This is a genomic window from Burkholderia sp. BCC0506 (assembly GCF_902833145.1).
Classification (GTDB): Bacteria; Pseudomonadota; Gammaproteobacteria; order Burkholderiales; family Burkholderiaceae; genus Burkholderia.
The window spans coordinates 1-54,554 of the sequence record NZ_CADFEN010000019.1; the positions used below are offsets into that span (position 1 = coordinate 1).

Below are 54,554 nucleotides of genomic sequence, written 5' to 3' on the forward strand. Positions count from 1 at the left end.
AGTTCGCGCTGCCGGTGCTGCTCTACCTGTTCCGCCGCATCGAGCGCGCACTGAAAGGCCAGCCCTCCGTCATCATCCTGGACGAAGCCTGGTTGATGCTGGGCCACCCCGCGTTCCGCGCCAAGATCAGGGAATGGCTCAAGGTGCTGCGCAAGGCCAACTGCCTTGTGCTGATGGCGACGCAAAGCCTCTCCGACGCGGCCAACTCGGGCATCTTGGACGTGATCGTGGAATCGACCGCGACCAAGATTTTCCTGCCCAACGTCTACGCCAGGGATGAGGACACATCGGCGCTCTATCGCCGTATGGGCCTCAACGCGCGTCAGATCGAAATCCTGGCGACTGCCATTCCGAAGCGTCAGTACTACTACGTCTCGGAGAACGGCCGCCGTCTCTATGACCTTGCCCTGGGGCCGATGGCCCTGGCCTTCGTCGGTGCGTCCGACAAGGAATCGGTCGCCACCATCAAGAGCCTCGAAGCCAAGTTCGGCCACGAATGGGTGCATGAGTGGCTGGCCGGCCGTGGGCTGAATCTCAACGACTACCTGGAGGCCGCATGAGCATCGCCGACACCCTCAAGGGCTTGATCTTCAAGAAGCCCGCCAACTCCGCCGAGCCGCGCGATCCGCGCCGCTCGAAGGAACCGCTCGCCGGCGGCCGCCGTGCGGGCGAGGCCGAGAACCCCTACCTGGCCGCGCGCCGCACCTGGAACGATCACGTGGGCGGCGTCGTCTCGCAGCGCCAAACCTGGCAGGTGATCGGCATCCTGTCGCTGTTGATCGCGCTGGCCGGCGTGGGTGGCGTGATCCACATCGGCAGCCAGTCGAAGTTCATCCCCTACGTGGTCGAGGTGGACAAGCTGGGCCAGACGGTGGCCGCCGGCCCGGTGCAGGCCGCAGGGAAGGCCGATCCGCGTGTCATCCACGCCGCCGTTGCGGACTGGATGAGCTGCGCGCGCATGGTGTCGCCTGACGTGGCCTTGCAGCGCAAGTGCGTGTTCAAGGCGTACTCGATGCTCGCCCCCAACGATCCGGCGACGCCAAAGATGAACGAGTGGTTGAACGGCACGCCCGATTCCAGCCCGTTCAAGCGCGCCGAGAAGGAAATGGTCAGCGTCGAGATCAAGACCGTCATCCCGCAAACGCCCGACACCTGGCAAGTCGAGTGGGTGGAAACCACGCGCGACCGCCAAGGCACGCTGAAAGGTCAGCCCGTCACCTGGCGCGCGCTCGTGACTACCTACATCGCCGAGGTCACGCCCAACACCACCGATGAGCAACTGCGGAACAACCCGTTGAGCATCTACGTGCGTGATTACTCCTGGTCCCGCATCCAATGAATTCGAGGTCATCCACCATGAAGAAAACCCTCTCCGCTTTGATCGTGGGCGCTGCTGTGGCGGTGCCCTCCCTGGCTCTGGCCGCCCCTGGCGACGACATTGCCGACAAGTATTTCAACAAGACCAACCCGACGCTGACCGCTCAAGAGCGCGCGGCGCTCGCCATCGCCAAACGGTGGGAAGCGGGGTCGGCGACGGGCATCAAGCCGGTGGCCGGCTCGGGCGGTGCCATCAAGTTCGTGTACGGCGCGCAGCAGCCGAGCATCGTTTGCGCGGTGCTCCAGGTGTGCGACGTGGCCTTGCAGCCCGGCGAACAAGTGAACTCGATCAACCTGGGCGACACGGCCAGGTGGACGGTGGAACCGGCCATCACCGGCAGCGGCGCGACCGAGGTTCAGCACCTCATCATCAAGCCGATGGACGTGGGCCTCGAAACCAGCCTGGTTGTGACCACGAACCGCCGCAGCTACCACTTCCGCCTGCGCTCGCATCGCACCGAGTACATGCCGCAAGTCTCGTTCACGTACCCCGAGGAAGCGCAAGCCAAGTGGGACGCGATCCAGCGCCGCGAGAAGCAGGAACGCACCGACAACACCCTGCCGGCGACGGGCGAGTACCTGGGCGATCTCTCGTTCGACTATGAGCTGTCCGGGTCGGCGAGCTGGAAGCCTGTGCGCGTCTACAACGATGGCCGCAAGACCATCATCGAAATGCCCGGCACGATGCAGCAGACCGAAGCGCCGACGCTCCTGGTCGTGCGCAAAGAGGGCGGCTTGTTCACCGACGACGAAACGGTGCTGGTCAATTACCGCGTGCAGGGCAATCGCTACATCGTGGACACGGTGTTTGACCGCGCGATCCTGATTGCCGGTGTTGGCAGTAGCCAAGACCGCGTGACCATCAGCCGGAGGAAGTGACCATGCGCAAGATCGTCTCTCTCGCGCTGCTCGCCCTCGCCCTGGGCCTCGGCGGCTGCGCAACCACCAGCCAGTACGGCAACTTCGTCCAGTCGGCCGCGCTCGATCAGCAGAAGCTCGCCACCGACGCGGTGCAGCAGCTCGCCACGCTGTACGCGCCGGCGCGCACGCGCCTGGAGCTGCAACAGCCGACGCCCGATCCGTTCGGCCAGGCGCTCGTCAAGTCGCTGCGCGACAAGGGCTATGCCCTCCTGGAGTACGCCCCGGCCGGCGCTTCCACGCAGGCCCCGGCCTCGGCGGCATCGCAGGCGAGCGCACCGGCCACCACGGCCGCGTCGGGCGGCCTGCCGTTGCGCTACGTGCTCGACCAGGCTGGCGACTCGAACCTGTACCGCCTGACCTTGATGGTCGGCAATCAATCCATCACCCGCCCTTACCTGGCGCAAAACGGCACGTTCGCGCCGGCCGGGTACTGGGTGCGCAAGGAGTGACGCCATGACAGAAAACGCCGATCAGATGGCACCTGACGCTTCGCCTGGCGAAGTGTCCAAGAAGGCGGGCGTCCGTCGCGTCAACAACATGCCCATGTACATCCTCGGCGGCGTCCTGCTGTCGTTCGTGCTGGTCATGGCCCTGGTCGCGGCGGATCGCGCGGCCAAGCAGAACGCGCCGGCGGACGGCCCCAAGGAGAAGGCCGGCAACACGTCGATGTTCGCCAAGGAGATCGCAGGCGACAAGACCGGCGGCTTGATCGAGCCGGCAAGCCCGCTCAAGGTGCCCGACATGCCGACCGGCCCGGCGTCGGCTCCGCTGGAGATCGCGCGGCCGTCCAACCCGGACGCGCCGCCGGCCCCGCCGGCCAACCCCGGCAACCCGGGCCAGCCGGTGAACGACGACGAGGCCCAGCGCATCCGCATGGCGAAGATGCAGATGTTCGGCGAAGCCGTGAAGGCCAAGACCACCGTGCGCGTGGATGCCCCGCGTAGCAACGGCTCCGCGCCGGGTGGCCCGAGCACCTACACCGGCACGCCGCAGACGCGCGATGAAATGCTGAACCGCATCGCAGCGGTGCAGCAGCAAATTGACGCGCAGCGCAGCAACGATCCGACCGCCGCCTATCAAGCACGCCTGGCGCAGATTCGCGGCATGGGCGTCGGTGGTGGCGGCGCGGCTCCGGCCGCCGGCGGCATGGGCGCGGGCGGTGCGCCGCAGCTCCTGCAAACCTCGACCAGCGGCGGCGGGCGCAACAGCATGGCGCAGTTCGGCCAAGGTGGGCAGGGCGACCGCTGGAAGCTGGATTCGCAGCCGGAAGCGCCGCGCACACCGTTCGAGCTGCGCGCGGGCTTCGTCGTGCCGGCCACGCTCATTTCGGGCATCAACTCCGATCTGCCGGGCCAAATCATGGCCCAGGTCGCGCAGGACGTGTACGACACACCGACCGGCAAGCACCTGTTGATCCCGCAGGGATCGCGCCTCGTCGGCTCGTATTCGAGCGACGTGGCCTACGGCCAAGCGCGCGTGCTGGTTGCGTGGCAACGCATCGTGTTCCCCGATGGCAAGGCGATGGACATTGGCGCGATGCCAGGCGCGGACAGCGCGGGATACGCGGGCTTCCACGACCAGGTGAACAACCACTATGTGCGCCTGTTCGGCTCGGCCTTCCTCATGTCCGGCGTGACAGCAGGCATCACCTACAGCCAACGCCAGAACCAGGCCACAAACACCTATGGCGCACCGAGCGCCAGCAGTGCCCTAAGCGAAGCCCTCGGCCAGCAGCTCGGCCAGGTTACGGCGCAACTCATCGCCAAGAACCTGAGCATTTCGCCGACGCTGGAAATTCGGCCGGGGTATCGCTTCAACGTCGTGGTCACGAAGGACATGACGTTTTCCAAGCCGTACCGTTCCTTCGATTACTAACGCCATAGGAGAAAAGCACCATGAAGCCGAAGTTTTTAGCCGCTAAATTGGCCCTCGTCATTGCTGTTTCGAGCACGCTGGCGGTCACACCTGTGCAGGCTGGCATCCCCGTCATCGACGGCACCAACCTGTCGCAGAACATCATGACGGCCATCGAATCGGTGGCCCAGACGCTCAAGCAAATTGAGCAGTACAGCACCCAGCTCCAGCAGTATCAAAACCAACTCCAGAACACGATGGCCCCGGCCGCGTATATCTGGGATCAGGCGCAATCGACCATCAACGGGTTGATGAACGCGGTCAACACGCTGGATTACTACAAGACCCAACTCGGCAGCCTGGACAGCTACATCGGCAAGTTCCAGGACGTGAACTACTACAAGAACTCGCCGTGCTTTACGGCGGCAGGGTGCTCCGACGCGGAACGCGCAGCACTTCGGAATGTGGCCCAGCTCGCGAGCGAGTCGCAGAAGAAGGCCAACGATGCCTTGTTCAAGGGCCTCGATAGGCAGCAAACGAATCTCACGGCCGATGCAGCGACGTTGCAGCGTCTTCAATCGGCAGCGCAGGGCGCGCAGGGCCAAATGCAGGCCATCGGCTACGCCAACCAGCTCGCCAGCCAGCAGGCCAACCAGCTCTTGCAGATTCGTGGCCTGCTGATCGCGCAGCAGAACGCGATGGCAACCAAGATGCAGGCCGACGCCGACAAGGAAGCCCAGCAGGCGGCAGCGGCCGCACAACTGCGCCAGGGCAGCTACCGGGCCAGCCCGGCGCGCACCTGGTAAGGGGGATTCATGAAAGCAATCAAGGCTCTGTCCTTGGCCTCGGCCGCCCTCGTGGCGGCCTTGGTCGCCGGCTGCGACAACAAGCCGGCCACGGCCCCCATGCCGGAAGTGAACGACGAGAACTGCAAGCCCGAGAACATCGCCAAGATCGAGGACAAGGGCGTCCAGCAGGCTTTTTCGTCGCTGTGCTTGCGTCGTGGTGGGGATTTCAAGCCCAGCCCGAAACGCGAATGGTGAGGTGCTGACGATGAGAATGCCAGCCAATCTAAAAACCCTCGCCCTGCCGCTGTTCGTCTGGCTGGCGTTCTTCGCGGTCGATGCCCACGCGGCCATCGACAACGCCGGCGTGTTCGATAGCGTGCTGGATCGCTACCAGGCCGCCGCGAGCGGCTGGGCCGGTGTCATCACCACGGCCGCAACCTGGCTCTTCTGGACGCTGGTTGTGATCTCGATGGTCTGGACGTTCGGCATGATGGCCTTGCGCAAGGCCGACATTGGCGAGTTCTTCGCGGAGTTCGTCCGCTTCACGATCTTTACCGGCTTCTTCTGGTGGGCGCTGACCAACGGCCCTAACTTCGCCTCGTCCATCTATGCGTCGTTGCGGCAGCTCGCCGGCAACGCGACGGGCCTGGGCAATGCTCTGTCGCCCTCGGGCATCGTGGACGTGGGCTTTGCGATCTTCGACAAGGTGATGGATCAGTCCTCGGTGTGGTCGCCGGTGGACAGCATGGCCGGCATCCTCATGGCCGTGGCGATCCTGGTCATCCTGGCCCTGGTCGGTGTGAATATGCTTCTGCTGCTCGCGTCGGGCTGGGTGCTCGCCTACGGCGGCGTGTTCTTCCTCGGCTTCGGTGGTTCGCGCTGGACTTCCGACATGGCGATCAACTACTACAAGGTCGTCCTGGGCGTGGCCGCGCAGCTCTTCGCAATGGTGCTCCTGGTGGGCATCGGCAAGACCTTCCTCGATGACTACTACTCGCGCATGAGCGCCGGCATCAGCCTCAAGGAAATGGGCGTGATGCTGATCGTCGTCATCATCCTCTTGGCGTTGGTCAACAAGATTCCGCCGCTCATCGCCGGGATCATCACCGGCGCGAGCGTGGGCGGTGCCGGCATCGGCCAGTTCGGTGCAGGCGCTGCGTTGGGTGCCGCAGGCATGGCAGCAGCAGCGGCCGCGACCGGCGGCGCCGCTCTGGCCGCCGGCGCAGCCTCGGCCGCCGGTGGTGCCTCTGCCGTCATGGCCGCCTTCTCGAAGGCCAATGAGAACGTGTCGGCAGGCACGGACGTTATGTCGGCCTTCTCGGGCGGCGGCAGCTCGGGCGGCGGTGCGGGCGGCGGCGGCGACGCCGGCACCGGCAGCACGCCCTTCGCTCAGGCTGCGGGCTTTAGCGGCAGCTCCGGCGGTGGCTCTTCGTCGGGTGGCGGCAGCCCCTCGACCGGCAGCAGCTCGGGCAGCTCGAAGGGCGGCGATAAGGGCGGCGGCAAAGCCGACGCCGGCGGCCAGGGCAGCAGCTCGACGGCCAGCACCGGCAGCAGTGCCGACAAGGCCGCCAAGAACGAACCCAAGCCCGCCGGCGGGGCAGGGCAAGGGCAGCAGGCCGCACCGGGCAGCACCGGCCCCGGCTTGCTCGCATCGGCCGCATCGGCCCTCGGCACGGCCGGCCGCATCGCCGCCGACGCCGGCGCGAACTTGGCGAAGGGAACCGCCGATGTTGCCAAGGCCAAAGCCGCGAGCCTGCGCGAAGCCGCAGCCGAGCGGATCGCCGACACCACTGGCGGAAAGATCGCCGCCGCGATCAAGGCGCAAGGAAGCGGCACGGCCGAGAACATCGACGTGCCCGACCAGCAGCCCGCGCCGAGCTTCGGCGACAACAGCCTGGCAGGCGGCCCCGCCGATGCCGATCCCGAGTCCGAAGTAGCTGCGTTCGCCAACCGCGAGCAAGGCCGCGACGGCACAACTGCGTAACCAAGGAGAGTCCAACCATGAAGAAGAAACTGTTTGCCCTGGCCGCCCTCGTGGCAGCCCTCGGATCGACCGCCGGCACGGCCAGCGCGCAAGACGTGCTGACCGGCGACACGCGCCTGGCCTGCGAGGCGATCCTGTGCCTGTCGTCGGGCACGCGCCCGAGCGAATGCACGCCGTCGCTGTCGCGGTACTTCAACATCACGAAGCGCAAGCTGTCGGACACGATCCGCGCCCGCCTGAACTTCCTCCAGCTTTGCCCGGTGGCGAGCCAGACGCCGGAAATGCAGTCGCTCGTGTCGGCGATCTCGCGCGGCGCTGGCCGTTGCGACGCGCAGTCGCTGAACTCGACGTTGGTGATGTGGACGGGCGGCTACGACGATGGGCGCACGTACATCAGCAACCAGTTGCCTGACTACTGCGGGGCCTACACCGGCCACGCCTACACCGACTTCGCCAGCAGCGGCACGCTGCCGCGCTATGTCGGGACGCCAGAGCGGGGCGGGTATTGGGTCGAAGCGCGCGACTATGACCGCGCCTTGGCCGAGTACAACGAACGCATCCGGCGCGAGGACGAAGAGCGCCGCCGTCAGTCCTGGCTGAACTGAGGGAGGGGAGGGCATGCCGTTCTTCGCCGATCTGCCGCCGCAGCTCCAGGAGCGCGTCGTCTGCTCGATCTCGGCCGCCGTCAAGTACGAGGTGCCGGTCAACATCGTGTTGGCCGTCGCCGAGAAAGAGGGCGGCAAGCCGGGCCAGTGGGTGCGCAACTCGAATGGCACGCATGACGTTGGCCCGATGCAGTTCAACACCGCGTACCTGGGCGACCTGGCCCGATACGGCATCACGGCGAACGATGTGGCGGCTGCCGGCTGCTACTCGTTCGACCTGGCCGCCTGGCGGCTGCGGATGCACATCCGCAACGACAAGGGCGACCTCTGGACGAAGGCGGCGAACTACCACTCGCGCACGCCGCAGTACAACGCGGTGTACCGGGCCGACTTGATGCGCAAGGCGTCGAAGTGGGCCGATTGGCTCGAAGCTCGGTTCGTCACGCTTGACGTGACGAAGGCCGGGGCCACGCCCTCGACGCCCAGCCAGCCCGCGACGGTGGCCCAGCGGGCGACGCCGGCGGCCAGGCCGGCACCAGCACCCCAGCAGGCCGCCCCAGCGGCCGCAGCAGCTCGCAGCGTGTCGGTGGCCGGCTACGTGCCCCGCACGGTGTCTTTCAACACTTCACGCGAGGGGTCGGCCGAGTAGGCCGGCTCTTCCGATTTAGCGGCTAAACATGAACAAATTCCACGCCTTCATGATGCGGTATACGCTGGGCGTCGGCCGGTTGCTTCAAGCCTATTGCAAGTGGGCGGAAGGACAGGCCAAGAACCAGCTCGATTTGCTTCTGCTGGGCCTCGGCCCGATCTTCGCCTTGGGCCTTCTGCTGTGGGCGCTGCCGGCGTGGATCGGCAAGCCCATCGCCTTCGTGCTCTCACTGCCAGCGCTCTACATCATCTTCCTGGTGCTGCGCGCCTACGCGATTCGCGGGGGCCGGCGCTGATGAAGGCCCTGCGGATTCCTGATGGAACCGTCGAAGCGTTGAAGTGGCTCGCACTGGTTCTCATGACCGGCGATCACGTCAACAAGTACCTGTTCAACGCGACGCTGCCGGTGCTGTTCGAGGCCGGCCGCGTGGCGCTCCCCCTTTTCGTGTTCGTCCTGGCCTACAACCTGGCCCGGCCGGGCACGCTCGAACGCGGCGTGTACGGCCGCACCATGTCGCGCCTGGCGATGTTCGGCGCGCTGGCCTCCGTGCCCTTCGTGGCCCTCGGCGGCCTGTACGCCGGTTGGTGGCCGCTCAACGTGATGTTCACGCTGCTGGTCGTCACGGCCACGGCTTACCTGGTCGAACGTGGCGGCAAGCTGCACCTGGCGGCCGCCGGCGTGGTGTTCCTGGTCGGCGGCAGCTCGGTCGAATATTGGTGGCCGGCCGTGGCTTTCGGCCTGGCGGTGTGGTCGTACACGCGCCGGCCGAGCTGGGCCGCCGCGGCGGTCGCGGTGCTGGCCTGCGCGGCCCTGTGGTTCGTCAATCGCAACCTGTGGGCCTTGGCAGCCCTGCCGGTGCTCTTCCTGGCCTCGCGGGTGGATGTGCGCGTGCCGCGCCTGCGCTGGGCCTTCTACGCCTATTACCCGCTGCACCTGGCCTCGCTCTGGTTGATCCGCATCCCCATGAGCAAGGCCGGCTACCTGTTCTTCTGATTGGAGTCCTGCCCCATGCGAAAACCCGTTCTTCTGGCCCTCTCTCTGGCGTTCCTGGTCAGCGCGCAAAGCGCACTGGCCGCCGGCGACGCCGGCAACTTCGGCACGCCGATCAAGTCCGGCGTATCGGTGTCCTTCCCCGACAGCAGCGCGACATTCCAGCCGACGCCAGAGGCCCTGGAGCTGCTGGCCGACGCTAGGAATGCGGCGATCATCTACATCAGCGGGCGCACCAGCACACTACGGCCCAGCGCGGCCGATGAGGCCCTTGCACTACGCCGTGCGCTCTCGGCCAGGTCGTACTTGGTGGCGCGCGGCGTCTCGCCGCTCAAGATCATGGTGAACTTCGCATCGGCCGCCGATTTCGTGGCAGACAACTCGACGGCCGAGGGCCGGCGCGAGAACCAGCGCGTGGACATTGAGGTGGTCTACATCCCCACCTACTGAGCGATCCGGCATCGCCATTCCTGGCGGTGCTGCAGGTCGCTCCAGCAGCTTCGCATCGTCGGCTCTGACGATGCAGGCCCGGCCGGCTTCCCTTGACAGCATCGCCATTTCTGACGATGCTGGCCAAGTCCCGATTTACTCCAGGAAGAAGGCCATGAGATACCCCGGCGGCAAGGGCGGTGCCGGCGTCTACCAGACGATCATCAACAACATCCCGCCTCACGACACGTACATCGAAACGCACCTGGGCGGCGGCAACATCCTGGAGCGCAAGCGGCCCGCTGCCCGCAGCGTCGGCATCGACGTTGATCCCGAGGTGATCGAGGTCTGGCAGCAGCTCGACGTGCCCGGCCTGGAGCTGCACCACGGCGACGCCGTGGCCTGGCTGGAGTCCCACCAGTTCACCGGCTCCGAGTTCGTCTACGCCGATCCGCCCTACGTGATGGACAGCCGGCGCGGCGGCAAGCTATACCGCCACGAATACGACGACGCCGACCACGTGCGGCTGCTCGACGTGCTGGCCGGCTTGCCGTGCGCGGTGATGGTGTCGGGCTACAGCTCAACGATCTATGACAGCTCTCCCTTGGCGTCATGGAGAACCATCGACTTCAACGCGATGACGCGCGGCGGCATCGCTATCGAACGGCTGTGGATGAACTACCCCGAGCCGGCCGAGCTGCACGATCTGCGCTACCTCGGCAGCAACTTCCGCGAGCGCGAGCGCATCAAGCGGAAGAAAGCCCGCTGGCAAGCGAAGCTCGCCAAGCTCGATCCGCTGGAGCGGGCGGCGATCATGGAATGCCTGCGCGAGCTGGAGGCGGCCGAGTAGGTCACGCCTGCGCCTGGTTGTGCAGCGCCCATACGCGCTTGACCTGGCTTTCACTGCACCCGGCCAGCCTGGCCGTCTCTGGAATGCTGTGGCCTGCGCTGCGCAGCGCCACGATGCGTTCATGCACCTTTGTGTTGGCCTTGCGGCCGGTGTAGCGGCCGGCGTCCTTCGCCAGCTCGACGCCCTGCCGCTGCCGCTCGCGGCGATCCTCGTAGTCGTCGCGGGCCATCTGCAACGCCAGCTTCAAAAGCATGTCCTGGATCGACTCCAGCACCACCTTTGCCACGCCCTTCGCCTCGGCGGCCAGGTCGGATAGATCGACCACGCCAGGGACAGCCAGGCGCGCGCCCTGGGCGCGGATCGAGGCCACGAGGCGTTCGGCCTCGGGCAGCGGCAGGCGGCTGATGCGGTCGATCTTCTCCGCAACGACGACTTCACCGGGTTGCAGGTCGCCGATCATGCGCAGCAGCTCGGCGCGATCGGCGCGAGCGCCCGAAGCCTTCTCGCGGTAGATGCCGGCGACGTAGAAGCCGGCGGCCCTGGTGCTCTCTACGATGGCGGCCTGCCTGGTCAAGTCCTGCTCGTCGGTGCTGACGCGCAAGTAGATGCGCGCGACCTTGAAAGCGACGCCGGCGGCCTGGTGCTCGGTCGGCGTCCGCATGATGCGGTCGGCACCTTCGACCAGGCCATCGCCGCCGACGCGCAGCGGTGGCGTCTTGGCGAGCGCCTGGCGCGCTGCGCGTGACTGGCGCGGCATGGCCGCAATCTGTGTTTCCTGGGCGGTGCGCGGCGCGATGATCGCGCTGCGCTTCGCCTTGGTCTTGCCTGGGAAGTAGCCGTTGCGGCTGGTCATGGGTTCCTCCGGTCATTTTGGGTATACGCAAAGTGTCCGGTCATGCTACCCCCGGCCAAAAAGGCCGTCATGCGATTTATGTCGTTTTCAGAAGACGGCTGCACTGAACGTCAGAAGCCGACTGCACTATAGCAGCGGAGGGGTTGGATCCATCAGGCAACGACGGGCTGCTGCCGGCCATCAGCGGACGCAGGGAGGACTTTCCGCAACCGGCCGTTCGATGCGGCACCGATGGCCTTCGCGCAGGGGTAGTGAATCCGCCAGGATTGACTTGCGCTGCCCTACCTCTCACTAGTGAGGGGCGGCAGCGCATCAAGCGGTGAGCGCACTCCGGCACCGCCAACTTTCAGCACATGCGTGTAAATCATCGTCGTAGAGACGTCGGAATGGCCGAGCAGATCCTGCACGGTTCGAATGTCGTAACCGCTGCGGAGCAAGGCCGTCGCGAACGAGTGGCGGAGGGTGTGCGGTGTGGCGGGCTTCGTGATGCCTGCTTGTTCTACGGCACGTTTGAAGGCGCGCTGAAAGGTCTGGTCATACATGTGATGGCGACGCACGACACCGCTCCGTGGATCGGTCGAATGCGTGTGCTGCGCAAAAACCCAGAACCACGGCCAGGAATGCCCGGCGCGCGGATACTTCCGCTCAAGGGCGTCGGGAAGCGCAACGCCGCTGCGGCCCTCGGCCTGGTCCTTCAGCCACCATGCCCGTGCACGCGACAGCTGCTCGCGCAGGCTGGGTGCCAAGCTCTCGGGTAACATCAAGGCCCGATCCTTGGAGCCCTTGCCCTCCCGCACGATGATCGTGCCGTGATCGAAATCCAGATCCTTGACCCGCAGTTGCAAACCCTCACTGATCCGCATGCCCGTTCCATACAGAAGCTGGGCGAACAAACGATGCTCGCCTTCCAGAAAACCGAGGATGCGAACCACTTCATCCGGGGTCAGCACCACCGGCAAGCGCCGCGACGGCCGAGGTCTTCCGATCTCCTGAAGCCAGGGCAGATCCGTGCACAGCACCTTGCCGTAGAAGAACAGCAAGGCCGCCAATGCCTGACGATGCGTGGAGACCGAAACCTTGCGCTCGTTCGCCAGCCAGGACAGAAATGCCTCGACTTCGCTGCTGCCCAAGGTTGCCGGGTGACGCACACCGTGGAAACGGATGAAGGCACGAACCCAGTGGACATAAGCCTGTTCGGTTCGTAAACTGTAATGCAAGTAGCGTATGCGCTCACGCAACTGGTCCAGAACCTTGACCGAACGCAGCGGTGGTAACGGCGCAGTGGCGGTTTTCATGGCTTGTTATGACTGTTTTTTTGTACAGTCTATGCCTCGGGCATCCAAGCAGCAAGCGCGTTACGCCGTGGGTCGATGTTTGATGTTATGGAGCAGCAACGATGTTACGCAGCAGGGCAGTCGCCCTAAAACAAAGTTGGGCATTAAGGAAAAGTTAATGGCAATCCGAATCTTCGCGATACTTTTCTCCATTTTTTCTCTTGCCACTTTCGCGCATGCGCAAGAAGGCACGCTAGAACGTTCTGACTGGAGGAAGTTTTTCAGCGAATTTCAAGCCAAAGGCACGATAGTTGTGGCAGACGAACGCCAAGCGGATCGTGCCATGTTGGTTTTTGATCCTGTGCGATCGAAGAAACGCTACTCGCCTGCATCGACATTCAAGATACCTCATACACTTTTTGCACTTGATGCAGGCGCTGTTCGTGATGAGTTCCAGATTTTTCGATGGGACGGCGTTAACAGGGGCTTTGCAGGCCACAATCAAGACCAAGATTTGCGATCAGCAATGCGGAATTCTACTGTTTGGGTGTATGAGCTATTTGCAAAGGAAATTGGTGATGACAAAGCTCGGCGCTATTTGAAGAAAATCGACTATGGCAAAGCCGATCCTTCGACAAGTAATGGCGATTACTGGATAGAAGGCAGCCTTGCAATCTCGGCGCAGGAGCAAATTGCATTTCTCAGGAAGCTCTATCGTAACGAGCTGCCCTTTCGGGTAGAACATCAGCGCTTGGTCAAGGATCTCATGATTGTGGAAGCCGGTCGCAACTGGATACTGCGTGCAAAGACGGGCTGGGAAGGCCGTATGGGTTGGTGGGTAGGATGGGTTGAGTGGCCGACTGGCTCCGTATTCTTCGCACTGAATATTGATACGCCAAACAGAATGGATGATCTTTTCAAGAGGGAGGCAATCGTGCGGGCAATCCTTCGCTCTATTGAAGCGTTACCGCCCAACCCGGCAGTCAACTCGGACGCTGCGCGATAAAACCGCGCAGCGCCGGTTACTTCAACGTTAGGCATCACAAAGTACAGCATCGTGACCAACAGCAACGATTCCGTCACACTGCGCCTCATGACTGAGCATGACCTTGCGATGCTCTATGAGTGGCTAAATCGATCTCATATCGTCGAGTGGTGGGGCGGAGAAGAAGCACGCCCGACACTTGCTGACGTACAGGAACAGTACTTGCCAAGCGTTTTAGCGCAAGAGTCCGTCACTCCATACATTGCAATGCTGAATGGAGAGCCGATTGGGTATGCCCAGTCGTACGTTGCTCTTGGAAGCGGGGACGGATGGTGGGAAGAAGAAACCGATCCAGGAGTACGCGGAATAGACCAGTCACTGGCGAATGCATCACAACTGGGCAAAGGCTTGGGAACCAAGCTGGTTCGAGCTCTGGTTGAGTTGCTGTTCAATGATCCCGAGGTCACCAAGATCCAAACGGACCCGTCGCCGAGCAACTTGCGAGCGATCCGATGCTACGAGAAAGCGGGGTTTGAGAGGCAAGGTACCGTAACCACCCCAGATGGTCCAGCCGTGTACATGGTTCAAACACGCCAGGCATTCGAGCGAACACGCAGTGTTGCCTAACCCTTCCATCGAGGGGGACGTCCAAGGGCTGGCGCCCTTGGCCGCCCCTCATGTCAAACGTTAGATGCACTAAGCACATAATTGCTCACAGCCAAACTATCAGGTCAAGTCTGCTTTTATTATTTTTAAGCGTGCATAATAAGCCCTACACAAATTGGGAGATATATCATGAAAGGCTGGCTTTTTCTTGTTATCGCAATAGTTGGCGAAGTAATCGCAACATCCGCATTAAAATCTAGCGAGGGCTTTACTAAGCTTGCCCCTTCCGCCGTTGTCATAATCGGTTATGGCATCGCATTTTATTTTCTTTCTCTGGTTCTGAAATCCATCCCTGTCGGTGTTGCTTATGCAGTCTGGTCGGGACTCGGCGTCGTCATAATTACAGCCATTGCCTGGTTGCTTCATGGGCAAAAGCTTGATGCGTGGGGCTTTGTAGGTATGGGGCTCATAATTGCTGCCTTTTTGCTCGCCCGATCCCCATCGTGGAAGTCGCTGCGGAGGCCGACGCCATGGTGACGGTGTTCGGCATTCTGAATCTCACCGAGGACTCCTTCTTCGATGAGAGCCGGCGGCTAGACCCCGCCGGCGCTGTCACCGCGGCGATCGAAATGCTGCGAGTCGGATCAGACGTCGTGGATGTCGGACCGGCCGCCAGCCATCCGGACGCGAGGCCTGTATCGCCGGCCGATGAGATCAGACGTATTGCGCCGCTCTTAGACGCCCTGTCCGATCAGATGCACCGTGTTTCAATCGACAGCTTCCAACCGGAAACCCAGCGCTATGCGCTCAAGCGCGGCGTGGGCTACCTGAACGATATCCAAGGATTTCCTGACCCTGCGCTCTATCCCGATATTGCTGAGGCGGACTGCAGGCTGGTGGTTATGCACTCAGCGCAGCGGGATGGCATCGCCACCCGCACCGGTCACCTTCGACCCGAAGACGCGCTCGACGAGATTGTGCGGTTCTTCGAGGCGCGGGTTTCCGCCTTGCGACGGAGCGGGGTCGCTGCCGACCGGCTCATCCTCGATCCGGGGATGGGATTTTTCTTGAGCCCCGCACCGGAAACATCGCTGCACGTGCTGTCGAACCTTCAAAAGCTGAAGTCGGCGTTGGGGCTTCCGCTATTGGTCTCGGTGTCGCGGAAATCCTTCTTGGGCGCCACCGTTGGCCTTCCTGTAAAGGATCTGGGTCCAGCGAGCCTTGCGGCGGAACTTCACGCGATCGGCAATGGCGCTGACTACGTCCGCACCCACGCGCCTGGAGATCTGCGAAGCGCAATCACCATCTCGGAAACCCTCGCGAAATTTCGCAGTCGCGACGCCAGAGACCGAGGGTTAGATCATGCCTAGCATTCACCTTCCGGCCGCCCGCTAGCGGACCCTGGTCAGGTTCCGCGAAGGTGGGCGCAGACATGCTGGGCTCGTCAGGATCAAACTGCACTATGAGGCGGCGGTTCATACCGCGCCAGGGGAGCGAATGGACAGCGAGGAGCCTCCGAACGTTCGGGTCGCCTGCTCGGGTGATATCGACGAGGTTGTGCGGCTGATGCACGACGCTGCGGCGTGGATGTCCGCCAAGGGAACGCCCGCCTGGGACGTCGCGCGGATCGACCGGACATTCGCGGAGACCTTCGTCCTGAGATCCGAGCTCCTAGTCGCGAGTTGCAGCGACGGCATCGTCGGCTGTTGCACCTTGTCGGCCGAGGATCCCGAGTTCTGGCCCGACGCCCTCAAGGGGGAGGCCGCATATCTGCACAAGCTCGCGGTGCGACGGACACATGCGGGCCGGGGTGTCAGCTCCGCGCTGATCGAGGCTTGCCGCCATGCCGCGCGAACGCAGGGGTGCGCCAAGCTGCGGCTCGACTGCCACCCGAACCTGCGTGGCCTATACGAGCGGCTCGGATTCACCCACGTCGACACTTTCAATCCCGGCTGGGATCCAACCTTCATCGCAGAACGCCTAGAACTCGAAATCTAACGTCCGTTCGGGCATCGAGGTCCATGTCGGGGTGGGACGGGCCCGTGGCTTCAAGATCACTTGCAGTCCGACCGCGATGTCTTGGTTGCGCGAGAGGTTGTCGACAGGCCATGCTGAGTGTGCGATGGTTGATCGCTTCCTCGCCGCTCTCCACGGCGACGATGGCCGCCGCCATCAGCAAGTGCGCCAGTTCCCCTATGGTGCCCTCGCTGCGTGTGAGCAGGTAGCGAGCCATGTCCAGCGTGGCAATTGGGGAAGGCCGGCGCAGCGGGAGCGAAGCGGCGAAGCTGGCCAGCAGTGAGCAGCAATCGTCGTTGGCCTCCCATACCGGCAGCATCATCGGCTCGAAGCGATTTTCCAACTGGTCATCGGAGCGGATGGCTAGGTAGGCGTCGCGCGTGCCTACCCCAACCAACGGGATGCGCAGTTCGTTGCCGAGGAAGCGCAGCAGGTTGAGGAATTCCCGGCGGTTGACGCTGTTGCCGGCCAGCACGTTGTGCAGCTCGTCGATCACCAGCATGCGCACGCCGACCTTGCGCAGCAGTGCCAGAGCCAGTTGCTCCATTTCCGGCAACCGTGGGCGTGGGCGCAGCGGCGCGCCCATCGCGGCGAGCAGCGCGACGTAGAAGCGGATCACGGACGGCTCGGACGGCATCTGCACGACCAACACCGGGATGTGCTCCTGGTCGGCGTCGGAGCTGGCCGGGTGGGTGCGGCGGAACTTCTCGACGATCATCGACTTGCCATTGTTGGTCGGGCCAACCAGCAGCAGGTTGGGCATGCGTTGCTTGTTTGGCCACGCATAAAGGGCTTCCAGCCGGTTCAGCGCCTCGACTGCGCGCGGATAGCCGATCCAGCGGTCGGCGCGAAGGCGCTGGATGCGCTCGTCCGCCGGAAGACGGGCCAAGCCCTGGGCCGCCGGCAGCAGGTGGGACAGGTCGATGATGGGATATTCGTCCACGGCTACCACTCCTCAATCTGGTCGAACGGTTTGGCGGGTGGCAAGTTGTCTGCCTGCGGGTCGGCAATATCCGTATCCGGCGGAACGGGCTTGTCCGGCCGAGCTGATGTCTTGAGGTGCTGGCGGCGATCCGCGTCACGCCGCGCCTTGCGTGTGGCCTTCTGCGCGCTGGTCACAATCTCACGCATCTGGCCGATCATGCGGAACAGCGCCGACTCATCCACCTGTTCGCGCCCTTGCTGCCGCAGTTTCGCCAGCGCCTGCCGTTGTTCCCAGAGGGTGACAGCCGGATGCGACAAGGTACGGTAGGGAATTTCCAGGTAATGCTGTCCCTCCGGTTCCAGGACCCAGATACGGCTGATGTCGCGCGGATCGCGCCGGATCAGAAAGGACGGCCAGCGTTCACGCCGCGCAATCCACGGCTTGAGCGCATCGGCGTAGTAGTGGATGTGGTCGATGACAAAGCCGGTGCGGGTCAGCGTGCGCCGGAGGATCGGCAGAAAATCGACCAGGAACGAAGTAGCGCGTGTGACGACGGCCGGTACGCCGACACGCGCCACGGCCTCGGCCCAGCGCGCGGCCGGCGGTTGGAGCAGGCCGTTGTGCACCGAACCGTGGTAGGTGCCGACCGCCAATGTGAGCCAGCGCTCTAGCTCGCGCAGCGTCAGGGCGGCCTTGTTTTCGGAATCGTAGTCGCCGCGCTGGTCAGGGTTGGAGAAGGTCGTTCCCGGCAGTTCGTCGTGAATCATCTGCATCGCCGTGCCGATGATCCGTTCCACGATGCCGCCATAGTGCGGCTGTCCCAGCGGGCGATAGTCCAGCCGGATGCCATGCTGCTCGCAACCCCGGCGCAGGGCCTCGCTCTTGAACTCGGCCGCGTTGTCTAGGTAGAGCAGCAAGGGCTTGCCGCTCATCTGCCAATCCATTTCCACGTTCAGTCCTTCCAGCCAAGGGCGCTTGTCGCAGGCGACATGCACGAGGCACAGGCCAACCGAAACGGCAGACGGCGCTTCCAGCGTGACGACCATGCCGAGCACGCAGCGGGTGAACACGTCGATGGCGAGGGTCAGGTACGGGCGGCCAATAGGTTGCCGGTCGCGGTCATCGACCACGATCAGGTCGATGACCGTATGGTCTATCTGCACCTGCTCCAGCGGCGCGGTCACGGCAGGAGGCTCGCCGCCCACACCTTGTAGGTCACGAGCGGCATCCTGGCCTTCCCGCCGGCGGATGACCTTGCGCGGGTCAAGGCTAGCGATCCGTAAGGCCACGGTATTGCGCGCCGGCACTCGCAGTTTTTGAGCCTTGCACACCTGAGTGACTTCGCGGTGAAAGGCCGCTAGGCTGCGCTTCTGCTTGGTCAGGAACCGCTTTTGCAGTAGCTCGTGGATGACGCGCTCGACCGGTTCCGGCAAGCGCCCCTTACCTTTACCTCCACCGGACTGGCCGGGCACCAGATCCGTCACGAGGCCGCTGCCTTGCCGGGCACGCCGGATCAGAACGTATACCTGGCGCCGAGACAAGCCCAGCGCCTGAGCCGCCATATCGGCCGCTTCGTGCCCGACCGTCTCCGACTGCGCCAACGGACTGATGATCTCCGCACGACGGCGCGCACGCTCCCAAGCCTCATCAGGCAGAGTGGCCACGCCTTGTTCTGGAATCCGTGGGGTGTCCGTCGCCATGCTCACCTCGCTTTGGTGCACACGAGTATTGAGCATAGTCGAGATTGGTGCAGATCACTTCTGATATTGAACTGTCAGGAGCTGGCTGCACAACAGCCATTACGCCCAATCAACTGGTGCAGTCGTCTTCTGAAAATGACAATTTATCTTGGCCGGGTCGTTATTGGCGGGTCTAAATGGCCGCTCCGTGGATCTCATCGCCAGAAATGGCGATGCGAGATCCAGGGCAGGGCGGCCGCCATCGTCAGACCTGGCGATGGTCGACGCCGGCGCGCATCGTCGGATGTGGCGATGCGAGCTCGAGGTCGGTGGCCACCGCCGGCGACCTGGTGCCATCGTCGGCAATGGCGATGCTGCAGCTCGACGTGCGCGGCCTGGTCGTCTCGGCATCGTCGGATGCGGCGATGCTCGAGCGAGGCGAAAAAAAACCGCCTCGGGGTGTCCGAGGCGGCAAGTCTGCATGCGGTTCAGGGAGGAAGAAACCGCGCCGGCGATCAGGGAGGAAAACCGCGCGGCCTGATGTGCAGCTCGGCCACTTTAGCCGGATTTTTCGACTTATCCGATGCGAGCGGCCCGCCGTGGGCGCTGCTCGATCTGCTGTTGCTTTTTCTCGACGTGCTTCTGCTCCTGGTGCTGCTGCTCGTCGCGCTGCACCTGGCTGATGGCCGCGCCGATCTGCCGCTTCACGCCCTCGATGCCCAGCTCGCTCTTGTGCGCCAAGTCGTTGAAGTCGGTGTGCTGCTTCATCGTGGACAGCGCCGCGATCTGCGCGCCGCTCAACATCGACGCCTTGAGCTTGGCCGCCTCGTCGCCGGCCAGCTCGACCTTGCCGGCGGCGGCGTCGGCAAGGCGCTGCTCGGCGCGCAGGTGGGTCTTGAAGCTGTCGGGCGTGATGGCGGGCAAGTCGCGCGGGTAGGTGTTCTCGGCCGGCGCGAAGATCGGGAAGATCGCCTTGCCGCCCACGGCCTGGGCGGCCGCCTCGGCCTTCTCCCGGCCGGGGTTGTTGCCGTGGGTCATGACCAGGTGCCGGTCGTCGTCGCCGGCGATGATGACCGGCTTGTCCGGGAACTTGGCGTGCAGCGCCTTCGCCACGGCCTCAAGGTTGCCGCTGTCGAAGGCGGCGACCGTGGCGTGGCCCACGGCCTCGGCCACCTGGGCCGCCGTGGCGTAGCCCTCCGAGATCACCAGCGCCGGCGCGGCCGCCAGGGCGTCCATGCCGCCGACCGGGTGGAAGCATCCTTCCTTCTTCGAGTCCTTGGCGAACCGCTTAGTGCCGTCCTCCTGGATGTATTGCATCGTCCATTGCTTGCCCTCTGCGTCGAAGGCCGGGATGTAGGTCTTCTGGCCTTCGCGGTCGGTCATCACGCCGGCCTGCGCCTGGATGCCTTTGGCTTGCAGGTAGGGCGTCGGCTGCTCGATGGGCACGAGGTCGGCCATCTGCCGACCGACGCGCTGCGCGGTGGCCTCCTGGGCCTTGTCCTGCTCGACGGCTCGCTGTGCCAGCTTCTCGGCCGCCTCGGCCTGGAGCTTGGCCTTCTCCTGGTCGCTCAAGGCGTAGCCCTTGCTCTTCCAGGTAATGTCCGTGCCGGTCTTGTTGTTGATGATCCGCCCGGCCGGGTGCCCGTCCAGGTGGCCCACGTAGAAGCCATCGAGCGCGCCCTTCTTGCCGCCCTCGACCGGCACGCGGTGCCGCTTGCCATCCATGATCGGGTGATCGCCCTGGGCGTTGCTGCCGGTGAACAGGCCGGCGCTGCGCATGGCCTCGGCGAACTCTTCCCTTGGCGTCATCGCTGGCCCTTGCTGGGCCTGCACGTTCTCGGGCTTCCAGCGTTCGAGCTTCGCCGCGTCGGCGCGCGGGCCGACATACCAGGACTTCGCGGCCTTGTCCCAAAGCGCGCCGGCGGCCTTGGCCGCGTTGCGCTGCTCGTAGGGCACGGCCAGGTACTGGCGGGCCTGCTGGGCCTGCTGCGCGGGCTTCTGCGCCTCGCCCTGGGCTTCGGGTGCCGGCTGGGCCGAACGCGGCTCTACGGCCGCTGTAGCGGCTCCCTGCGCCCATTTGGCGAAGGGAGCGGCATCGGTGCCCGGCGGCACGTACCAGGACTGTTGCTGCCGATCCCAACGCGCCCCGAGGCTCTTGGCCTCGTCCTTCTCCTTGTACGGCACGTTGATGTACTGCCGTTCGGGCTTCTCGGCCTGCGGCTGCGCCTGCTGCCGATCGCGTTCCTGGCGCTCCAGCTCGGCCGCGCGGCGCTGCGCGTCGCTGTCGTTGAGCATGGCCGACGCCTCGGCGGTCTTGCGTGCCTCTTTAGCGGCTGAAATGTCCTCTTCGGTCGCGTTGGGGTCGCGCCGTACACGCTCTTCCTGCACGCGGGCCAGCTTGGCGGCGCGCTCGTGCTGGTTGTCGGTGCCCAGCGCATCGACCAGGTGCAGGCGCTCGGCCAGAGCCTCGGCCTGGCCCTCGGTGCGGGTGCCGGCGACGAAGGCAAAGGCGTCCTCGCCGAACTGCGCATCGGCCTTGCGCGCGTAGACCTGGAACGCCTGCGGCTCGATGCCGGCCTGGGCGGCATCGACGGTCTGGCCGTCCTGCTCGGCCACGCCGACGATGCGCAGCTCTCCGCTCCAGTCGGGCGGCAGCTCAACGCCAAGGTGTTGACGGGTCGCGTCGGCGAACGCCTGGCCGTCGATCTCGCCGGCGGCGAGCTGCCGGCGCGCGGCGGCGGCCTGCTCGATGCCCTGCACCGCGTCGGCAGGATGGGCGGCCAGCAGGGCGGCCGCCTGGTCGATGGTCGGTGGGGTCATGTTCGCCTCCTGGTCTGCGACGGCCGCTTGCTGCTGGGTCAGCGCCGGCAGGGCCATCAACTGGTCGGGCGCGTAGTTGTTCAGCTCGTCCAGGCTGCGAACCTGGTGGGGTTCACCGTCCTGGTCGTGGAACGCAAAGATGCGCTGGCCGTCGCTCCACCTGGCTTCGGCGTCGATGCTCGACACGATCTGTTCGCCGTGCTGCTGGAGCTGCTGCGCGAGGTGGAGCTGTTCGGCCATGTTGGCGAACTCTTGCGCCAAGCCCTTGCGCTCCAGGTAGGCGTTGTCGGTGTCGGTGTGGCTCGGGTCGATGCCGAACACCGGCGACAGCCGGTCATGCGCGACCGCGTAGAACTGCTCGGGATCGGTGCCGGTGATGCTGCCCACGGTTTCGAGGCCACGGCTGCGCAAGGCGTCTTCCAGGGTGTCGCCCTGGAATGCCTGGTAGTGGCTGAAAGACACGTCCGGGTTGTCCAGGACTTCGGCAATGTCCACGGCCAGGGCCTGGGCCACGGCTTCGTCCTGGGCCTGGCTCTGCTGCTGGTCTTGCTCCTGAACCTGCTTCTGCTCGAAGGCCAGCACGTAGTCGTGAATCTTCTCGGCATCGGCGGCCGCGCGGAACACCTCCAGCGGCTCGTCTTGCAGCGCCTTGATCCACGAACCCACATAGGCGGCGTGCTGGCCCGGATCGTGGCCGATGCCCAGCTCGTCGCCGACGATCATGGAAGCGATCTCGGCGCGCAGCTCTTCCTTGGCGTACCCCTCGCTCCCGAACGGGTGCGCCAGGTCGCGGTCAAGGCGCGAAGCGTGGCCCGTCCAGTGGCCCAGCTCGTGCAGCGCGGTCGCGTAGTAGCGGTCGGAGCTGGGGAACTGGCCGCGCTCCGGCAGGGTGATGCTGTCGGTCGAAGGGCGGTAGAACGCCCGATCACCGGCGGCGTGGGTGATCGTCGCGCCCGAGGCTTTCAGGATGTGCTCGGCGCGCTCGACGGCGTTCCAAGTCTGTTCCTTCTTCGGCTGGAGCGGCGGCAGGCCGTCGATCTGCTCGCCGTTGAACACGGTCGCAAAGAACACGCGCGGCCGCTCCAGCATGACGGTTTCCTTGACCGGCTGGCCCTTCGCATCGAGGACGGGCCGGCCGCTGTCGTCCAGCTTGTCTTGCTCTTCGCTGAACTTCCAGTATTGAACCGGCGTGCCTTTCTCGCCCTTGCGAACCTGCGCGCCCACGGCGGCGGCCTGCTTGTAGGTCATCCAGCGCGCATCGCTGCGGCCCTGGGCCATCAGGTGGATGGCGTTGATCCCTTTGTACCGCTTGCCGGTGGTCGGGTTCATCGGCAGGTAGGCGTTGGGTTCGCCCGGCTCCCACGGCTTTTGCCACGGTGCGGTGCCGGCCTTGAGCTGCTCGATCAGCTTTTCGGCCACGACTTCGTGAAACGGCTTCTTCGGCTCCATGTTCTCGTCCCTTCGGAATAGCTCGTTGAACTGAGGGAAGTTCTGCTGTGTCCGGGAACGGTCGCGCAGGCCCTGGGCGACCATGCACACGATGTTGTGCAGGTCGTCGGCCTGCATGGGCCGCACGCGGGCGATGCAGGTTTCCGTGAATGACTGTTGGCCGCGCTGCTGCACCTGGTCGGCGACCTGGTGCTGGCTCGGCTCGATGCCCTCGCAGTGCAGGGCAAACACTTCCTCGGCGCGCACGTCCAGGGACTGGCCGGCATAGCGCCGGTTCACGTCATCCCATAGCGGCTTGAGGGTGGGTTCGTTGCGGGCGGCCGCCAGGCCGTCCAGCAAGGCGCGCTTCTCGCCCGGCGCGAAGGTGTTGGCCCCGTAGTGGCCTAGCACCTCGTGCCGCAGCGTCATCAGTAGGTCGCTGGCGCTCTCGACGTTCTGCAAGGGCACGTCCACGCGGCCACGGTAAGCGCGGCCGGCGTGCAGCGTCTCCTTGGGCACGTAGCCGCCCTTCATGTCGGCCGGCACCTCGGCCGCTCGCGGCCCGTACAGCTCGGCCGCGTCCTCGCGGAACTTGTAGGCCAGCTCCAGCGCGCCGGGGTAGTCGCGGACGAAAGCCCGCGTCACCCCTTGCGCCTCGGCTTTCGTGATCGGCATGGGTCAGCCCTCCGACGCCTTGCGCGCGGCGGCCTGGGCAACCGTCTCGCCGGGCCGCAGGTCGTACAGCTCGCGGGCGTTCGTGGTGGTGATGAACGGCGGGATGTCGGCGCTCGGGCCTTCGTCGTCCAGGAATGCCGGCTCCAGCGCGCCATCGACTTCCACCAGGTCGTCGCCGCTCGCGGCGGCGTCCTGCTCGGACAGCGCGTCCTCCACGAACGCGCCCACGCGCTCGGCTTCGTCGGGGTCGAACTCGACCTGGAAGCCGGGCGTCAGCGCGTCGGCCATCTTCTCGCGCACGGCCTCGCGGCCGGCGGCGTCGTCGTCAACCGGCGGCAGGACGGCCAGCGGCTCGTCGTGGGCGGCGGTGTTGGTGGTGGTTTGCTCGTTCATGGTCGATCTCCTTCGCTGTGGTCATTCGGATGCCTGGCCGTTGCGGCCCTTGCTGTAGTCGGGCCGACCCTTGAGGTCGGGGTAGGTCTGCTTGCATGTGGGGAAGTTGCTGCAACCCCACCAGAATTGCCCCTTCTTCTTGCTCGGCCGGCGCGACAAGCCGCTGCCGCAGGCCATGCACTTGTGAAGGGATGACACCGGCGCGGCTTCCTTGCCGCCGGCGATGGTCACGGCTCCGCTGTTGGCCTTCGCCACCTGGTCGCGGATGAACGTCTCTTGCTTCGTGATGAAGGCGTCCAGGGCGGCCGTGCCCTGCTCGACGCCTTTCAGCATCCGCTCGTAGAGCGCGGTCAGCACCGGGCTTTTCACAACCTCGGGCAGCGCGTCGATGACGCTGCGGCCGAGGGTCGTGCTGATGATCTGCTTGCCTTTGACGGCCAGGAACTCGCGCCGCTTCAACTCGGAAATGATCGACGCGCGGGTGGCCGACGTGCCGATGCCGTCGCCCTCGCGCAGCATCTTCTTGTGCTCGGCATCGCTGACGAACTTGTGGATGTTCTCCATCGCGCGGATCAGCGTGCCCTCGGTAAAGCGCGCTGGCGGCTTCGTCTTGGCGTCCTTGCGGGTGGCGTCCGTGCAGGTCACGGCGTCGCCCTGGGCCATCGACGGCAGGGCCTGCGTGCCGCTGTCGTCGTCCTCGTCCTTCTCGCCTTCCTCGTCGGCCTGGCTGTACACGTCACGCCAGCCGTTGCGCGTGACTACCTTGCCGCTCGCGGCGAAGTTCTCGCCCGCGATCTCGACGCCCACGGTGGTCTGCATGTACTCGTGCAGCGGGTAGAACTGCGCCAGGTAGGCGCGCACGATCAGGTCGTAGATGTTGCGCTCGCGCTCGCTGAGGGCGGCCTTGCTGCCCTTCTGCATGGTCGGCACGATGCCGTGGTGCGCGGTGATCTTCGAGTCGTCCCACGTCTTGGACTTGATACGCGGATCGGCACCATCGACCAGGCCGGCCAGTTCGGGGTTGACGTGCTTGATCGCCTCCAGCACGCGCGGCGCGTCGGCGTGCTGCGACTCCGGCAGGTAGGCGCAGTCGGTGCGCGGGTACGAGGTCAGCTTGTGCGTCTCGTAGAGCGCCTGGCAGGTGTTCAGCACGTCCTCGGCGCTGTAGCCGAACTTGGCCGAGGCCAGTGCCGTAATGTCGGACAGGGCGAAGGCCAGCGGCTGGTTCTGCTTCTTGGCCTCCTGTTTGTACGCGGCGATGGTGCCCGGCTGGCCCTTGACGGCGGCCACCAGGGCGTCGGCGACGGCGGTATCGACAAGGCGGCCTTCGCTGTCCAGGCCGGCTTGATCCTCCTTCGCCTTCCATGCGGCGGCGAAGCTGCCGCCGGCGTGCTGCACCACCGCCCGGATGGTGTGGTACGGCACGGCCTTGAATGCCTCGATCTCGCGGTCGCGGGCGACCACGAGGGCCAGCGTCGGCGTCTGCACGCGGCCCACGGTCAGCAGGGCGCGCGAGCCGCCGCGCTGCGCGCGCAGCGTGTACGCGCGGCTGAGGTTCATGCCGATCAGCCAGTCGGCGCGCTGCCGCCCGCGTGCAGCGTCGGCCCAGCCTGCATAGGTGGTGTTCTCCTTCAACGCGGCCAGGCCGCGCTTGACGGAAACGGAGTCCTGCGCGCTCACCCAAAAGCGGCGCACCGGCTTGCTGTTGCGGAAGTGCTCCAGCACTTCGTCAACCAGCAACTGGCCTTCGCGGTCGGGGTCGCCGGCGTTGACGATCTCCTTGGCCTCCTTGAGCAGCTTGCCGATCACGGCGAGCTGCTTCTTCGCGTCGTCCTTGGGCTTGAGAATCCAGCTCTCGGGGATGATGGGCAGCTCATCGACGCGCCAGACCTTCTTGCCGGACTGGCCGCGCGGCACGTCATCGGGCGTGTACTCGTCGGGGTCGGCCTGTTCGAGCATGTGCCCGAAGCACCAGGTCACTTTGTCGGTGCCGCACTCGATGAAGCCGTCGCCCTTGCCGGTCGCGCCCAGCTCGCCGGCGATGGCCTTGGCGACGGACGGCTTTTCTGCGATGAAAAGGCGCATGGTGTGTCTCCCTACCAGGGATGACCGGACGGATCACGGTCTTGATTTGCGAACGATTGATCGGGCCGAAGTAGCGGCCGTCGAAGGATGTGGCGCTCACGTCCGACATAAGCAGCACCTCGGAATTGCCGAGCGTGTAGCTGTTGGACTGATAGCGCGGCAGCGGCCGACCGGCCTTGTCGGCCTTGATCGGCGCGCTGAGGGGCAGCAGCTCGCCGTTGACGCGCACGCCGTCATCGGCGACGGCGACGGCATCGTCTTTAGCGGCTAAAACGCGCTTCATCATGTAGCCGTAGCCGCCCTGGCAGAAGCCGGCCCCGATGTAGCCCCTCTCCTTGGCGTCATCGAACACGCCGAGCTGCGGCGGGCAGAAGAGGACGTAGGCCCCCTTCTCCACCGGCGCGCTGCTCGTCCAGTACAGGCCGACCGGAATGCTCTTGGTGGTGTTCACGCGGGCACCGGCGGCATAGCCGCCGGCGGCCAGCAGCAGGGCGGCCACGCCCGCGATGACGACGCCTGCCGCGATACGTTTCAGGATGCGGCTCATATCGTGATGCCCTCCCCTTCCGTCTCGGCCTGTGCGACGGCGCGCAGGCGGTCGCTGACCTTGGGCGCAGGGATCGCGGCGCGTGCCGAGAACACTGGGTCTTTGAAGTACAGGGGTTGCTTGCCGTAGATCGCCGGGTAGCCCGCGACGTAGATCACCATGTCGCCGGCTTCTTCGATCTCGCCCTGGGCGTTCTTCTTTGGCCCCGGCATGCGCAGGCATTCGTCGGGCGTCAGCAAGGGCCGCTGCACTTCCTGGTAAGTGCGCGACACCTGGCCCAGCATCGCCGCCGTGCGGCGGCCGCTGGTCGTGATCTGCTCCTTCACCACGGTGGTCTGCCCGGTGAGGCGGGACAGGTGTTCGGCCGTCTCGACGCGGTTGGGCGGGTAGGCGTTCTGCACGTGGCAGTTCGACGTGATGCTTTCGTCGTGGCCGTAGCCCGTCTCGCGGCTCTTGAGCTGGTTAATGTCCTGGCAGATGAGGTAGCACTTGATGCCGTAGCCGGCCACGAAGGCCAGCGACTCTTGCATGATCTCCAGCTTCCCGAGGCTCGGGAACTCGTCCAGCATCATCAAGAGCCGGTGCTTGTAGTGCGCCACCGGCCGGCCGCCCTCGAAGTCCATCTTGTCGGCCAGCAGGCGCACGATCATGTTCACCATGACGCGCACCAGCGGCCGCAGGCGGGCCTTATCGTTGGGCTGGGTGACGATGTAGAGGCTTACCGGGTCGTCCTCGTGCATCAACTGCTTGATGCGGAAGTCCGACCGGCTGACGTTGCGGGCCACCACGGGGTCGCGGTACAGGGCCAGGTACGACTTGGCCGTGGACAGCACCGATCCGGCTTCTTCCTCGGGCCGATCCATCATGTCGCGGGCCGCCGAGCCGATGGCGTGATGGTTCTGGCCGTCTACGTGCCCGTAGGTCGCCATTTCCATCCAAAGCTCGCCAATGTCCCGGTTCGGGTCGGCCAGCATCGCATCGACGGACGGCAGCGTGGCGGTGCCGCCATCGTCCTTGGCCTTGTACAGCGCGTGCAGGATCACGCCGACCAGGAGCGCGAAGGCGGTCTTCTGCCAGTGCGAGTCCAGGCCCTTGCCGTCCGGGTCAACGATCAGCGTGGCAAGGTTCTGCACGTCACCCACCTCGTATTCGGTGCCGAGGCGGATTTCGTCCAGCGGATTCCAGCAGACGCCGCCCGAGGTGCTGGCCGGCTCGAAGCGCAGCACCTTGTTCTTGGCGTGCTTCTGCCGCCAGCCGGCGGTCAAGGCCCACAACTCGCCCTTCAAGTCGGTGATGACGCTGCTCGCGCCCCACGACAGCAGCGTGGGCACCACCAGGCCGACGCCCTTGCCCGAGCGCGTGGGCGCGTAGGTCAGCACGTGCTCGGGGCCGCTGTGCCGCAGGTAGAAGAAATTGCCGTCCTTGTCCTGCCAGCCGCCCACGTACACGCCGGTAGCCGTGGGTGCGGCCTTGCCGGTGACGATCTCCAGGACGTTGCGCTCGCGTGGCAGCAGGCCGGCCGCCTGAATGTCCTTCTTCTCGGCCCAGCGGGCCGAGCCGTGCAGGTACTCGTTCGCCTTCGAGCTGTTGGACGTGACGACCTTCGCCACGGCCACGCCCAGCAGGCCCACGGTCGAAACCAGCATCCCCATGCTGCCGGCCTTCATGATCTCGTCCGGGTACTGGCTGTACCACTTGTACGTCCAGTGCAGGATCGACCAGGGCGCGTACACGTGGCCCACGTTGGGGCCGAGGGTCGCGTGATAGGCGAACGTGTGGGCGAAGAACTGCGTCGCGGCCTGGAGGCCGCCGACCATCGAGGCCGCGCCCAGCACCGGCAGCAGCTTGCTCGGCTTCGGTTTGGCGGTTCGGACTTGCGGCCCTACCGCGTTGTTCATCTTGATCTTCATCTACTCCTTCCTTTCGACGTTTTGATGGAGCCTTTCGCGGTGATCGAGACGGCATCGCCGACCGCGATGCGCGTCAAGCGCCGGGCCGTGGCCTGGTCGATGGGCATAACCATGACCTCATCACCTCGTTTCAAGAGGGCCAGCGCCTGGCCCTCGATAGTCCTGGTGCCCTGGAACGTGAGCGCACCATCACCGGCAGTATATCGGGAATGCTTCGGTATATCGAAACCTTTTAGGCGCTTTGCCTCGCGTTCGGCGATGTACTTGTCGGCGGCGGCGACGCCCGGCGGCGTCTGGCCTACTCCTGTTCCTGGCCGAGAAATTCCCCGTCGCAGTGCGTGATCTGGTTGGGTTCCTTGCTGCTCCACGTGACGAGGAACATCACGCGGCAATAGCACTTCACTTCCGCCGGCGATGCGAACCACACCGAGTTCGGACAGTGCTCGCAAACGGTGCTGGCTTTGGGGCGGCGGTTTTCTTCCAAGGCGTCCAACGTCGGGCTTCCGGTGGACGGTGGCGGCGTGAAGGCCGGCGTCGGCGCGGTCGCCTCGGCCGGCGGCTGGCCGGCCGTCGCCTGCTCGGGCGACGGCTGCGGCTCCGGTAGCGTGCTGGTCGGCAGCGGGCCGCTGTCCAGGGCCGCCAGCGCCGCGTCCAGTTCGTCCTCGATGCTCTGGTCTTTCGGTTCGCTCATGGGTGTTCTCCTTGTTCAAAAGCGCCTGCCGCCGGCTCTCAAGAGCCGGATCGGTGAAGGTGATGGGTAGCTGGGAATCGACGGCGGCGCGGATCATCTGCGCCTTGAACTCCACCGTGCCGTTGACGGTGATGCGGTTGCCGTAGCGTTGCATCGCCAGGCGCAGGGCTTCTTGCAGCCCTTCGCGCGTGGCCTCGCGGGAGACTTGCAGGCGGTCACCGTCATCGCGCACGGCGCTCATGCCGGCGCGGAAGATGATCGTCCCCTTCTTCGTGATGTTGTCCACCGCCGGCGCGTGGCCGGGCTTCGCCTGGCCCTCGCCCCGGATGGTGTTGCCCTTGAGGCCCTGGGCCGCCTCGCGGGCGCGCAGGGCGGCCAGGGCGTCGGCGCCGCCGTGCTGCGCCTCCTTCTTGAGCCAGTCGGCCCACGTGCGCCGGCTGTGCTCGGCGTAGAGGGCCGTGCGCTCCTGCTGGAACTGCTTGTTGATCGCCTGGATTTCGCTGCGCAGGGCCTTGCTCGCCTGGGCGTACAGCAGCTTCTTGTTCGCGCGGCCCTCGCCGACCACCTTAATCGTGGCGCGGCGCAGGCGGTTCGACCTCTTGGCCGCCTCGATCAGCCGATCCTTGCGATGCCGGGCGCGCTCCAGGGCCTGGGCGCGCGCCGTGGTCAAGCTCTGCTGCTCGGCCTTGTACTTCGCGTACAGCTCCACGGTGTTGACGCGAAGGCGGATGGGGTCTTTGCGGTACTGCCGCTTCGCGGTGGTTTGCGCCTGCCGTTCGGGCGAAGCCTCGAACGGGCCAAGCCGCGCCTCCAGGCTCGGCTTGGAAAGGTCGCGGGCTACTGTGCTCGCCTTCACCATCGTTCCGTCGCCGGCCTCGAACACGAGGCCATTGGCGCGGACGCGCAGCTCCATTCCGTTGTCGCGCATGACCTGGTGCAGTTCCTGCCAGGACTGCGCGCCCTTGATCTCGTCCAGGCACTCGCGCTTGATCCAGCCGACCAGGCTTTCAACGCCGGCATGCCGCTCCATGTCGGCGGCCCGGCCCTCCGCGCCGCGCTTGCGCGGCTCGTGGTTGTCGCGCTCCAGGCCGTAGTCGCGCTCCAGGGCCGTGCAGAGTTCCGCCAGCGCCCGGTGCGGGTAGTACGGCTCGTGCATCGTGTGCCGCGTCGGGTGAATCTTGTTGATGGCGATGTGGATGTGCAGGTTGTCGGTGTCGTTGTGGACGGCACTGATTCGCTGATGCTCGCCATAACCCAGCCCGACGCAGATGCGTTCCTCAATCGCGCGCAAGGTGTCGGCGCTGGGCTGCTCGCCGGCCCGGAAGCTGACGATCAGGTGGTAGGTCTTGTCGCCCTTCGCGCGGGTGTTCGTGTGCTGGGTCGCCAGCACCTCCGTGATGGCGTCCTGGATGGAACCGGCTTCGCAGTTCGTCGCCTGCACGTGGCCCAGCCGGTGGTCTTTGCTTTGGGCGTCGGTGATGTAGTTCGCCAGGCCCGCGAAGTCGCTCTTGCCAAGCGAGCGCATCGGCACGTGCTTGGCGATCATGGCCGCCCCTCCGGCTTTTTAGCCGCTAAAGAAGTCAAGGCTCGGCCCTCGGCTGAACCACGGCCTTCATGATCCGGCTCATTTCGTCCTGGGTGGCCTCGATCCGGCCCAGCAGGGCCAGGATGGTCGCCTCGCCGAACTGGAGCGTTCGCACGTCATCGGTCAGCCAGAGCTTGAGCAGGCCGCCAAGGCGGCCAAGGTCGCCGTTGACGCGCACCAGCTCGCGCACGTGCTGGTAGTCCATGACGCCCTTGATCTGGTAGCCCTGGCCCACGTCGCGCAGATAGCGCGCCACGCTGACGCCCGCCCTCTTGGCGTTCGCCTCGATCTCGTCTTTCTCTTCGGGGAACACCGGCACCCGCAGGTGCTGCCGCCGCCGGCGGCCGTGTTCCTTTTCGTCGTTCTCCATGCCTCGCCTCGTCTCTCATGCCGGCGGTAGCCGGCTGCCTCGCAGAGCAGGATGACCCGTTGAGCGCCCCCGGCGCGAATAAGGGACAGTGAAGATAGATAACCGGCTCGCCGGTTAGCTAACTTCACACATCCTGCCCCGCCTTACGGCGTTAATAACACCAAGGAAAGTCTACACCAGCCATTACGATTTATCCGCAACTATCGCGCTATCAGGCCGCAAAAGCAGCAACGGATATAGCGAAACCCGCCACAATGGCCCATAATGCCGCTATCGAAGCGTGCCAATGCACGCCGATAGCGGACTTTTTGCGTTTCCGTAGCGCCGCTTAGTAGCGTTACATTTGCGATGAGAGGATTAGATGGACGAACACGATGCCAAAGACCTACCCCGAAGAGCTGGCTGAATGGGTGAAGGGACGGGAAGCCAAGAAGCCGCGCCAGGACAAGCACGTGGTCGCGTTCCTGGCCGTCAAGAGCGACGTTCAAGCGGCGCTCGATGCGGGCTATGCGATGAAAACGATCTGGGAGCACATGAAGGAAACCGGCCGGCTGCGCTGTCGGTACGAAACCTTCACCCAGCACGTGAAGCGGTACATCAAGGCCGCGCCGGTAGCTTCCCCGCCGCCTCCCGCCACTCCCCCGGACAGCCAGCCCAAGGGCGCGAAGCCCGAGCCGAAGGCCGCCCCGCCGGCCTCGGAATCCAAGAGTGAGCCACCCAAGATCGGCGGCTTCACGTTTGATGCGACTCCAAAGAAAGAGGATTTACTGTAATGGCGAAAATTCACATGGTTCTGCAAGGCAAGGGCGGCGTCGGCAAGTCGATGATCGCGGCCACCATCGCGCAGTACAAAGCCGGCAAGGGACAGAAGCCGCTTTGCATCGACACCGATCCGGTGAACGCGACGTTCGAGGGCTACAAAGCCCTCAACGTGCGCCGGCTCAACATCATGGACGGCGACGAGATCAACACCCGGAATTTCGACGCCCTGGTCGAGATGATCGCGTCGGCCGAGGGCGACGTCATCATCGACAACGGGGCCAGCTCGTTCGTGCCGCTGTCGCACTACCTCATCAGCAACCAGGTGCCGGCGCTGCTCCAGGACATGGGCCACGAACTCGTGGTGCATACGGTCGTCACCGGCGGCCAGGCCCTGGTGGACACGGTGAGCGGCTTCGCCCAGCTCGCCAGCCAGTTCCCGGCCGAATGCCTGTTCGTGGTCTGGCTGAACCCGTATTGGGGGCCAATCGAGCACGAGGGCAAGGGGTTCGAGCAGTTGAAGGCGTACACGGCCAACAAGGGCCGTGTGTCCGCCATCATCCAGATTCCGGCGCTGAAAGAGGAAACCTACGGCCGCGACTTCGCCGAAATGCTCCAGGATCGGCGCACCTTCGATGAGGCCCTGGCCGATTCGGCGCTCACGATCATGACGCGGCAGCGGCTCAAGATCGTGAAAACCCAGCTCTTCGCCCAGCTCGAAAACGCGGCGGTGCTCTGATGGCGGCCGACGACAAGATCGAGGAGCTGATACGGGAGATCGCGGCCAAGCACGGCATCGCCGTGGGCCGCGACGATCCGATCTTGATCCTCCAGACCATCAACATGAAGCTGATGCAGGACAGCGCATCGGCCCAGCAGGAAATCTTGGACGCCTTCAAGTCGGAACTGGAGTCCATCGCCCACCGATGGGGTGATGACGCCAAGGGAAAGGCGGAAAGGACGCTCAACGCGGCGTTGGCGGCCAGCAAGGACGCCATGACGCGGGGAATGCAGGAGGGCGCGAAGGCGGCCGCCGAGGCCGTGCGGCGTGAGGTTGAGGCGGTGACGGCGCAGCTCGTCGCGCCGATCCGCGAGGCGCGGCGCGTCGCCATGATGAACATGGTCGCGGCCGGCATGGCGGTCGTGGCCGCCGGCCTGGCCCTGTGGGCCTCGCTGTAGATGGCGATGCGGGATCTCATCGTCAGAACTGGCGATGGTCGACCGCGCCGGCGGCATCGCCAGGTTCGGCGATGCTGGCCAGCTCCCGGCATCGTCGCTTGTGACGATGCTGCAGGATGATTCCGCCAGGCCCTCGGCGGGCCTCCCTCGCCAGAAATGGCGATGCTCGAGAAAAAAGCCCGGCGACCGCCGGGCTTCGTTTTTATGCGGGCCTGGCTGACAGGCCCAAGGACTGCGATCTCCCTGGCCGCTCCTGGGCCTGGGATTGCTTGCGCTCCTGCTCCTGCTTGCGCATCAGCAGCTCATGCCGGCGGGCGGCCTCGCGCATGGCATCCCAATCGGAAGCCAGCTCGGGGTTCTCGGCGCGCATCTTGCGCGTCGCCAGCTCTTCGATCTTCGGCGAGTGCAGGCCCATGCCTTCCTTGATCTCGCGGACGGCCTCCAGGCGCGCGTGAAGCGTCTGCAAGCGGGCCTGCTGCTGCGCCTGCTGGTTCTGCCAGGCTCGCTTAGAGCCGGGCAAGGAAAGCCGGCCAGGCGCGGACGCCTGGGTCTGCTGCAAGCGGGCCTGCTGCCGGTCGATCAGGTTTTCTAGCCTGTCCTCGATGTGCTCCACCTGGTCGTGCTTGGCCTGCACGTAGAGCGCCAGGGTTTCGGGGTAGGACTGCTCGACCGGGGCCGCCTCTAGGGTGGCCTGCTGCTCGATCTCGGCCGCCTGGGCGGCCTCCAGCAAGTCGGCTCCGGTGTCCTCGCGCGAAGCGCCGAAGGCGGCACCGCCGAGGGTGGCCGGCGCGCTGACGCGGGCCGGCTTGGTGGCGCGGCTCTCGGTGCCGCTGCCGGGGATGGTGAGTCGTTTCAAGGGCGTGCCTCCTTTTTAGCCGCTAAAGCTACATGGAGCGCCCCCGCGTCAGTTTCGGGGCCTCTGCGGCGACTGCCGCCTTGCCCTGGGCGTTGTAGCTGATGCTCTTTGCGCTCCCAATTTCAGGTACTTTATCGAAATCTGACCGAGCGTGCATGACAAAGTTCTTGCCGATCTGCTGGTACACGTTGGTGGCGTCGGCATGAACGATCACGCCGGCGTGGGTCTGCTTCTTGTCGGCCGCTTGGGCCGTGTACAGGTTGTAGATGCCGGGCTTCAACGCGCCCGCCTTGTCTACTTTCTGATTCGTCCAAGCGCCGTCCTTTTCGGCCTGAACGATGCGTTGACCGTTCATGACCAAGAGGCGTTCTTTCATCGGGCACTCCTATGGTTGCCGTGGTTCTCAAAAGGGTGATGGTGGCCCCATGCAAGCCGCGCTCCAACAAAAAAGCCGACCTCGGCAAAGCGAGGCCGGCTCTTCCCAGCGGCCGGGTTGTGCGTTTTGTCAGGTTCCAGGGTAATTTTAAGGAAAACCAACCGATTTATCAGGTCTTTTTGCGTCCGCCGCTGGTCGGATCGGCCGCCCGGCCTTGCGCCATGACGGTTTCCAGGGCCTCCAGCCGGCCGCGAAGCCCGGCCGCTTCCTCGCGGGCCTGGGCAGCGTCGCGCTTCGCCTGGTCGCGCTCGCCCTGGGCGGCGGTCAGCCGCTCGGCCTGGCGGTGTGCCTCGGCCGCCATCGCCTTGCGCTGCTCCTGGTGGGCCTGCTCGGCCGCCTCGGCCTTGGCCTGCACCTTCACCAGCTCCGCGCGCACCTGGTCGCGCTCGGCGGCGGCCACCTCGGTGGCCTTCCGCTGCTCGGCCTGAGCGGCGCGCGCCTGGTCGGTCGCCTGGTTCGCCCGCTCCAGGTCGGCACGCAGCTCGCCGGCGCGGCGCTCGATCTCGGCGGTACGGCTGTTCGCGGCCGCGAGGTCGGCCCGCAGGGCCTCCACCTGGTCGGCGCTGGCCGTGGCCCTCTCCTGGGCCTTGTCGCGCTCTGCGCGCGCCTGGCGGGCTTCCTGATGGGCGTGATCCAGCTCCGTGCGCAGCTCGCCGGCCCTGGCCTCGGCCGTGGCCGCGCGCTCGCTGGTCGCCGCGAGCTTGCCGCGCAGCTCGTCGGCCTCGCCCTTGGCGGCCGCCTCGACGGCCTCCAGGGCCGCGACGCGGGCCTTGGCCTCGTCCAGCTCGCCGGTGAGCTGGTCGGCCAGCTCTGCGGCTTCCTGGCGCGCTGCTTCCGTCTCCTGGCGCACGGCCTCCAGCGCCTCGCGCTCGGCGGCCAGGCGGTTGTTCGCCATTTCCAGCGCCACGGCCCACAAGTCGCCGCCCAGCTCGGCCAGCTTGTCGGTGATCGCCTGCGGTGCCGGCTCGCGGATCGGGGCGGCCTGGCTGGCCTTGCGTGCGCGCCACTCGTTCATCGCCTCGCTGATGGTGGTGAAGCTGCCGCTGCCGAGCTGCTTGCGCACGTTCGCCAGCGTGGGGTTCTGGCCGGCCGCGTCCAGTTCGTCGGCCACCGCAAATATCTGCTCCTTCGAGATCGCCATGTCGGGCCTCCTTTGGCCGGTTGTATGTTGTAGCGTGTAGCATACTACAACATACAACACTACGCAAGCGGTTTAGCTGAACTTTTTTTAGCGGCTAAAACGCGGGCAAAAAAAAGCCCCGCTCGATGGCGGGGCGATGGGTGGGGGTCGGTGGTCGGCGATGCCCGGCGCTGGGCGTGTCAGCCCTCCAGCAGCGCGACAAGCTGCACGGTGCCAAGGTCGGCCTCGAACTCCTGGCCGTCATCCTCGTATTTGAGCCAGGCCCAGCCCTCGGCCGGGGGCCGGCGGTTGAGGATCAGCCGTGCCGGCCGGTCGTCGTGCTTGACCTGTATGATGGCCTTCTTGAGCTTGTCGGGGTCGGCCTCCTTCGGCTCCTTCTTCCCCTTGGCGTCATCATCCTGCGGCCCCTGCTCGCCGTCGCCGGCCTCGGCGTCGGTCTTGCCGGTCAGCGCATCGACGGTGTTGGGATCACGGTCGCCGTCCTCGTGACTGCGCTTGTCCTCCAGGAACTCGCGCAGCAGCTTCACCGAGCCGCGCGTCAGCTCCTGGCTGTCGTCGGCCAGCCAGGCGGCCACCTCGTCGGGGTTCTTCTTGTAGGCCGTCACCAGCTCGTTGATGACAGTCACGTCCTTGCCCCGGCCGCTATTGAACGCCTCGGCAATGGGTTCGGGCAAGTCCAGCAGCGTGACGTGCTGCGTGACGAAGGCCGGCGACTTGCCGATCTCCTTGGCGATCTCGCCCTTCTTCTTGCCCTTCGCCAGCTCGCGGCCGATGAAGTCGGCGATCTCACGCGCCGTCAGCTCGTTGCGTTGCAGGTTCTCGATAACCTGGTCGGCCTCGTTGTAGTCGTTGTCGATGAAGGCCGGGATCGTGGTCTTGTGCGCCCACTTCGAGCCGCGATAGCGCCGCGCGCCGTGGTTGATGAGGTAGCGCCCCGGTGCGTCCGGGTTCTCGCGCACGCTGATGGGCGACTTCACGCCGCGCGCTTTGATGGTCTCGCCGATCTCCGCGATGCTCTCCGGCGAGAAGCCGGGGTTGTCGGCCGTGCGCGGCTGGTGTGGGTCTTCGTCGATCAGGTCAAGCGGCAGCTCCTGCGGGCCTGCGCCGCCGGCGTTGGCCGCCGGCTGCTCGTTCAGCAGGCCGGCCAGGTCGCCCAGCCCGTCCAGGCCCAGCCCGGACGATTGCGGCTTGTCCTGCTCCTTCTTCTTGGCGTTGGTCTTGGCGCTCATTGCGCGATCTCCATCTTCGTGAACACGTAATCCGCCAGCGCACGCACCTCCTGGGTGGCCTTCCGCGCGGCGGTCTTCTTGATCTTCCACACCGGCATCTGCTCGCCCAGCGCCTCGGCGATGCTGTCACGCGCGCCGATGCTGAACGGCAAGATGAGCTGCGGGTATGCCTGCTGCAACGTCGCCAGGTTGTTGACGTGGCGCGGCTTCCGCGCGTCCACCTTGTTCGGCACCATGCCGAGGAAGCGCAGCTTGGGGTTCTGCTTGCGCAGGTTGCTGATGACCGCGACCATCTTCTTCATGCCCTGCAAGCTGTACGCCTCCATTTCGATGGGCGACAGCATGTAGTCGGCCGTCAGCACGGCCGCCGTCATGGCGACGCCAAGGGAGGGGGCCGTGTCGATCAGGCACACGTCGAAGAACTCGCCCAGCGCGGCCACACTGGCCCGCAGCGCGGCGGCCGCCTGGGAAAGCTCCATCTTGTCCAGGTTCGCCAGGTTGGCGTCTGCCGCGATCAGCGCCAGGCTCTCGCCCTCGCGCTTGCCGAACCAATACCGCAGGTCATCGGTGTCGCCGGTGAACAACTGGCTGGCGAGGTAGCCCGATTGGTACGCCGACAGCGTGAACGATGCGTTGCCCTGGGTGTCCAGGTCGATCACGGCCACGCGAAGGCCGCGCTCCAGGAAGTCGAATGCCAGGTGGCAGGTGGCGAACGTCTTGCCTTGACCGCCCTTCTGAATTGCCGTGACCAGTGTTTTCATGACTTGGGTTCCTGTTTCCTCTTGGCGTCTGCTTCCCACTTCTTGACGATGAACGCTTGATGCTCCGGCAGTACCGCCGTCACTCGCTCGAAGCCCTCGGGGAGCTGTTCCCCTGCTGCTGCCCATACGCGACTGACCGCCTGCGACACCGCCCCCTTGGTCAGCCCCAGCGAAGTGACAAACTCCGCCTGGGGCCGGCCATCGACCAGCACGCCGCGCGCTATGTCGATGGTCTGCTGCCCGATCTCCAGCCCCTTGATGGCCGTCTGGAATTGGGCTTCGGTTAGCCGTTTCTTCATGGATTGCACCCATAACACTCCACACCCGGTTTGTTGAACAAATGGCGGTGCCAGCCGCCGACCATGTGCAGAAGTTTAGCTAAACCATGCGAAGCCGTCAAGCGTTTTAGCGGCTAAAAATTTGTTCGCGCCTTGTCGATGGCCGATGCCGTTGCGGCCGTCGCCCGCGCCTGTCGCCAGTGGTCGGAATCCACCGCGCACGCGCAAAGCGTGGCCCCGTCCTGGTCGTAGAACACGGCCGGCCGGCCCTCCACCTTCGCCTCGATGCGCAGCGCCTTGGCAGGCAGGCCCAGCCCGTCCGCGATGACGGCCAGGGTGGCGCGCTGCAAGGCCAACTCTTCCCCCTTGGCGTCAATGAGCTGTGCCGCATGGGCGGCACTCAGGAAGAACGTCATCAGCGGGCCTACGGTGCGCGTGCCGCCGCTGGCAAAGCACACGTCGAAGGAACCGCCGCCCACGTGCGGATCGACGCCCTCCACGAGACGCCAGGGGTCAAGGCCCCATTCTTCGGATTGCGCGCTGTACCAGTAGGCCGGCGCGTCGCCGTTCAAGTCGCTGTCCGCGTACTCGCGCACCATGACGGCCACGCGGCCAGTGGTCGGCTCCACGAAGCCAGGCGGGTAGGGGAGGGTCTGCTTTGCCATGTCAAAGCCCTTTCGGTTTGTAGATCGAAACGAAGTAGGTGATCGCGGTCAGTGCCGCGAAGTACGCCAGGAACGACCAGCCGGCATACACGCCAGGCGTGTTCCAGTGGTAGAGCATCCGCACGAACTGGAAGAAGGTGATGATCGCCAGCACCCACTTGAGCACCGGCCAGACCAGCACGGTCGCCACCCATACGAACTTGACCAGGCCGGCCACCAGGCCCCGGCCTTCGGCCTTGGGTGCGGCAGGCGCAGCAGCGGGCGCGGCAGGCTGCACCGGCTCGGGAGCCGGCGGCTTGCTCGCCCTGGGGAACTTGACGATGTTGGACATGGCTTGACCCTCCACGCGGTTACGTGTTGAATGCTGGATGCTCCCACTCGGAAGCATGGTTACGGTGTGCCAGCACCAGGCCAAGCGCCCCGGATCACTCCGGGGCGTTCCTCCACCTGGGGCCGTCGAACGTGTGGAATGCCGTCATTGCAGCGTCGCTCCGCTCATGCGTCGCACGGCCGCCGCCAGCAGCATTTCCGTCAGCTCGTTATCTTCCTCCGGCGTGATGCAGCCGCCGCAGATGCTGCCGAACTTCTCGCGGGCATCATCGGCGCCGATGATGGTGTGGCTCAAGGTTCGGATGCTCTTGCCGCAGCGCCGGCAGCACGTCTCGATGATCTCGATCTTGCCTTTGCTCATGGGACTGTTTCCTCTTGGCGTTCCGTTGATGACCCGGCCGAAGCCGGGCCGCCTTCCCTTACCAGCCGACGCTGCGCTTGGCCTGCTCGACCGCTTGGCTCGACCATTCGCCCTTGGCACTGGCCTCCAGGCTCAAGGCGGCGAAATAGGCTTTGCCGCGCAGCTCTTCCGCCTGCTTCACCAGCTCGGCCGCCTCGGCCATCGTGGCCTCGATCTGGTCGCGGCGGGCTTGGAAGTCGGTGGCTTCCACATTCGGCAGGGCGTCAACCCAAGGCATGATCTTGTTCTTGCTCATCGGAACCTCTCCGGTAATCGACCTGGGCGGAATGCCCGGCCTTCAAGTGCTATATTAGGACAAAATGTCCTAGCCTGTCAAGCACTTTAGCTAAACTATTTTCGCTTTACCGTAGTCCGATGCCTAGCACTTTAGCCGCTAAAGCCTCTTTCCCTGGCGTCAAACCTCTTTCCAGATCAGCCCGAGGCCGGCGTAGTCGCACAGCAGCGCCCACGCGGCATAAGGGATCGGCGTGTCCTCGCCCACCCATCGCCGGATCGTCCGGTCGCCCTTCGGGCCGAGGCCCAGCACCTTCGCGGCTTTGCCGCCGGTGAGGCCCGCCAGGCGCAGCACCTCGCGCACCTCTTCGCCGCTCGGCTGCGCCCACCGCTCGGCCGGCTTCAAGCACTCCAGCCGGATATTGGCGTCGTTCGTCATTCGTTTCTTCTCCTGGTCACGTGATAAGCCGCAGTTGGTCGAATCCGTAGATCGACTGAATGCAGCTCGGGTCTGAATCCACCACACGGCGGCCCGCGCGGTTGGTCTTGTATGTCACCGGCCGGTCGTCATGCGCCCACACCTGGCGGGTGTCTGGATGCACCTTCACGATGATGACGCGCTTGCCGATCTCCTTGGCGAACACCGGATGGTGGACGCTCACGATCTCGCACCGTTGGCCTGGTGCGGGCGTGAACTCCACCAGGTCGGCCGGGCCTGCATCGCCATTCCTGGCGGTGCTGCAGGATGCTTCGCCTGCGCCCGGCATCGTCGCTTCTGGCGATACAGGCCCAGCCTCGGCCTTGCAATCGTCAGCTTTGGCGGTGCTGCAGCGCATCGCCGTTTCCGCCGATGCGGGATCTCGCTCGCGGCCCCCGGCCTTTCCCTTGGCGTTCGACCTGGCGGCCCTGGCCGCCTTGACCTTGCCCGCCGCCTCGGCCGCCCAGCGCCGCGCGATGAACGCCTTGTGCGCCGGCAGCACCACATCGACCAAGACGAAGCCCGGCGGGATCGTCACGGTCGCCGGCTCGCGCCGCGCCGGCGGCACCAGGCCGGCCAGCCAATCGGGCAGGGGAGCGTCGGCCAAGCGGTCGCGGTAGTTGGCCTCGATCAACACCGGCCGCTTCTTCTCGGCCAGCATGGCCGTCAGGATGCCGCGCGCAACCTCGTCCACGGTCATGCAGCCCCGCGCCGTGTCGAAGTGCGAGCGATAGCCCGTCGCCGAGATAAACGGCCTGTCCAGGTCAACCGCGTGGAACTGAAAATGCGCGTTGAGCGGCCCGCCATAACCGGCCTCGTACTCCACCAGGGCGCGCACGTCGCCCGCCACGGCCAGGAACTGGCCGCGCTGGCCCCACAAGGGCACGTCCCCCGGCACCGCAGCGCAATGCCGCTCGATGACGCGGCCGGCGGCCTCGTCGTCGGCCATGCACCCGAAGTTCGTGCCGCCGTTCAGCTTCCAGATGATCGCCTCGTATCGGTCGCCGGCCAGCTCGGCCGCCGCCCCGTCGCCGCGCATGACAGCCGCGTCGATCTCCACCACGGCCGCAACGGCCGCAGCCAGCAGGCCGTCACGGTCTGCCGGCAGCTCGGCCAGCAGCTCGGCCGCCGGCGCGCTCCAGTCCTGGCCCGTCTGGGCCGGTTGCTTTGTTCGCTTCGCCATCGCTTGACGTGCTCCTGGTGCAGCCCCGGCCGGAGCCGGGGCCGCCCCTCATCAGTCAATAGCCCGGTAGATCGCAGCGGCCTCGGGGTGGCCGGCCGCGAAGCCGCGCAGGAAGTGATAGCGGTCGATCAGGGCGTCGGCCGCGTCCGTGCCGGCGATCTCGGCCGCGAGCTGGCCGAGCGCGAACAGGGTTGCGACAATGCCGGCGGCGTCGGCCGACAGTTCGCCCCGGAAGCCGTTGCCGTCTACCTCGATCTCCAGGCGCTCGGCCAGGTCGGGGGCCAGGTAGAAACCGCCGTCCGACAGGGTGTAGTAGTGCCAATACGCGCCGTTGTAGCGTTCGCAGAGCCGGCGCAGCCAGGCGTACACAAGGGCCTCGCCGCGCATCATCAGGCGCGGGCCGAAGTAGGTAGGCAAGAAGTCGAGGCGCTGGGCCTCGGCGACCAGGGAAGCGGTGACGGGTTGGTCTTGGGTGTTCATCGGAACTCTCCGGTAGTTGACCTGGGCGACATGCCCGGCCTTCAAGACGTATATTAGGACAAAATGTCCTAACCTGTCAAGCACTTTAGCTAAACTTTAGCCGCTAAACTGGACTTCGCCCCCTTGGAGTGATAGGATTGAATCCTATTGAACCGAATGGAGGCCGCCATGCGAACCACCCAGCAACTGAGCATCACCCTGCCGAACGACATGGCCGACGTGGTGAAAACGAAGGTCAAGACCGGGGAGTACGCGAGCGAAAGCGAGGTCATCCGCGACGGCCTGCGTGCGCTACTCGCGCGTGATCGCGCCGTCGAGTCCTGGCTTCACAACCAGGTCGGCCCGGCGTATGACGCCCTGAAAGCCGATCCCTCCCGAGCCGTCACCGCCGACCAGGTGCGCGCCCGCCTGGCCGCCGAGCATGCGAAGGCGCAATGAGCTACGCGGTCGTCTTCTCGCCCGAGGCCGAAGAGCAGCTTGCCGAGCTGTACCGCTACATCGCGGCGGCGGCGTCGCCTGACGTTGCCGCTCGCTACACCGAGGCAATCGTCACCTACTGCGAAAGCCTGCGCACGTTTCCACTGCGCGGCACCATGCGCGACGATGTGCGGCCCGGCCTGCGCATCACGAACTACCGCAAGCGCGCCGTGATCGCCTTCGATGTGGCCGGCGATCTGGTTTCCATCATCGGCGTGTTCTACGGCGGGCAGGACTACGAGACGATCCTGCACGACGACGCGGACGACTGAATTCCCCCGCTTCTTGACACTTGAGGGGCGCAATCACGCCCTGGGCCTGGCAGGCCGACCCCTCCCTTGGCGTTCAACCTTGCGGCCTTCGAGCTGGAGCCATCTTCCGACTTGGCGACGGCGCAGGAGTCACCGCGGCCTTGACAGTTGGGGAGTCCAGAGGGGGCCTTGGCCCCCTTTGGAAGAGCACGAACTTCTGCCAGGCGCTTGCGCCTGGCTATGGTCAGCCGTAGCGCCGTAGGCGCTCCATTCTTGGGGTGAAGGCCGTAGGCCGAGGGGCAACGCCCCTGGGGGGATGGGAGGCCGCTTTAGCGGCCGGGTGGGATCGAGAAGGGGGGGCACCCCCTTCGGCGGCCGATCATTCTGCGGGGCACCTTGGGCCGGTTTGCCGCTTTTTTCGACACCCGGTTATAACAACTAGGTTTAATATAAAGGTTATGAAGGGTTAAAAGCCGGTTAGCTTGACCGGAAAACGCGCGCAAGCCGTTGATACGCCAAGGAAAAGGCTCGAAGGGCCGCCCCTCAAGTGTCAATGGATAAGCCCCTCAAGGGTCAATAGTCTGCCCGTCAAGTGTCAAGGATCGCGCCCCTCATCTGTCAGCACCCCCGCCCCTCAAGTGTCAGTACGGCAAGGGCCTTGCCAACAGGCTTATCCACAACTTCTGTGGATAAAGCCAGCCCGATCAAGCACATAGGCCGCCTCGACGGCCTCCGGCGCGGCTCCAGCCGGCCGATTTCGAGGCCGGCCCCTCATCTGTCAGCATCGCGCCGGGGTGCGCTGCCCCCCAAGTGTCAAGAAACGCCCCTCAACTGTCACCAGCCGGCGTTTTGTCCCCAAACGATCCACAAGGGGGAACCGCAGAATTCGGAAAAAATCGTACGCTAAGCTAACGGTGTTCTCGTGACAGCTCTTTGACTAGGCTTTCTAAGGGGTCGTCTCAGAAAACGGAAAATAAAGCACGCTAAGGCATAGCCGAACCTGCCAAGCTTGCTCCACCCTGTAGTGACGCGATCAGCGGGCAGGAAACGTTCCCCCTTCGCGCATGGCAGGCGCACACCAACTCAGACAGCACGGCCTCCATGCGCGCCAGGTCAGCCATTTTCTCGCGCACGTCCTTGAGCTTGTGCTCGGCCAGACTGCTGGCTTCCTCGCAATGGGTGCCATCCTCCAGCCGCAGCAGCTCGGCGATCTCATCCAGGCTGAAGCCCAGCCGCTGGGCTGATTTCACGAAGCGCACCCGCGTTACATCCGCCTCGCCATAGCGGCGGATGCTGCCATAGGGCTTGTCAGGCTCCAGCAACAAGCCCTTGCGCTGATAGAAACGGATGGTCTCCACATTGACCCCGGCCGCCTTGGCGAAAACGCCAATGGTCAGGTTCTCCAAATTGTTTTCCATATCGCTTGACTCCGTACATGAGTACGGAAGTAAGGTTACGCTATCCAATTTCAATTCGAAAGGACAAGCGCATGTCTGAACCAAAAACCGGGCGCGGCGCGCTCTTCACTGGAGGGCTTGCCGCCATCCTCGCCTCGGCTTGCTGCCTCGGGCCGTTGGTTCTGATCGCCTTGGGGTTCAGCGGCGCTTGGATCGGCAACTTGGCGGTGTTGGAACCCTATCGCCCCATCTTTATCGGCGTGGCGCTGGTGGCGTTGTTCTTCGCCTGGCGGCGCATCTACCGGCAGGCAGCGGCCTGCAAACCGGGTGAGGTCTGCGCGATTCCCCAAGTGCGAGCTACTTACAAGCTCATTTTCTGGATCGTGGCCGCGCTGGTTCTGGTCGCGCTCGGATTTCCCTACGTCATGCCATTTTTCTACTGATCGGAGTTCACCATGAAGAAACTGTTTGCCTCCCTCGCCCTCGCCGCCGTTGTTGCCCCCGTCTGGGCCGCCACCCAGACCGTCACGCTGTCCGTACCGGGCATGACCTGCTCCGCCTGCCCGATCACTGTCAAGAAGGCGATTTCCAAGGTCGAAGGCGTCAGCAAAGTTGACGTGACTTTCGAGACACGCCAAGCGGTCGTCACCTTCGACGATGCCAAGACCAGCGTGCAGAAGCTGACCAAGGCAACCGCAGACGCGGGCTATCCGTCCAGCGTCAAGCAGTGAGTCACTGAAAACGGCACCGCAGCACAACGGACGTCATTGTCTGGCGCCACAAACGATAAAGGATCTGTTGCATGACCCATCTAAAAATCACCGGCATGACTTGCGACTCGTGCGCGGCGCACGTCAAGGAAGCGCTGGAAAAAGTGCCAGGCGTGCAGTCGGCGCTGGTGTCCTATCCGAAGGGCACAGCGCAACTCGCCATCGTGCCGGGCACATCGCCGGACGCGCTGACTGCCGCCGTGGCCGGACTGGGCTACAAGGCAACGCTAGCCGATGCGCCACTGGCGGACAACCGCGTCGGACTGCTCGACAAGGTGCGGGGATGGATGGCCGCCGCCGAAAAGCACAGTGGCAACGAGCCCCCGGTGCAGGTAGCGGTCATTGGCAGCGGTGGAGCCGCGATGGCGGCGGCGCTGAAGGCCGTCGAGCAAGGCGCGCAGGTCACGCTGATCGAGCGCGGCACCATCGGCGGCACCTGCGTCAATGTCGGCTGTGTGCCGTCCAAGATCATGATCCGCGCCGCCCACATCGCCCATCTGCGCCGGGAAAGCCCGTTCGATGGCGGTATTGCGGCAACTGTGCCTACGATTGACCGCAGTAAGCTGCTGGCCCAGCAGCAGGCCCGCGTCGACGAACTGCGGCACGCCAAGTACGAAGGCATCCTGGGCGGTAATCCGGCCATCACCGTTGTGCACGGTGAGGCGCGCTTCAAGGACGACCAGAGCCTTACCGTCCGTTTGAACGAGGGTGGCGAGCGCGTCGTGATGTTCGACCGCTGCCTGGTCGCCACGGGTGCCAGCCCGGCGGTCCCGCCGATTCCGGGGTTGAAAGAGTCACCCTACTGGACTTCCACCGAGGCCCTGGCGAGCGACACCATTCCCGAACGCCTTGCCGTAATCGGCTCGTCGGTGGTGGCGCTGGAGCTGGCGCAAGCCTTTGCCCGGCTGGGCAGCAAGGTCACGGTCCTGGCGCGCAATACCTTGTTCTTCCGTGAAGACCCGGCCATCGGCGAGGCGGTGACAGCCGCTTTCCGTGCCGAGGGCATCGAGGTGCTGGAGCACACGCAAGCCAGCCAGGTCGCCCATATGGACGGTGAATTCGTGCTGACCACCACGCACGGTGAATTGCGCGCCGACAAACTGCTGGTTGCCACCGGTCGGACACCGAACACGCGCAGCCTCGCGCTGGACGCAGCGGGGGTCACTGTCAATGCGCAAGGTGCCATCGTCATCGACCAAGGCATGCGCACGAGCAACCCGAACATCTACGCGGCCGGCGACTGCACCGACCAGCCGCAGTTCGTCTATGTGGCGGCAGCGGCCGGCACCCGTGCCGCGATCAACATGACCGGCGGCGATGCGGCGCTCGACCTGACCGCAATGCCGGCCGTGGTGTTCACCGATCCGCAAGTGGCGACCGTGGGCTACAGCGAGGCGGAAGCCCACCACGACGGGATCGAGACCGACAGCCGCACCTTGACCTTGGACAACGTGCCGCGTGCGCTCGCCAACTTCGACACACGCGGCTTCATCAAGTTGGTTATCGAGGAAGGCAGCCATCGGCTGATCGGCGTACAGGCGGTCGCGCCGGAAGCGGGTGAACTGATCCAGACGGCGGCTCTGGCCATTCGCAACCGCATGACGGTGCAGGAACTGGCCGACCAGTTGTTCCCCTACCTGACGATGGTCGAGGGGTTGAAGCTCGCGGCGCAGACCTTCAACAAGGATGTGAAGCAGCTTTCCTGCTGCGCCGGGTGAGAAAAAGGAGGTGTTCAATGAACGCCTACACGGTGTCCCGGCTGGCTCTTGATGCCGGGGTGAGCGTGCATATCGTGCGCGACTACCTGCTGCGCGGATTGCTGCGCCCGGTGGCGTGCACACCAGGCGGCTACGGCTTGTTCGATGACGCCGCCTTGCAACGGCTGTGCTTCGTGCGGGCGGCCTTCGAGGCGGGCATCGGCCTCGACGCGCTGGCGCGGCTGTGCCGGGCGCTGGATGCGGCGGACGGCGACGAAGCGGCCGCGCAGCTTGCCCTGCTGCGTCAGTTCGTCGAGCGTCGGCGCGAAGCGTTGGCCGATCTGGAAGTGCAGTTGGCCACCCTGCCGACCGAGCCGGCACAGCACGCGGAGAGTCTGCCATGAACAACCCCGAGCGCTTGCCGTCCGAGACGCACAAACCGATCACCGGCTACCTGTGGGGCGGACTGGCTGTGCTGACTTGCCCCTGCCACCTGCCCATCCTCGCTGTCGTGCTGGCCGGCACAACCGCCGGTGCTTTCCTCGGCGAGCATTGGGTCATCGCGGCGCTCGGTTTGACCGGCCTGTTCCTTCTGTCCCTGTCGCGGGCGTTGCGGGCATTCAGGGAAAGAGAATGAGCGCTTTCCGGCCGGATGGATGGACGACGCCGGACATCGAGCGCGAAGGCGTCGGCCGCGACGGCGAGCCGGGGCAGGCGTACAGCACGACCACCGACGACGCCGACCTGGCCGCCTTCGAGGAACGTGGCCGCGAGGACCGTCACCAGTTCCGCTTCATCGTCTCGCCGGAAGATGCCGCCGAGCTGGAAGACCTGCGGCGCTACACCCGCGACCTGATGACCCGCATGGAAGCCGATTTGGGCACGAGACTCGATTGGGTTGCCGTCGATCACTGGAACACCGACAACCCGCACACCCATGTCGTCTTGCGCGGCAAGGACGACACCGGCAAAGACCTCATCATCTCGCAGGAGTACATCACGCGCGGCATGCGCGAACGTGCCGCCGAACTCGCCACCGAATGGCTCGGGCCTCGCACCGAGCTGGAGATCCAGCGCAGCATGGCGCGCGAGGTGGAACAGGAACGGTGGACGGGGTTGGACCGTACCCTACAGCGTGAAGCGGCGGACGGCCTGGTGCATGTCGAACACTTCAACGAACCCCGGCTGCAACGCCAGCGCCTGCTGCTGGTTGGCCGCCTGCAACGCTTGCAGCGCATGGGACTAGCGAGTGAAAGCCAGCCTGGTGTGTGGGCCGTTCATGCCGACGCGGAACCAACGCTGCGCGCGATGGGCGAGCGCGGCGACATCATCCGCACCATGCAACGGGCCATGAGCGGCCAGCCGCGCGAGCTGGCTGTCTTCGAGCCAGGTGAGGACGGCCGAACCGTCATCGGCCGGGTGGCCGCCAAGGGGCTGGCCGACGAACTGCTCGACCGGGGCTATCTGATCATCGACGGCGTGGATGGCAAGGCCCACTATGTCGCGCTCAACGCCCGCGACGCACCCGGCAACTACCCGACCGGCGCTGTGGTGGAAGTGCACGGTTCCGCCGAGGTGCGGACGGCGGACAGGAACATCGCCGCGCTGGCGAGCGATGGGCTGTATCGCACCGATCATCACCTGGCGATTGCACAAGGTCAGGCGCAGGCCGGCCGCGATCCGCAGGAAGTCGTTGCGGCCCATGTCCGTCGGCTGGAAGCCCTGCGCCGGGCCGGTATCGTGGAGCGTGTGGCCGAGGGGCTGTGGAAGGTGCCGGACGATCTGCCCGCACGCGGGCATCAGTATGACGCGCAGCGCCTGGGCGGCGTGGCCGTGGAGTTGAAATCGCACCTGCCCATCGAGCGGCAGGCTCACGTGATCGGGGCTACCTGGCTGGATCAGCAGTTGATCGGTGGCGGCAAGAGATTTGGAGATTTTGGCTTTGGCAGCGAGGTCAAGGACGCGCTACAGAATCGGGCAGATTTCCTGGCCAAACAGGGACTGGCCGAGCGGCGCGGCCAGCGGGTGATCCTGGCGCGCAACCTGCTGGCGACGCTGCGCAATCGGGAACTGACGCAGGCCGCGCAGGACATTGCCACCGAAACCGGGCTGGAGCATCGCTCAGTGGCCGACGAGGAACTGCTGCGCGAGCGCGTGCTGCACGCCGACGAGACGCCGGTGGCGATGCTCAAGCCGGGCCACGGCAAGACGCACCGCGCCTACCTGTGGAGCTACTGCACGACGCAGACCAGCAGCGTGCAGGCGGTGGTATTCGACTTCGCCGAGACGCGCGGCGGGCAGCATGTGCGCGACTTCCTGGGCCTGCCCGGCAGCGCCAGCCAACCCGGCTGGCAAGGCAGCCTGGTCACCGACGACTTCAGTGGCTACAAAGCGCTGTTCGAGCTGGGCGTCACCGAGGCGGGCTGCATGGCGCACGCGCGGCGTAAGTTCCACGAGCTGTGGGCCAACCACCAAAGCGTGGTGGGCGAGCAGGCGCTGAAGTTCTTCGGTGAGCTGTACGAGGTGGAGCGCGAAGTCGCGAACCTGGACATCGCGGGTCGGCTGGAGGGCCGACGACGACGGTCACGCCAAGTCGCCGACGCGCTGCACCAGTGGCTACGGCAACAGCGGCAGAAGGTGCCCGACGGCTCGGCCACGGCCCGCGCCATCGACTACAGCCTCAAGCGCTGGGCGGCGCTGACGCGCTACCTCGACGACGGCGAACTGCCGATCGACAACAACTGGGTGGAGAACCGCATCCGGCCGATCGCGCTGGGGCGGCAGAACTGGCTGTTCGCCGGGAGCTTGCGCGCCGGCAAGCGGGCCGCGGCGGTGATGAGCCTGGTGCACTCGGCCAAGCTCAACGGGCACGACCCGTACGCCTACCTCAAGGACGTGTTGGCCAGGCTGCCAACGCACCCGGCGAGCCGGATCAACGAGCTACTGCCGCATCGGTGGCGGCCGCCGGGCGCCTCGGGCTGAGCAGACGGCCCGTCGTCAAGATGGGTTGGCCGGACGCTTACTGCGGAACCAATGAGAACTGCGATTAGCTTTGGTTCTGGTGCACGCTCAAGCGTCGTCGTCTAGGTCCCACAATTTGGACGGCGCGCTGTAGCAGCCCCTACAAGCGTTCGCACACGCTTCTCGCTACCCATGTACTCGCAGCGCCGTGATCGCTTGCTGTAGGCCTCCTACAGCGTGTCGCAACTGCTGTCCCATGCATTGCGCGCTGCGCGTTGCACTCCCCGCGTTCTGTGTAAGTCGGTGCTGACCTGCGGACCTGAAATCGACGCCATGCCTATGGGAATTGAAGCCTGTACGGCTTCACGCAGGCCAGCGAAGGAACCGTGTTCAGCAACGCTGCGGACGTGCGGCAAGGCGGACGTTGTCGAAGTCGACCGTCTCGCGCTTGACTGTCCATGCCTCTTTGGCGATGTACGAGAGCCAACCCGTGTCGTACATGGGCTGCACATCGATCTGATGCCCGCCAATCCCCGTCTGCATCCAGGCCCGCTTTGCCTCTGCTGCAAGCTGCTGTGTAGAGACCCTGGCCGGCGTGACAATCACGCAGTGATAGTGAAGCTGCTGCTTTGCGCCTTGCCCCTCGATCATCGGGATGTACGTGAGTTCGCGGTTGAAGCGGCTTGCGGCATTGCCGAGGATCGCGTGATCGAGGCGACGGCGGAACTTGGCAAAGGCGCGCTTTGCCCATGCGATCTTGGCGTCGTGCGCAAGCTCTCCTGATGGAGTCATGGCGTACATCCGATTGATGTCGAACGTAAGGGTCACTGCGTAGTGGGCAGTGTGCTCCGTCACCGCCGGCGTTGCGTCAAGAAGCCACTGCCGTACGTCGGAGCGCAGCTTGATTGCGGCTCGCGAGTGTGTGGCAGTTGGCAGGGTGCTCATATCTATAGTTATGCAAGTCTTTGGTTTTCACCGCTGAAATGCGGCAAAAACCGGTCGACCTCGTACGCTGACCGAAAGCACACTCGTCCTACACGTTCAACAACTGGAGTAGGAAATGAGTGCACTGTCGAAGCTGAAGCTGGTTGCGGCTCACGCCGAGAAGAAGTCGCCGATGGTTCTGCGTAGGGCGAAGCTGACTGGGAAGATCGCGGACCAGATCGCTGCAGCCAATGCAGCGGCCGAAGGCAGCATCTAGGGGTCGTTTGCGGGAGGGGGCGGAATCCTACGCTAAGGCTTTGGCCAGCGATATTCTCCGGTGAGATTGATGTGTTCCCATCCGAGCGGCGAAACATGGGCCAAGAGATCGGGCGATAGCAGCTTTCCATCGCGTTTCTGGTTTGCAACGACCTCGCCGAGCTTCATGGTGTTCCAGAAGATGATGATGGCGGCGAGCAGATTCATGCCGGCGATGCGGTAATGCTGGCCTTCGGCGGAACGGTCGCGGATTTCACCGCGGCGGTGGAAGCTGATTGCCCGCTTCAGCGCATGATGAGCTTCGCCTTTGTTGAGCCCGATCTGGGCACGCCGTTGGAGTTCGGCATCCAGAATCCAGTCGATCATGAACAGGGTGCGCTCGACGCGACCGACTTCCCGCAGGGCTGTCGCGAGCTCGTTCTGCCGCGGATAGGAGGCGAGTTTCCGCAGAATCTGGCTTGGCGCGACGGTCCCGGCAGCAATGGTGGCGGCGATGCGCAGGATGTCGGGCCAATTGCGCTCGATCATGGCTTGGTTGACCTTTCCGCCGATCAACGCTCGCAGGTGCGCCGGGGCGGCCGACGGATTGAACGCGTAGAGCCGTTTGGATGGCAGGTCGCGGATGCGCGGAGCGAACCGGTAGCCGAGAATGGCACATGCGGCAAAGACGTGATCGGTGAAGCCGCCCGTGTCGGTGAACTGCTCGCGGATATGGCGTCCAGCATCGTTCATCAGCAGGCCATCGAGGATGTAAGGCGCTTCGCTTGCCGTTGCAGGAATCACCTGGGTTGCGAACGGCGCATATTGGTCGGAGACGTGGCTATAGGCTTTCAGGCCCGGGGTATTGCCATATTTCGCGTTGACCAGGTTCATGGCCTCACCTTGCTCTGTAGCGACGAAGAACTGTCCGTCGCTCGAAGCCGACGTGCCCATGCCCCAGAACCGGGCCATGGGTAACGCTGCCTGTGCCTCGACCACCATGGCCAGCGCCCGGTCATAGGCTTCGCCCTCGACATGCCACCGTCCAATGCGGATCAATTCCCAGAAGGTGTGGGTGTTTGTCGCATCCGCCATTTTGCGCAAGCCGAGGTTGATCCCTTCCGCCAAGATAACGTTCATTAGCCCGATCCGGTCAGCGCAGGGTGCTCCTGTGCGCAGATGGGTGAACGCTTCGGTGAAGCCGGTCGCCGCATCCACCTCCAGCAGGAGATCGGTGATGCGCGTGGGCGGGATCTGCTTGTAGAGATCGAGCACCAGATCTTCGGCGCCTGTCGGCGCGGCGGCTTCGAGTTTCTCGATATGCAGAACGCCGTTTTCAATCGACCCGCCCGGGATCGTGCCTGCGCGAGCGGCACGGCCAAGCTCGCGCAACCGCATGTCGAGGCGAGCTTGCCGGTCTGCCAGCCATTCCTCCGGCCGCAATGGCACAGCGAGACGACCGCCTTCCGCGATGGATTGTGCCGGAACGAGTGCGTGTTTCAGATCGCCATAGCGCCGGGACCTAGTAAGCCAGACATCTCCGGAGCGGAACGCATCGCGCAGATGGAACAGCACCGCGATCTCCCATAGGCGAGCGTCGCCAGCCCTCTGGGCCCGAAGGTGGCGATGCCATTTCGAGCTGGGCCGCAAGAAGCTGGTCATCGCGGCATCGTTCAAACCGGTACGAAGGGCCGTCACCGCTTCCAGAAGCGGCAGTGCAACGGGCGCAGCTCGCAGATCGAGCAGGCGCAACATGCGTGGAGCGTATCGGCGGAAGCGGTGATAACCGTCGAGCACATGATTGAGCGGATCGTCGGCCATGGTGGCGGTCAGCCTGGTTGCCATTGCAACAAGGGTTTTTAAGCCGTCCCACCCTGACCCACTCGCGATGACATCGCCCAGCGGCTGGCCATCATCCTGTGCATCGACCAGGGCGCCCCCGATCTCGGCGAAGGATTTCAGGGTGTCACGCACCACCCCCGCTTCGTCTGCGACCTTTGCATGGCAAATACGCTCCGAAGCACGGTAGAGACGGCCGACGATCCGGTCGTGGGTTTCGACCACTGCGTCGGCCAACATCGCCTGCCATTCCGAGACGCAAACAGCCAAGATCGCAAGCCGCCTGTCCTCCGGGAGATCGCGCATGCCGTCGGCATAATACCGTTCACCCTGCCTGCGCAGACGAGTCACCCGATGGGCAGGAACGCCGGCAAGCAGATCCTCGGGGAGATCGATGCGTTGCAGATATTCGAGCCGGTCGAGCAGCCGGTTGGCCGACGAAGAGTTCGAGCCAGGCTCGAACTGGCGCAGCCACACAAAACGGGTCACCCGATCATCAGCCGTCTCCTCGAGCAATGCCAGCAACTGTTCTCGGATCGACATAGGCAGCCGACTGGCGATCCTCGTCTCGATGCGTCGCTCGGCATCGACGAGAGCCGCGGCACAAAGCCGCTCGATCGTGGATGTCGCGGGAAGGACAGTGCGGGTGCGTCGGCACTCGGCTACGAAGCGACGGGCGATATCCTCGTTCGACACCGCCATCTCGGCTTCTCGGAACAACCATTCCTTCAGCTCGCTCGCACCACGTCCGGAGAAGGTGCGGAAGCCGTAGAGCCCCCGTAACTCGGCAAGATGCTCGTGCCGTGTTTCCTCGCGGGCAGCATAGTCTACGAGATCGTCGGCACCCAGGCCAAGCTGCGCTCCGATAAATTCGATGACCTCTGCAGGGATCAGTTCGCCTGGAGCCAGCACCCGGCCGGGATAGCGCAGGACACACAATTGCAGGGCGAAGCCGAACCTGTTGTGAGCGCGCCGACGCAGCCTGATATGCCCAAGGTCTTCATCACTCAGCGTATAGTGCTTGAGCAAATCCGTCTGTGAAGTCGGCAAGCGCAACAGCGCGTCTTTCTGCCGATCGGTTAGAGTGACGCGACGCGGCATACATGTTCCTTTTTCAAAATCTGATAGCGTTCAAGACGCTTTGTTTATGAAGCTGGTTGAGATACATTTCCAGAGGTCAATGCAATCGTGGCCGAAGCGCCGCCTCAAACCAACGTTTGTGATACATGCTGATCGGATATGCCCGCGTCTCCAAAGCCGATGGCTCGCAGTCTCTCGACCTGCAGCACGACGCCTTGCGCGCCGCAGGTGTCGAACGGGACAATATCTATGATGATCTTGCTTCCGGCGGTCGTGATGATCGCCCTGGCTTGACTGCCTGCCTCAAGTCATTGCGTGACGGCGATGTGCTGGTGGTCTGGAAGCTCGATCGCCTCGGACGATCGCTTGCCCATCTGGTCAACACGGTGAAGGAGCTGTCAGACCGCAAGATCGGCCTGCGGGTTCTGACTGGAAAGGGCGCTCAGATCGACACCACGACTGCGTCCGGTCGCATGGTGTTCGGAATCTTCGCCACCTTGGCCGAGTTCGAGCGGGATCTGATCCGAGAGCGCACCATGGCGGGTCTCGCCTCCGCGAGAGCGCGCGGTCGCAAGGGCGGACGAAAATTCGCGCTCACCAAAGCTCAGGTGCGTCTCGCGCAAGCCGCCATGGCCCAGCGCGATACTTCAGTTTCCGATCTCTGCAAGGAACTCGGCATCGAGCGCGTCACTCTCTACCGATATGTCGGTCCCAAAGGCGAGCTCAGAGACCATGGAAAGCATGTTCTCGGACTTACGTAGCAACTCGTTTCTTTTCGCAGGTTGAGCCACCTCCGCGCTTCATCAGAAAACTGAAGGAACCTCCATTGAATCGAACTAATATTTTTTTTGGTGAATCGCATTCTGACTGGTTGCCTGTCAGAGGCGGAGAATCTGGTGATTTTGTTTTTCGACGTGGTGACGGGCATGCCTTCGCGAAAATCGCACCTGCTTCCCGCCGCGGTGAGCTCGCTGGAGAGCGTGACCGCCTCATTTGGCTCAAAGGTCGAGGTGTGGCTTGCCCCGAGGTGATCAACTGGCAGGAGGAACAGGAGGGTGCATGCTTGGTGATAACGGCAATTCCGGGAGTACCGGCGGCTGATCTGTCTGGAGCGGATTTGCTCAAAGCGTGGCCGTCAATGGGGCAGCAACTTGGCGCTGTTCACAGCCTATCGGTTGATCAATGTCCGTTTGAGCGCAGGCTGT

58 protein-coding genes and 3 pseudogenes (1 of these 61 running past the window's edge) are annotated in these 54,554 nt (G+C 64.8%); 34 read left to right on the forward strand and 27 right to left on the reverse strand.

Annotation, left to right across the window (positions count from 1 at the left end; translation table 11 throughout):
- The 14 genes from HWX62_RS30755 to HWX62_RS30820 form a co-directional block, all read left to right on the forward strand.
- Positions 1-560: type IV secretion system protein VirB4 (locus HWX62_RS30755; RefSeq protein ID WP_175985312.1), on the forward strand; the 560-nt coding region annotated here is incomplete at its 5' end.
- Complete coding sequence (locus HWX62_RS30760) at positions 557-1,339, forward strand: conjugal transfer protein TrbF (protein ID WP_006122481.1); 783 nt, start codon at positions 557-559, stop codon at positions 1,337-1,339. The genes HWX62_RS30755 and HWX62_RS30760, both read left to right, overlap by 4 nt.
- 17 nt (positions 1,340-1,356) lie before the next feature.
- Positions 1,357-2,256, forward strand: a complete 900-nt coding sequence (gene trbG, locus HWX62_RS30765; RefSeq protein WP_006122480.1) for a P-type conjugative transfer protein TrbG — start codon at positions 1,357-1,359, stop codon at positions 2,254-2,256.
- A gap of 2 nt (positions 2,257-2,258) precedes the next feature.
- Positions 2,259-2,747 carry a conjugal transfer protein TrbH gene (locus tag HWX62_RS30770; protein WP_006122479.1) on the forward strand — a complete coding sequence of 163 codons (489 nt, stop codon included), beginning with the start codon at positions 2,259-2,261 and terminating at the stop codon, positions 2,745-2,747.
- Between the two features lie 4 nt (positions 2,748-2,751).
- Positions 2,752-4,173, forward strand: coding sequence for a TrbI/VirB10 family protein (locus HWX62_RS30775; protein ID WP_011114050.1), 1,422 nt, complete (start codon positions 2,752-2,754; stop codon positions 4,171-4,173).
- A gap of 20 nt (positions 4,174-4,193) precedes the next feature.
- Complete coding sequence (gene trbJ, locus HWX62_RS30780) at positions 4,194-4,958, forward strand: P-type conjugative transfer protein TrbJ (RefSeq protein ID WP_010890135.1); 765 nt, start codon at positions 4,194-4,196, stop codon at positions 4,956-4,958.
- A gap of 9 nt (positions 4,959-4,967) precedes the next feature.
- The gene (gene trbK, locus HWX62_RS30785) at positions 4,968-5,195 is read left to right on the forward strand and encodes an entry exclusion lipoprotein TrbK (protein WP_000644148.1); all 228 of its coding nucleotides are present in this window, start codon (positions 4,968-4,970) and stop codon (positions 5,193-5,195) included.
- 10 nt (positions 5,196-5,205) lie between these two features.
- Positions 5,206-6,924, forward strand: coding sequence for a P-type conjugative transfer protein TrbL (gene trbL, locus HWX62_RS30790; RefSeq protein WP_011114051.1), 1,719 nt, complete (start codon positions 5,206-5,208; stop codon positions 6,922-6,924).
- A gap of 17 nt (positions 6,925-6,941) precedes the next feature.
- Positions 6,942-7,529, forward strand: a complete 588-nt coding sequence (locus HWX62_RS30795; RefSeq protein WP_010890138.1) for a TrbM/KikA/MpfK family conjugal transfer protein — start codon at positions 6,942-6,944, stop codon at positions 7,527-7,529.
- A 13-nt stretch (positions 7,530-7,542) separates the two neighbouring features.
- Positions 7,543-8,178: a transglycosylase SLT domain-containing protein gene (locus HWX62_RS30800; RefSeq protein WP_011114052.1), complete on the forward strand. Its 636-nt coding sequence runs from the start codon at positions 7,543-7,545 to the stop codon at positions 8,176-8,178.
- A 28-nt stretch (positions 8,179-8,206) separates the two neighbouring features.
- Complete coding sequence (locus HWX62_RS30805) at positions 8,207-8,473, forward strand: conjugal transfer protein TrbO (RefSeq protein WP_175985314.1); 267 nt, start codon at positions 8,207-8,209, stop codon at positions 8,471-8,473.
- Positions 8,473-9,171: a TraX family protein gene (locus tag HWX62_RS30810; protein WP_011114053.1), complete on the forward strand. Its 699-nt coding sequence runs from the start codon at positions 8,473-8,475 to the stop codon at positions 9,169-9,171. Before HWX62_RS30805 ends, HWX62_RS30810 begins: the two co-directional genes overlap by 1 nt.
- Before the next feature lie 15 nt (positions 9,172-9,186).
- A complete protein-coding gene (locus tag HWX62_RS30815; RefSeq protein ID WP_001665065.1) occupies positions 9,187-9,618 on the forward strand; it encodes an OmpA family protein in 432 nt (143 codons plus the stop codon).
- Between the two features lie 154 nt (positions 9,619-9,772).
- A complete protein-coding gene (locus tag HWX62_RS30820; protein WP_011178411.1) occupies positions 9,773-10,447 on the forward strand; it encodes a DNA methylase in 675 nt (224 codons plus the stop codon).
- A gap of 1 nt (position 10,448) precedes the next feature.
- On the opposite strand, the gene HWX62_RS30825 is transcribed toward HWX62_RS30820, so the two are convergent.
- Both HWX62_RS30825 and intI1 read right to left on the reverse strand, forming a co-directional pair.
- On the reverse strand, positions 10,449-11,108 hold the full coding sequence (locus tag HWX62_RS30825; protein WP_011178412.1) for a recombinase family protein: 660 nt from the start codon (positions 11,106-11,108) through the stop codon (positions 10,449-10,451).
- Between the two features lie 473 nt (positions 11,109-11,581).
- On the reverse strand, positions 11,582-12,595 hold the full coding sequence (intI1, locus tag HWX62_RS30830) for a class 1 integron integrase IntI1 (protein ID WP_000845048.1): 1,014 nt from the start codon (positions 12,593-12,595) through the stop codon (positions 11,582-11,584).
- A 157-nt stretch (positions 12,596-12,752) separates the two neighbouring features.
- Here intI1 and HWX62_RS30835 point away from each other — a divergent pair, with 157 nt between their 5' ends.
- The 5 genes from HWX62_RS30835 to HWX62_RS30855 all read left to right on the forward strand — a co-directional run bounded on the left by HWX62_RS30835 (position 12,753) and on the right by HWX62_RS30855 (position 16,163).
- Positions 12,753-13,580 (forward strand): OXA-2 family class D beta-lactamase OXA-838, encoded by an 828-nt coding sequence (locus tag HWX62_RS30835; protein WP_150823470.1) that lies wholly within the window; start codon positions 12,753-12,755, stop codon positions 13,578-13,580.
- A 51-nt stretch (positions 13,581-13,631) separates the two neighbouring features.
- A complete protein-coding gene (locus tag HWX62_RS30840) occupies positions 13,632-14,186 on the forward strand; it encodes an aminoglycoside N-acetyltransferase AAC(6')-Ib' (RefSeq protein WP_014454105.1) in 555 nt (184 codons plus the stop codon).
- Between the two features lie 168 nt (positions 14,187-14,354).
- Complete coding sequence (locus tag HWX62_RS30845) at positions 14,355-14,702, forward strand: quaternary ammonium compound efflux SMR transporter QacE delta 1 (RefSeq protein ID WP_000679427.1); 348 nt, start codon at positions 14,355-14,357, stop codon at positions 14,700-14,702.
- Complete coding sequence (sul1, locus tag HWX62_RS30850) at positions 14,696-15,535, forward strand: sulfonamide-resistant dihydropteroate synthase Sul1 (protein WP_000259032.1); 840 nt, start codon at positions 14,696-14,698, stop codon at positions 15,533-15,535. Before HWX62_RS30845 ends, sul1 begins: the two co-directional genes overlap by 7 nt.
- Positions 15,536-15,662: 127 nt before the next feature.
- On the forward strand, positions 15,663-16,163 hold the full coding sequence (locus tag HWX62_RS30855) for a GNAT family N-acetyltransferase (RefSeq protein WP_000376623.1): 501 nt from the start codon (positions 15,663-15,665) through the stop codon (positions 16,161-16,163).
- Here HWX62_RS30855 and HWX62_RS30860 read toward each other — a convergent pair.
- From HWX62_RS30860 to traJ, 9 genes and pseudogenes are all read right to left on the reverse strand, one after another.
- A complete protein-coding gene (locus HWX62_RS30860; RefSeq protein ID WP_001381192.1) occupies positions 16,132-17,124 on the reverse strand; it encodes a TniB family NTP-binding protein in 993 nt (330 codons plus the stop codon). The two genes, HWX62_RS30855 and HWX62_RS30860, sit on opposite strands and share 32 nt — an antisense overlap.
- A 2-nt stretch (positions 17,125-17,126) precedes the next feature.
- Positions 17,127-18,806, reverse strand: a complete 1,680-nt coding sequence (locus HWX62_RS30865) for a Mu transposase C-terminal domain-containing protein (protein ID WP_000179844.1) — start codon at positions 18,804-18,806, stop codon at positions 17,127-17,129.
- A gap of 555 nt (positions 18,807-19,361) precedes the next feature.
- Positions 19,362-23,708: a zincin-like metallopeptidase domain-containing protein gene (locus HWX62_RS30875; RefSeq protein ID WP_006122509.1), complete on the reverse strand. Its 4,347-nt coding sequence runs from the start codon at positions 23,706-23,708 to the stop codon at positions 19,362-19,364.
- Positions 23,709-23,711: 3 nt separating this feature from the next.
- A complete protein-coding gene (locus HWX62_RS30880; RefSeq protein WP_006122510.1) occupies positions 23,712-24,101 on the reverse strand; it encodes a protein TraD in 390 nt (129 codons plus the stop codon).
- Between the two features lie 21 nt (positions 24,102-24,122).
- The gene (locus HWX62_RS30885; RefSeq protein WP_006122511.1) at positions 24,123-26,186 is read right to left on the reverse strand and encodes a DNA topoisomerase III; all 2,064 of its coding nucleotides are present in this window, start codon (positions 26,184-26,186) and stop codon (positions 24,123-24,125) included.
- Between the two features lie 19 nt (positions 26,187-26,205).
- Positions 26,206-26,733: pseudogene (gene traF, locus HWX62_RS30890) on the reverse strand (conjugative transfer signal peptidase TraF); the annotation flags it as partial.
- Complete coding sequence (locus HWX62_RS30895; protein WP_000694765.1) at positions 26,730-28,643, reverse strand: type IV secretory system conjugative DNA transfer family protein; 1,914 nt, start codon at positions 28,641-28,643, stop codon at positions 26,730-26,732. The pseudogene traF and the gene HWX62_RS30895, both read right to left, overlap by 4 nt.
- Positions 28,640-30,880, reverse strand: coding sequence for a TraI/MobA(P) family conjugative relaxase (traI, locus tag HWX62_RS30900; RefSeq protein ID WP_011342947.1), 2,241 nt, complete (start codon positions 30,878-30,880; stop codon positions 28,640-28,642). Before traI ends, HWX62_RS30895 begins: the two co-directional genes overlap by 4 nt.
- Before the next feature lie 34 nt (positions 30,881-30,914).
- Entirely contained in the window at positions 30,915-31,289 is a 375-nt protein-coding gene (traJ, locus tag HWX62_RS30905) for a conjugal transfer transcriptional regulator TraJ (protein ID WP_000426567.1), read from the reverse strand.
- Positions 31,290-31,663: 374 nt separating this feature from the next.
- On the opposite strand from traJ, the gene HWX62_RS30910 reads away from it, so the two are divergent.
- Genes HWX62_RS30910 through HWX62_RS30920 form a run of 3 tightly spaced genes read left to right on the forward strand, consistent with a single transcriptional unit; the run spans position 31,664 to position 33,227 of the window.
- Positions 31,664-32,062 (forward strand): TraK family protein, encoded by a 399-nt coding sequence (locus HWX62_RS30910; RefSeq protein WP_001127128.1) that lies wholly within the window; start codon positions 31,664-31,666, stop codon positions 32,060-32,062.
- On the forward strand, positions 32,062-32,787 hold the full coding sequence (locus HWX62_RS30915; protein WP_001062597.1) for an ArsA-related P-loop ATPase: 726 nt from the start codon (positions 32,062-32,064) through the stop codon (positions 32,785-32,787). Before HWX62_RS30910 ends, HWX62_RS30915 begins: the two co-directional genes overlap by 1 nt.
- Positions 32,787-33,227, forward strand: a complete 441-nt coding sequence (locus HWX62_RS30920) for a conjugal transfer protein TraM (RefSeq protein WP_000718516.1) — start codon at positions 32,787-32,789, stop codon at positions 33,225-33,227. Before HWX62_RS30915 ends, HWX62_RS30920 begins: the two co-directional genes overlap by 1 nt.
- Before the next feature lie 202 nt (positions 33,228-33,429).
- Here the strand turns inward: HWX62_RS30920 and kfrC are convergent, their stop codons facing one another.
- The 13 genes from kfrC to HWX62_RS30985 all read right to left on the reverse strand — a co-directional run bounded on the left by kfrC (position 33,430) and on the right by HWX62_RS30985 (position 41,698).
- Complete coding sequence (kfrC, locus tag HWX62_RS30925; RefSeq protein WP_000826922.1) at positions 33,430-34,083, reverse strand: IncP plasmid survival protein KfrC; 654 nt, start codon at positions 34,081-34,083, stop codon at positions 33,430-33,432.
- A gap of 28 nt (positions 34,084-34,111) precedes the next feature.
- Positions 34,112-34,459 carry an IncP plasmid survival protein KfrB gene (gene kfrB / locus HWX62_RS30930; RefSeq protein ID WP_000664557.1) on the reverse strand — a complete coding sequence of 116 codons (348 nt, stop codon included), beginning with the start codon at positions 34,457-34,459 and terminating at the stop codon, positions 34,112-34,114.
- Positions 34,460-34,628: 169 nt separating this feature from the next.
- Positions 34,629-35,660 (reverse strand): DNA-binding protein, encoded by a 1,032-nt coding sequence (locus tag HWX62_RS30935; RefSeq protein WP_011342948.1) that lies wholly within the window; start codon positions 35,658-35,660, stop codon positions 34,629-34,631.
- A 179-nt stretch (positions 35,661-35,839) separates the two neighbouring features.
- Positions 35,840-36,889: a ParB/RepB/Spo0J family partition protein gene (locus HWX62_RS30940; protein ID WP_011114060.1), complete on the reverse strand. Its 1,050-nt coding sequence runs from the start codon at positions 36,887-36,889 to the stop codon at positions 35,840-35,842.
- Complete coding sequence (locus HWX62_RS30945) at positions 36,886-37,650, reverse strand: ParA family protein (RefSeq protein ID WP_000855329.1); 765 nt, start codon at positions 37,648-37,650, stop codon at positions 36,886-36,888. The genes HWX62_RS30940 and HWX62_RS30945 overlap by 4 nt, the downstream gene beginning before the upstream one ends.
- Positions 37,647-37,949 carry a transcriptional regulator KorA gene (locus HWX62_RS30950; RefSeq protein WP_010890110.1) on the reverse strand — a complete coding sequence of 101 codons (303 nt, stop codon included), beginning with the start codon at positions 37,947-37,949 and terminating at the stop codon, positions 37,647-37,649. The genes HWX62_RS30945 and HWX62_RS30950 overlap by 4 nt, the downstream gene beginning before the upstream one ends.
- A gap of 113 nt (positions 37,950-38,062) precedes the next feature.
- Positions 38,063-38,593 (reverse strand): DUF2761 domain-containing protein, encoded by a 531-nt coding sequence (locus HWX62_RS30955; RefSeq protein WP_010890112.1) that lies wholly within the window; start codon positions 38,591-38,593, stop codon positions 38,063-38,065.
- Between the two features lies 1 nt (position 38,594).
- Positions 38,595-38,924 carry a KleE stable inheritance protein gene (kleE, locus tag HWX62_RS30960; RefSeq protein ID WP_010890113.1) on the reverse strand — a complete coding sequence of 110 codons (330 nt, stop codon included), beginning with the start codon at positions 38,922-38,924 and terminating at the stop codon, positions 38,595-38,597.
- Between the two features lie 144 nt (positions 38,925-39,068).
- Positions 39,069-39,284: a DUF2688 domain-containing protein gene (locus HWX62_RS30965; protein WP_010890114.1), complete on the reverse strand. Its 216-nt coding sequence runs from the start codon at positions 39,282-39,284 to the stop codon at positions 39,069-39,071.
- A 58-nt stretch (positions 39,285-39,342) separates the two neighbouring features.
- Positions 39,343-39,579 carry a stable inheritance protein KleA gene (kleA, locus tag HWX62_RS30970; protein WP_000041932.1) on the reverse strand — a complete coding sequence of 79 codons (237 nt, stop codon included), beginning with the start codon at positions 39,577-39,579 and terminating at the stop codon, positions 39,343-39,345.
- Between the two features lie 159 nt (positions 39,580-39,738).
- A complete protein-coding gene (korC, locus tag HWX62_RS30975) occupies positions 39,739-39,996 on the reverse strand; it encodes a transcriptional repressor KorC (protein ID WP_010890115.1) in 258 nt (85 codons plus the stop codon).
- Positions 39,997-40,012: 16 nt separating this feature from the next.
- On the reverse strand, positions 40,013-41,218 hold the full coding sequence (locus tag HWX62_RS30980; protein ID WP_010890116.1) for a protein KlcB: 1,206 nt from the start codon (positions 41,216-41,218) through the stop codon (positions 40,013-40,015).
- 51 nt (positions 41,219-41,269) lie between these two features.
- On the reverse strand, positions 41,270-41,698 hold the full coding sequence (locus HWX62_RS30985) for an antirestriction protein (protein ID WP_001095942.1): 429 nt from the start codon (positions 41,696-41,698) through the stop codon (positions 41,270-41,272).
- A 168-nt stretch (positions 41,699-41,866) separates the two neighbouring features.
- On the opposite strand from HWX62_RS30985, the gene HWX62_RS30990 reads away from it, so the two are divergent.
- Positions 41,867-42,136: a type II toxin-antitoxin system ParD family antitoxin gene (locus tag HWX62_RS30990; protein WP_001260984.1), complete on the forward strand. Its 270-nt coding sequence runs from the start codon at positions 41,867-41,869 to the stop codon at positions 42,134-42,136.
- Positions 42,133-42,447 carry a type II toxin-antitoxin system RelE/ParE family toxin gene (locus HWX62_RS30995; protein ID WP_010890153.1) on the forward strand — a complete coding sequence of 105 codons (315 nt, stop codon included), beginning with the start codon at positions 42,133-42,135 and terminating at the stop codon, positions 42,445-42,447. Before HWX62_RS30990 ends, HWX62_RS30995 begins: the two co-directional genes overlap by 4 nt.
- 962 nt (positions 42,448-43,409) lie before the next feature.
- Here the strand turns inward: HWX62_RS30995 and HWX62_RS31000 are convergent.
- Positions 43,410-43,844: a mercury resistance transcriptional regulator MerR gene (locus HWX62_RS31000; protein ID WP_003131969.1), complete on the reverse strand. Its 435-nt coding sequence runs from the start codon at positions 43,842-43,844 to the stop codon at positions 43,410-43,412.
- Between the two features lie 71 nt (positions 43,845-43,915).
- Between HWX62_RS31000 and merT the strand changes: the two genes are divergently transcribed.
- From merT to HWX62_RS31035, 7 genes and pseudogenes are all read left to right on the forward strand, one after another.
- A complete protein-coding gene (gene merT / locus HWX62_RS31005) occupies positions 43,916-44,266 on the forward strand; it encodes a mercuric ion transporter MerT (RefSeq protein ID WP_003131974.1) in 351 nt (116 codons plus the stop codon).
- Positions 44,267-44,278: 12 nt separating this feature from the next.
- On the forward strand, positions 44,279-44,554 hold the full coding sequence (gene merP, locus HWX62_RS31010; RefSeq protein WP_003131987.1) for a mercury resistance system periplasmic binding protein MerP: 276 nt from the start codon (positions 44,279-44,281) through the stop codon (positions 44,552-44,554).
- A 71-nt stretch (positions 44,555-44,625) separates the two neighbouring features.
- A complete protein-coding gene (gene merA / locus HWX62_RS31015; protein WP_003156770.1) occupies positions 44,626-46,311 on the forward strand; it encodes a mercury(II) reductase in 1,686 nt (561 codons plus the stop codon).
- 17 nt (positions 46,312-46,328) lie between these two features.
- Positions 46,329-46,694: a mercury resistance co-regulator MerD gene (merD, locus tag HWX62_RS31020; RefSeq protein WP_000995360.1), complete on the forward strand. Its 366-nt coding sequence runs from the start codon at positions 46,329-46,331 to the stop codon at positions 46,692-46,694.
- Positions 46,691-46,927 (forward strand): broad-spectrum mercury transporter MerE, encoded by a 237-nt coding sequence (gene merE, locus HWX62_RS31025; RefSeq protein WP_003132004.1) that lies wholly within the window; start codon positions 46,691-46,693, stop codon positions 46,925-46,927. The genes merD and merE overlap by 4 nt, the downstream gene beginning before the upstream one ends.
- A gap of 599 nt (positions 46,928-47,526) precedes the next feature.
- A pseudogene (locus HWX62_RS33150) lies at positions 47,527-48,372 on the forward strand (DUF3363 domain-containing protein); the annotation flags it as partial.
- A pseudogene (locus HWX62_RS31035) lies at positions 48,373-49,272 on the forward strand (IS66 family transposase); the annotation flags it as partial.
- A 369-nt stretch (positions 49,273-49,641) separates the two neighbouring features.
- Here the strand turns inward: HWX62_RS31035 and HWX62_RS31040 are convergent.
- On the reverse strand, positions 49,642-50,043 hold the full coding sequence (locus HWX62_RS31040) for a hypothetical protein (protein ID WP_208458655.1): 402 nt from the start codon (positions 50,041-50,043) through the stop codon (positions 49,642-49,644).
- Positions 50,044-50,311: 268 nt separating this feature from the next.
- Between HWX62_RS31040 and HWX62_RS31045 the strand changes: the two genes are divergently transcribed.
- A complete protein-coding gene (locus HWX62_RS31045) occupies positions 50,312-50,452 on the forward strand; it encodes a hypothetical protein (RefSeq protein WP_175985317.1) in 141 nt (46 codons plus the stop codon).
- Positions 50,453-50,484: 32 nt separating this feature from the next.
- On the opposite strand, the gene HWX62_RS31050 is transcribed toward HWX62_RS31045, so the two are convergent.
- On the reverse strand, positions 50,485-53,370 hold the full coding sequence (locus HWX62_RS31050; protein WP_001138082.1) for a Tn3 family transposase: 2,886 nt from the start codon (positions 53,368-53,370) through the stop codon (positions 50,485-50,487).
- Between the two features lie 125 nt (positions 53,371-53,495).
- Here HWX62_RS31050 and HWX62_RS31055 point away from each other — a divergent pair, with 125 nt between their 5' ends.
- Both HWX62_RS31055 and aph(3'')-Ib read left to right on the forward strand, forming a co-directional pair.
- The gene (locus HWX62_RS31055; RefSeq protein ID WP_000904906.1) at positions 53,496-54,110 is read left to right on the forward strand and encodes a recombinase family protein; all 615 of its coding nucleotides are present in this window, start codon (positions 53,496-53,498) and stop codon (positions 54,108-54,110) included.
- Positions 54,111-54,175: 65 nt separating this feature from the next.
- Positions 54,176-54,554: the start of an aminoglycoside O-phosphotransferase APH(3'')-Ib gene (gene aph(3'')-Ib, locus HWX62_RS31060; RefSeq protein WP_001082319.1), read on the forward strand. Its footprint extends 425 nt past the window's final position; the window shows 379 of its 804 coding nt (coding positions 1-379); its start codon is at positions 54,176-54,178; its stop codon lies beyond the right edge, outside the window.

Excerpts from the sequence above, each read along its gene's own strand:
- HWX62_RS30940 (WP_011114060.1), bottom strand. The coding sequence starts at position 36,889 with ATGAGCGCCAAGACCAACGCCAAGAAGAAGGAGCAGGACAAGCCGCAA.
- HWX62_RS30805 (WP_175985314.1), top strand. The coding sequence starts at position 8,207 with ATGAACAAATTCCACGCCTTCATGATGCGGTATACGCTGGGCGTCGGC.
- HWX62_RS30815 (WP_001665065.1), top strand. The coding sequence starts at position 9,187 with ATGCGAAAACCCGTTCTTCTGGCCCTCTCTCTGGCGTTCCTGGTCAGC.
- HWX62_RS30875 (WP_006122509.1), bottom strand. The coding sequence starts at position 23,708 with ATGCCGATCACGAAAGCCGAGGCGCAAGGGGTGACGCGGGCTTTCGTC.
- HWX62_RS30800 (WP_011114052.1), top strand. The coding sequence starts at position 7,543 with ATGCCGTTCTTCGCCGATCTGCCGCCGCAGCTCCAGGAGCGCGTCGTC.
- HWX62_RS30945 (WP_000855329.1), bottom strand. The coding sequence starts at position 37,650 with ATGAAAACACTGGTCACGGCAATTCAGAAGGGCGGTCAAGGCAAGACG.
- kleE (WP_010890113.1), bottom strand. The coding sequence starts at position 38,924 with ATGTCCAACATCGTCAAGTTCCCCAGGGCGAGCAAGCCGCCGGCTCCC.
- merD (WP_000995360.1), top strand. The coding sequence starts at position 46,329 with ATGAACGCCTACACGGTGTCCCGGCTGGCTCTTGATGCCGGGGTGAGC.
- HWX62_RS30995 (WP_010890153.1), top strand. The coding sequence starts at position 42,133 with ATGAGCTACGCGGTCGTCTTCTCGCCCGAGGCCGAAGAGCAGCTTGCC.
- traJ (WP_000426567.1), bottom strand. The coding sequence starts at position 31,289 with ATGGAGAACGACGAAAAGGAACACGGCCGCCGGCGGCGGCAGCACCTG.
- HWX62_RS30770 (WP_006122479.1), top strand. The coding sequence starts at position 2,259 with ATGCGCAAGATCGTCTCTCTCGCGCTGCTCGCCCTCGCCCTGGGCCTC.
- HWX62_RS30965 (WP_010890114.1), bottom strand. The coding sequence starts at position 39,284 with ATGAGCAAAGGCAAGATCGAGATCATCGAGACGTGCTGCCGGCGCTGC.
- HWX62_RS30795 (WP_010890138.1), top strand. The coding sequence starts at position 6,942 with ATGAAGAAGAAACTGTTTGCCCTGGCCGCCCTCGTGGCAGCCCTCGGA.
- HWX62_RS30865 (WP_000179844.1), bottom strand. The coding sequence starts at position 18,806 with ATGGCGACGGACACCCCACGGATTCCAGAACAAGGCGTGGCCACTCTG.
- HWX62_RS30775 (WP_011114050.1), top strand. The coding sequence starts at position 2,752 with ATGACAGAAAACGCCGATCAGATGGCACCTGACGCTTCGCCTGGCGAA.
- HWX62_RS30985 (WP_001095942.1), bottom strand. The coding sequence starts at position 41,698 with ATGAACACCCAAGACCAACCCGTCACCGCTTCCCTGGTCGCCGAGGCC.
- kleA (WP_000041932.1), bottom strand. The coding sequence starts at position 39,579 with ATGAGCAAGAACAAGATCATGCCTTGGGTTGACGCCCTGCCGAATGTG.
- HWX62_RS30915 (WP_001062597.1), top strand. The coding sequence starts at position 32,062 with ATGGCGAAAATTCACATGGTTCTGCAAGGCAAGGGCGGCGTCGGCAAG.
- kfrB (WP_000664557.1), bottom strand. The coding sequence starts at position 34,459 with ATGAAAGAACGCCTCTTGGTCATGAACGGTCAACGCATCGTTCAGGCC.
- merE (WP_003132004.1), top strand. The coding sequence starts at position 46,691 with ATGAACAACCCCGAGCGCTTGCCGTCCGAGACGCACAAACCGATCACC.
- HWX62_RS30910 (WP_001127128.1), top strand. The coding sequence starts at position 31,664 with ATGCCAAAGACCTACCCCGAAGAGCTGGCTGAATGGGTGAAGGGACGG.
- HWX62_RS31000 (WP_003131969.1), bottom strand. The coding sequence starts at position 43,844 with ATGGAAAACAATTTGGAGAACCTGACCATTGGCGTTTTCGCCAAGGCG.
- HWX62_RS30835 (WP_150823470.1), top strand. The coding sequence starts at position 12,753 with ATGGCAATCCGAATCTTCGCGATACTTTTCTCCATTTTTTCTCTTGCC.
- HWX62_RS30920 (WP_000718516.1), top strand. The coding sequence starts at position 32,787 with ATGGCGGCCGACGACAAGATCGAGGAGCTGATACGGGAGATCGCGGCC.
- HWX62_RS30935 (WP_011342948.1), bottom strand. The coding sequence starts at position 35,660 with ATGGCGATCTCGAAGGAGCAGATATTTGCGGTGGCCGACGAACTGGAC.
- HWX62_RS30855 (WP_000376623.1), top strand. The coding sequence starts at position 15,663 with ATGGACAGCGAGGAGCCTCCGAACGTTCGGGTCGCCTGCTCGGGTGAT.
- trbK (WP_000644148.1), top strand. The coding sequence starts at position 4,968 with ATGAAAGCAATCAAGGCTCTGTCCTTGGCCTCGGCCGCCCTCGTGGCG.
- intI1 (WP_000845048.1), bottom strand. The coding sequence starts at position 12,595 with ATGAAAACCGCCACTGCGCCGTTACCACCGCTGCGTTCGGTCAAGGTT.
- HWX62_RS30990 (WP_001260984.1), top strand. The coding sequence starts at position 41,867 with ATGCGAACCACCCAGCAACTGAGCATCACCCTGCCGAACGACATGGCC.
- HWX62_RS31040 (WP_208458655.1), bottom strand. The coding sequence starts at position 50,043 with ATGACTCCATCAGGAGAGCTTGCGCACGACGCCAAGATCGCATGGGCA.
- HWX62_RS30980 (WP_010890116.1), bottom strand. The coding sequence starts at position 41,218 with ATGGCGAAGCGAACAAAGCAACCGGCCCAGACGGGCCAGGACTGGAGC.
- traI (WP_011342947.1), bottom strand. The coding sequence starts at position 30,880 with ATGATCGCCAAGCACGTGCCGATGCGCTCGCTTGGCAAGAGCGACTTC.
- HWX62_RS30880 (WP_006122510.1), bottom strand. The coding sequence starts at position 24,101 with ATGAACGAGCAAACCACCACCAACACCGCCGCCCACGACGAGCCGCTG.
- HWX62_RS30950 (WP_010890110.1), bottom strand. The coding sequence starts at position 37,949 with ATGAAGAAACGGCTAACCGAAGCCCAATTCCAGACGGCCATCAAGGGG.
- merP (WP_003131987.1), top strand. The coding sequence starts at position 44,279 with ATGAAGAAACTGTTTGCCTCCCTCGCCCTCGCCGCCGTTGTTGCCCCC.
- HWX62_RS30820 (WP_011178411.1), top strand. The coding sequence starts at position 9,773 with ATGAGATACCCCGGCGGCAAGGGCGGTGCCGGCGTCTACCAGACGATC.
- HWX62_RS30955 (WP_010890112.1), bottom strand. The coding sequence starts at position 38,593 with ATGGCAAAGCAGACCCTCCCCTACCCGCCTGGCTTCGTGGAGCCGACC.
- trbG (WP_006122480.1), top strand. The coding sequence starts at position 1,357 with ATGAAGAAAACCCTCTCCGCTTTGATCGTGGGCGCTGCTGTGGCGGTG.
- HWX62_RS31055 (WP_000904906.1), top strand. The coding sequence starts at position 53,496 with ATGCTGATCGGATATGCCCGCGTCTCCAAAGCCGATGGCTCGCAGTCT.
- merA (WP_003156770.1), top strand. The coding sequence starts at position 44,626 with ATGACCCATCTAAAAATCACCGGCATGACTTGCGACTCGTGCGCGGCG.
- trbL (WP_011114051.1), top strand. The coding sequence starts at position 5,206 with ATGAGAATGCCAGCCAATCTAAAAACCCTCGCCCTGCCGCTGTTCGTC.
- korC (WP_010890115.1), bottom strand. The coding sequence starts at position 39,996 with ATGACGAACGACGCCAATATCCGGCTGGAGTGCTTGAAGCCGGCCGAG.
- HWX62_RS30825 (WP_011178412.1), bottom strand. The coding sequence starts at position 11,108 with ATGCGGACGCCGACCGAGCACCAGGCCGCCGGCGTCGCTTTCAAGGTC.
- HWX62_RS30885 (WP_006122511.1), bottom strand. The coding sequence starts at position 26,186 with ATGCGCCTTTTCATCGCAGAAAAGCCGTCCGTCGCCAAGGCCATCGCC.
- sul1 (WP_000259032.1), top strand. The coding sequence starts at position 14,696 with ATGGTGACGGTGTTCGGCATTCTGAATCTCACCGAGGACTCCTTCTTC.
- HWX62_RS30810 (WP_011114053.1), top strand. The coding sequence starts at position 8,473 with ATGAAGGCCCTGCGGATTCCTGATGGAACCGTCGAAGCGTTGAAGTGG.
- merT (WP_003131974.1), top strand. The coding sequence starts at position 43,916 with ATGTCTGAACCAAAAACCGGGCGCGGCGCGCTCTTCACTGGAGGGCTT.
- HWX62_RS30760 (WP_006122481.1), top strand. The coding sequence starts at position 557 with ATGAGCATCGCCGACACCCTCAAGGGCTTGATCTTCAAGAAGCCCGCC.
- HWX62_RS30895 (WP_000694765.1), bottom strand. The coding sequence starts at position 28,643 with ATGAAGATCAAGATGAACAACGCGGTAGGGCCGCAAGTCCGAACCGCC.
- trbJ (WP_010890135.1), top strand. The coding sequence starts at position 4,194 with ATGAAGCCGAAGTTTTTAGCCGCTAAATTGGCCCTCGTCATTGCTGTT.
- HWX62_RS31045 (WP_175985317.1), top strand. The coding sequence starts at position 50,312 with ATGAGTGCACTGTCGAAGCTGAAGCTGGTTGCGGCTCACGCCGAGAAG.
- HWX62_RS30845 (WP_000679427.1), top strand. The coding sequence starts at position 14,355 with ATGAAAGGCTGGCTTTTTCTTGTTATCGCAATAGTTGGCGAAGTAATC.
- HWX62_RS31050 (WP_001138082.1), bottom strand. The coding sequence starts at position 53,370 with ATGCCGCGTCGCGTCACTCTAACCGATCGGCAGAAAGACGCGCTGTTG.